Genomic DNA, 57,671 nt, shown 5'->3' on the forward strand with positions numbered 1-57,671 from the left:
CTGCTTATCTGTTCCGTTATAGCTTACATTACCTCCTGTATGTTTTACAATATCCTCAATGATCTGTTTAACATTATCGTTGCCGGCAATTGCTGTAAAGTTGCTTGTAACATCTCCCACAACATTGATTATTACCGTAGCACCTTTTTCGTTAGTATACGTGTAGGTGCCGTCGTTATTATTGGTTAACGTTGTAACCGTTTCATTGTTCTTAACAAGGTCATTGATGTTGATAACCTGAGGTGTTCCATTTTCATCAACATATGTAAATTCTTTATTACCTGCATTATAGCTTACATTGCCTGCCGTATGGTTAACGATATTCTCAATGATCTGCTTAACATCGCCGCCGCTTGCAATTGTCGAGAAGTTGTTGGTAACATCTCCCACAACATTGATCGTTACAGGAATACCTTTTTCATTGGTATACGTGTAGGTGCCGTCGTTATTATTGGTTAACGTTGTTACCGTTTCATTGTTCTTAACAAGGTCATTGATGTTGATAACCTGCGGTGTTCCGTTTTCATCAACATATGTAAATTCTTTATTACCTGCATTATAGCTTACATTGCCTGCCGTATGGTTAACGATATTCTCAATGATCTGCTTAACATCGCCGCCGCTTGCAATTGTCGAGAAGTTGTTGGTAACATCTCCCACAACATTGATCGTTACAGGAATACCTTTTTCATTGGTATACGTGTAGCTTCCGTCGTTATTATTGGTTAACGTTGTTACCGTTTCGTTGTTCTTAACAAGGTCATTGATGTTGATAACCTGAGGTGTTCCGTTTTCATCAACATACGTAAATTCTTTATTACCTGCATTATAGCTTACATTGCCTGCCGTATGGTTAACGATATTCTCGATGATCTGCTTAACATCGCCGCCGCTTGCAATTGTCGAGAAGTTGTTGGTAACATCTCCCACAACATTGATCGTTACAGGAATACCTTTTTCATTGGTATACGTGTAGCTTCCGTCGTTATTATTGCTTATTGTCGTAACCGTTTCGTTGTTCTTAACAAGGTCATTGATGTTGATAACCTGCGGTGTTCCATTCTGGTCAATATACGTAAATTCTTTATTGCCTGCATTATAGCTTACATTGCCTGCCGTATGGTTAACAATATTCTCAATGATCTGCTTAACCTGTGTAGTATTAGCGATGGTTGAGAAATTTGTTGCAACATCTCCCACAACATTGATCGTTACAGGAATACCTTTTTCATTGGTATACGTGTAGCTTCCGTCGTTATTATTGCTTATTGTCGTAACCGTTTCGTTGTTCTTAACAAGGTCATTGATGTTGATAACCTGAGGTGTTCCGTTTTCATCAACATACGTAAATTCTTTATTACCTGCGTTATAGCTTACATTGCCTGCCGTATGGTTAACGATATTCTCAATGATCTGCTTAACCTCGCCGCCGCTTGCAATTGTCGAGAAGTTGTTGGCAACATCTCCCACAACATTGATCGTTACAGGAATACCTTTTTCATTGGTATACGTGTAGCTTCCGTCGTTATTATTGCTTATTGTCGTAACCGTTTCGTTGTTCTTAACAAGGTCATTGATGTTGATAACCTGCGGTGTTCCATTCTGGTCAATATACGTAAATTCTTTATTGCCTGCATTATAGCTTACATTGCCTGCCGTATGGTTAACAATATTCTCAATGATCTGCTTAACCTGTGTAGTATTGGCAATGGTTGAGAAATTTGTTGCAACATCACCTACAACATTGATCGTTACGGGAATACCTTTTTCATTAGTATACGTGTAGCTTCCGTCGTTATTATTGGTAATTGATGTAACTGTTTCTTTTACAAGATCACTGATATTAATTACTTTCGTTGTTCCAGTCTGATCTACGTACGTAAATTCTTTGTTATTTCCGTCATAGCTTACATTCCCAGATGTATGGTTAACGATATTCTCAATGATCTGCTTAACCTGTGTAGTATTCGCAATTGTTGAGAAGTTGCTGGTAACATCACCAACTACGTTAATTGTTACTGCATTTTTGTTTTCGTTTGTATACGTATAAGTACCGTCTCCATTGTTTTTAACCTCAGTAATTGTTTCTTTTATGAAGTCACTAATGTTGATTACCTGAGGATTACCCGAATTATCAATATAGGTAAATTCTTTAGTAACTGGATTGTAAGTAACTGTTCCGTTTCCAGCTATTTCATCTGAAACAGCAAGTCTTTTCCATCTATCAACATACCAATAGTAGTAACCTGGTTTAATATCAGCTATAAGCTCAGTATTAAAAACCATTAAACTGTTTTCATAACCACTGCTTCCATTGATAACTGTAGTTTTATCCGTTGAATTTTTCAACTTTACTCTTGGAATTAAAATACCTCTATCCTCAGCAAAAACTTCTAATTGCGAAGATGGATTCGGATCCAACTTCCCTACTCCAACCTGTGAGTAGGCAGAATAAGCACCTAAAACTAAAAATAAAGGAAGTAATCTATTCTTCATAATATTTATTATTAATTATTTAGTTATTTTTAAGAATAAACAAATCTCGTTTTCAACAAAATCAAGCCATACATTCTAATTGTAAATCAATGTATTAAAGCTCTTTTTAAAACAACTTACTTATCCTTAACTTCACAGTGCAAAGTTCTTGCGGTTATCTTATTTTTTTTGCCCTAAAAAGTTTTTAAACTAATAACTTAAGACATTATTTTAAAAAATGATTTTGATGAAATTATTAGTGCAACCGTTTAATAATTGATAATAATTACCATTTAAAACATCTGTATACGTACAAATTATGGGGTTTAGAGGTGTTATCCAGAGAAATTTGGATCTTTTATTTAAGATTGGAAAGAATTAAAATACGAACCAGCTAATAAATTATTTAAAAAATATCTTATGTGCAGTTGAATTTTAGAAAATAAAAAAGAGAGAACTTAGTTCTCTCTTTTCAGTTTCAAAAAAATTTGATGGAATTTGAAAAACCAGTAATAAAGCCCCGAACATTATTACTATAAAGATTCATTGACAAAGATCGTATATATAAAATACTAAGACAGCCCCTAAAAGTTATTAAAGTATTACAATAAGACATAAAACTTATATTTTGATTATATGTCAAAAAAAAGAGAGAACAATTGTTCTCTCTTTTACTAATAAACCTAAATCTTTATCAAGAAAACGAAAAGACCATTTTAAAATCAATTAAATAGTCAAATCAAAATTTCTTCTGCAAAGATCTTATTTGTATTACTACGATAGTGCCTCTAAAAGTTTTAAAAATTGTATTTTAAGACTAAAATCTTATGTTTTTTCTTAATTTATCTAAGGAAGAATCATTCAGGCTCTTCAATTGGTTGATTACAATTTGTGCAATTTCTGTTGCTCCTTTTAAAGAAAGATGTGTATCATCGGCTTTGTCTTTATCGTAATACGGATTTTCTCCAGCCTTAAAGTGTAAATGCAATTCTTTCGATTTATCTGGACCATAAGATTGTTCCAGTTGTTCTGTATAATATTCTAAATCAATAAAAGGTACTTTATATTCTTGTGCTACTAAACGGGTTTCTAATGGATAATCGCCATGTGTGGGAATCAAAACTCCTTTTTCATTGAAATTTCGTCTGGCAATAGAAGTCAGCAAAATAGGAATTGCGCCTTTTTCTCTACTTTCATTTACAAAACGAATTAAATTGTATCGGTATGCTGTATGCGGATTAGTATAACGGCTAGGGTCTTCGATTTTTTCATCGTTATGTCCGAATTCAATAAAAACATAATCTCCTTTTTTTAGTTTTTTATAAATAGAATCCCAACGGTTTTCGTTTATAAAGCTTTTGGTACTTCTTCCATTTACAGCTTTATTTACAACCACTATATTATCTGTAAAGAATAGTTGTAAAACTTGTGCCCATCCATGTTCTGGATTCTTTTCAGGATCTTTTTTATTCGCCATTGTTGAATCGCCAATACAATACAAAGTTGTTTTTTGTGCAAAACAGTTTAATGCCAGCAGGGTGAAAAGTAAAATGTATTTTTTCATTATTGTCCTATTTTAAACTTTTAAACATTCTTAATTCTTAGAAACCGCTGTAGGAACTCCTGCCCTTTTACCGATAAAAACATCTGTCATTAATACATTATCCGCATTTTCATTTGACAGGGCATTTTTAGCTTCTTTGATTTCAATATTTTTTAAAGTAATGTTTTTGATTTTTTTATCTGGAAATCCTTGAATTACAATTCCCGATTCAGAAGCTTTGTTACAGCTTATATGTGCAAAATGTATATTCGAAATGTCCGATTGGTATCCATTTCCTTCTCCGTGATAATTGGCTGTAATGTATAAGCAATCTTCAACCTCATCTAATTTAATATTTCTAACAAAGACATTCTTGATATAACCGCCTCGGTCTGCATTAGTTTTTAGGTAAATTCCTCTTTTCAAATAACCATTTGTTTTACAGTTTTCAACAAAAACGTTCTGTACGCCTGCCGACATTTCGCTGCCAATCACAACTCCATGCAGTCCTTTGAAATTGCAGTTTCTAATAATAATATTTTCACTTGGAGTAGCTGTATTGGCTCTTCCTTCATGATCTCTTCCTGCTTTTATGGCTACATTATCATCTCCGTTATCGAAATTTACGTTTTCGATTAAAACATCTTTTGCATATTCTGGATCGATTCCGTCATTATTATGATTAAGAGATTTATAACTTATACCTTTAATTGTAATGCTTTGAGATTTTAAAAGATGCAGACACCAGAATGGCGAATTTTCAATCCGGACGCCTTCAACTACTATATTTTTACAATTAAAAAACTGAATCATTTGTGGACGCAGGAAATAACCTTCCCCAAACTTTCTGTCTTTTAAAGGTATATTGTTATGGTTCATATCTCGGCTACGATTTTTTCCCTCAGTTTCTTTTGCTTTAAAACTTTTCCAAATGTTTCCTCCCGCTCCATCAATTGTTCCTTCTCCCGTAATGGCAATATTAGTACAGTCATAAGCATAAATTAACGGACTGTAATTGTAAAGCATGGTTCCTTCCCAACTTGTTAAAACCATTGGAAGATAATCTTTAGGGTTGTCACTAAATTTAATCCTAGCTCCTTTTTCAAGTTTTAGATTTACATTGCTCACAAAATGAATAGGACCATTTATTTTGTAAATTCCTTTAGGAACAATGATTGTTCCGCCGTTATTCTTTTTGCACAAAGCCATAGCTTTATCAAAAATGGCTTTGTTGTTACTAACAGAATCTCCCTTTGCTCCCAGTTTACTGATATTGATTTGATAAGAAGGAAAAACGGGCAATTGAATTCGCTTTACAATTGAATCTACTTTCGATACTGGAAATTCTGAATTTTGTGCAAAAGCAGTACAAGAAATCATCCATAGAAAAAGAAAAAACTTTATATTCATAATCTAGTTTATTTTGAATACCAATTGGGTATTGTGTCTTTTAAAATAGTTTCTGCAGTATATTTTTCAGCTTCGGATTTCTTTAACTGGTGTGACCATGATACTCTTTTTGCAGGTTGAAATCCTTCTCCACTGCAATTGTATTCAGCGTAAAAAGTATTCTTTTCAGCTTCTGGTTTTGACCAATTTTCCCAGCCTTCCGGTTTTATTTGTTTTCCCATTTCACAGTTTAGAAATATTGTTTTAGCATAAATACGCCAAGGTCTTCCTAAATATACTGCATTTGCTGATAGCTCTGCTGTTAGTTTACAGTTTTTAAAAACAAAACCAAATTCTGTTCCCTGCGGTGTTGAAGCTGCGGTTATGTATGAACTTTTAATACTGTGAATTTCGCAATTTTCGAATAATGCTGTTGCTCCTCCAAAAATAAAATCGGTTGTACCTTCAATGTAACAGTCTTTGAAATATTGTTTGGCATTTTGTCCTGATAGATATAAAGTATCTTGGTTTCCTAACAAGTTACAATTCACAACTTTTACACGATTGGCTGTAACTGACAATGCAATTCCCTGCCCGCGATCGCCCGAAGCATTTTTAATGGTCAGGTTAGAAACTGTAACATCATTTGCTTCTACCAAAAGAGTATAAGTATAAAATGTGCTGTTTCTACCTAAACTGATTTTAGAGAAATTATCGTCAAAAGTGATGATTGTTTTTTCTTTGCTTTCTCCTAATAGACTAACATTCGTATTCCATTCTGGGATTCGGACTTTTTCATTGTAAGTTCCGTTTTTTACATATATGGTTACTTTTTCATACGGAAAAGCTGGAGACGCATATATGGCATCCTGAATTTTTGTAAAATCTCCCGAACCGTCTTGTGCAACAGTAATATAATTGACGATCTTTTTATCAGTTTCTGATACTTTTGTACCATTTTTTACGGCCCAAGCTGGATATTTTTTCAATACATCCAACGGATCATCTGTATACCAAGCGTAGCCATTTCGACGTTCGCTTCCTATATCACTTAAGGATTTTTTCTTAACTCCGTCACGATCTGAAAAAAAAGGTTCGTTGGTGTCGAGTTCCATAAACCTTGCCCAAACCGGAGATCCATTTTGTACTGTAATGATTCTTTTGTCAACCGTTTTCCCTTTATCATTTAGAATGGGTTCTTCTTTAATATTGGTAATTTTAGTTTTTTCAAACCAAGCATAGGCACTTTTTACTGCCGTTATAATTTCGGGTGATGGTTTTTCGATTGACATTAAAAGCAATACAATTCCTGCGGATTCTTTTCCGCTAAGCGAAGGAAGTTCGTATGCACGTGCTTTTGCAGGCAGCAACGTAACTTCATCGTGTTGAGCACACCAACCTGTTAAAACTCCATTTTGTTTGTATTGTGTTTTTAAAATACAGTCGATTCCCTTATCAAAGGCGGTTTTGGTTTTTGTCACAATTTCTTTTGATGGTTTGATGCTGTAAAAATCCGTTTCTTCACTGATTTCTTTCAATACATTCAAAATGCGAGTCATCGAATCATCATTATAAGTAATATGGGTATAATATCCTTTTTTAAGCGGATAAAACTGCGGCCATCCTCCATTTGGATATTGTGCTTCTAAAAGATAACTCAATCCTTTTAAAAAAGAATCTTTGTAACGTTCGTCTTTTACTTGAGCATACATTCTGGACATGAATAACATTTCCTGAGTAGTAGCGCCATTGTCTGTCGTGGTTTCTGCTGCGTTTTTCTTTTCTGCTAGAAGTTTATTTTTTTGCGAAGCGGAAAGTTCATCCTGCATGGGAATGTTTTTAGGCCATCCTCCAATATCTCTTTGATATAAAAGTACATTTTCAGCTATCTTTTTAGCTTCATCAGAAGCAAACCAAGATGCATCGTTTTTACGAATAATATCTGGCCATCTTTTATAGGTGTTTTGAGCCTGAAGTACAGTACTCCAAAACACTATCACAATTAAGGTTGCTTTTTTTAATAGAATCATTTTTAATGTTTTTTTGGAAGTTAGGTTAGAGGTTATGAGTTATGAGTTATGAGTTATGAGTTTGGGTTAAATGTTTTCATCATAATATTATTCAATCCTCAACATTGATAACTTTTAATTTTTAACTTTTAACTCATAATTCATAACTCATAACTTTTACCTATTTCCTCACTCTAAACCAATCAACTGCTACATTTCCGGAGTCATTGGTTACTTTTTCGCTTAAAGCGAAAAGTCCCATTTTGGCGCCGATCCATTTTCCTTCAACCGAAGTAAAATCATTTCCAATTGGCTGATAATTTTTATCGTCTAAACTATAAAAGAAACTGCAGATTGCTCCTTTTTTTACTTTTACCCTCAAGTAAATAGTAGTATTTGAAATCAAAATCGGTTTTGTTTCTGTCTCTGAAACGGTTTTCTTAAAAGTTCCTGTTTTCTGGTTTAAGTATAATTTTCCGTTGTCATTTTTCAGACACAAATAACTATAATCTAATCCCATGATTATTAAACCTGTACTTTCTCCATTTAGTCGGGTATTGAAAGTCAATTTAGTCGTAACGGTAAATTCCTCAGCTGGAAATTTCTGCAAGAGCAGGTTCGGAGCTTCAAAGATTTTTTTACTGTCGGAAATTGTATTTACACAAAATAAATTCAGATATCCCATACTTGTTGGAAATCCCCAATTAATCTGCGAATTGGCTTGCCATTGCCATTGAAGTCCAAGTTTTGGTTCGTTAAATTCATCTGATGTTGCCGGATTTTCAATTGGGTATTTTTTACCAACATTCGGTTTTTTGAATGTGGTAACAGGTTCTCCAATTCCATTTTTGTCAAAATCCTGTCCCATTACCGGCCAATCTTTTTCCCATTTCATTGGTTGTAAATGCACAATTCTTCCGTACGCACCTTTATCCTGAAAATGAATAAACCAATCTTCTCCAGTTTGTGTTTGTACCCAAGCTCCTTGGTGCGGACCGTTTATTTTTGTTGATCCCTGTTCTAATACTTTTTTCTTTTCGTAAGGACCAAATACATTTTTTGATCTTAAAATAGTTTGCCAGCCTGTTGGAACGCCGCCAGCAGGAGCAAAAATGTAATAGTAGTTATTTCGTTTGTAGAATTTAGGTCCTTCAATAGTACCCTCGCCATCATGTCCGTCAATAACCATAACTTCATCATTGTTAGCAATTGTTCCTTGGGGATTCATCGTGCAGACTACTAATAAACTTTTAATCTGCGCACGGCTTCCGGCAAAGGCATGTGCGAGATATGCTTTTCCATCATCATCCCAAAGCGGACTTGGATCGATTAATCCCGTTCCAGATTTCACTAATAAAGGCTCTGACCACGGTCCTTCGGCTTTTTGGGATTTAATCATATAAATTCCAAAATCAGGATCGGGATAATAAATATAAAATTCATTGTTATGAAAAGTAATGCTTGGTGCCCAAACACCATTTCCGTGCTGAACTTTATTGTACGTTTCAAAAGGAGGCTGTTTTGGCAGCGCATAACTTATGATTTTCCAGTTTACCAAGTCTTTAGAATGCAAAATTGGTAATCCGGGAATACAGTTAAAAGAAGATGCTGTCATATAAAAATCGTCACCAACCCTAACCACATCAGGATCTGAATAATCGGCGTGAATGATAGGATTTGTATAAGTTCCGTCTCCATTATCAGGTGTCCAGACTTGTGCGGTATTTTTCTGTACTGAGAAAATGGAAAGGAGAAAAAGGATGATTTTTATATTTTTCATTTTAAAAGTATTTGGATTTTAATGAATCCTGACAAGTTTTAAGAGTCAGGATTTCACTCCATAAAATCTTATCTGTTCAATTCTAAAGCGGCTAAAATAAAAGGTCCCGTTGCTTTAGGATCGTTGTCTTTTTTTCTTTCGTTTACGTAATATTCGTAAGAACCGTCACGATATGGATTTCCTCCTAAACCTGCCACCTGACAGCAGTTTGTTAGAGTAATACCGCCATCTTCATCAACTTTTTTGATTAAAATTTTAGTCAATCCATCAAAAGCTTTGTTGGCTAGTTTTTTATATTTAGAAGGCAGATATCCTTTATTTGCTCCTTTTGCAAAAGCATAAGCAAACATGGCCGATCCTGAAGCTTCTAAATAGTTATCTTTTCCTCCTGCTTTATCTGTTACCTGATACCATAATCCAGTTTTGTCCTGATATTTAGCTAATGCGGCAGAAGCATTGTTTAAGTATTTAATCAGTTCAGGTCTTTTGGGGTGCTCTTTTGGGAAATAATCTAAAACATCAACCAATGCCATCACATACCAGCCTAATGCTCTTGACCAAAAGTTTGGAGAGTTTCCTGTTTCTTTATTGGCCCAAGGCATTTCTTTGCTTTCATCCCAGCCATGATACAATAATCCTGTTTTGGGATCTGTAGCGTGAAGCTGAATTAATTCAAACTGTTTGGCGATATCATCAAAGCTTTTTCCATTTTCGAATATCAGTGTGTATTGGGCGTAGAATGGTTCTCCCATATATAAACCGTCTAACCACATTTGGTTTGGATAAATTTGTTTGTGCCAGAATCCTCCGCTTGCTGTACGTGGCTGTTCTGCTAACTGTTTGCGAACTAACTGCATTGCTTTTAAATATTTATCATCTTTCGTTTCGGCATAAATATCAAATAACAAACGTCCCGGTACTACTAAGTCGATGTTGTATTTATCGAATTCGTATGTTTTAATCGATCCGTCAGCCTGCACCAATTCATCTACATAACCTCTTATGTAGGCTTTGTATCTTGGATCTGGATTTTTCTTGTATAATTCCTCAATTGAATGTAAAACCAAGGCATGAACATAATCCCATTTTGGCTTTTTAGCATCATCCAGCATGTAACTTTCTGGATGGCGTTTCATTAAAGTCAAAGCCATTTTATCTGACCATTTCATGTCTTTAGAAATCACGATTTCCTTTTTTGCCGGTTCCTGCGTGATTGCTTTACATCCTGATAAAGCCAGCGCGCACACTAATAAAACCGACATAAAACTTTGTTTCCTTCTACTTTTCATTTCAAAATATATTTAAATTCTACTATTTTTTTAATTCTATGGCACTTAATAAAAAGGCTGCTAATGCGGGAGAACTGTTATCTTTCGTTTTGCTTTTGGCATAATATTCATTTGTACCGTCTCGGAAAGGTTTTCCACCTAAACCAACATTTGATGAAACATTTGAAATGGTAATTTCATTATTTTCATTCGTTTTCACAAATTCTTTAATAAAGGCATCAAAAGATTTTTGTGCTGTTTTTTTATAAGATGATGGCAGATATTCTTTGTTTACTCCTTTTGCCAATCCATAAATTATCATTGCTGATCCTGAGGACTCTAGAAAATTTCCCTGTAGTTCTGGTTTATCAGTAACCTGATACCATAATCCCGAAGAACTTTGGGCTTTAACTGCATTCTGTGCAATTTCATTCAAAAATTCTACTAGTTCTTTTTGTTTGGGATGATTCTTTGGAAAATAATCCAATGTTTCCACCAATGCCATCATGTACCAGCCAATTCCTCTACTCCAGATTGTTGGCGATGTTCCTGTTTCACGATTTGCCCAGCCAATTTCTTTCGATTCATCCCAAGCATGATACAGTAAACCTGTTTTGAGATCCTTTAAATGATCGTGTGCTAATTCAAATTGTTTAGCAATATCATCTAAACTTTTTCCATTTTCATACGTAACTGTGTATTGCGCATAAAAAGGTTCTGCCATGTACAAACCATCAATCCACATTTGATTAGGATAAATTTGTTTGTGCCAAAAACCACCGCTTGGCGTTCTGGGCTGACTTGCAATCTGTTTTCTTAATTGCTCAATTACGGTCTGATAACGTTTGTCTTTTGTTATTTCATACAAATTGAACAGCAGTTTCCCAGGATTTACATAATCGATATTGTATTCGTTGATATCGTATTTTAGTATGTTTCCGTTACTGTCGATCAATTCATCTGCATATGCTTTAATATAATTGAGGTATTTTTTGTCTTTGGTTTGCTGATATAATTTCTCAAAAGCAGACAAAGTCAAACTCATTTTATAATCCCATTTGGGTTTCTCAGTTCCGTCAATCTGCCACGCTTTTGGGATATTTGTTTAAAATAGTTAAAGCGGTTTTCCCCGACCATTTTGCATGAGCAGGAATTACATTTTTTTCTGCATTATCTTTATTTTGCGCCAATGACAAACTACTGATAAACAAAAACAAACCAAGAGCTGTTTTGGAAAAATTGATTTTTATGAAAACAGATTTTAAAAACATTACATTTTGCCTTTTTTGTTCAAAATTTCTAATTGAGCATCCAGATATTTCACGAATTCTTCTTGCGATTTAATTCCGTTTTTCTCTTGTTCCCACGCTCCTAATAAATAAAAAGAACTTGCTTTTGTACTAGGTTTGAAAACTAAAAGATAATCCAAATCAGTATCGGCGATACTTTCGATTGTATTTACTTCATAGAAAATAGCCATTCCTAATTTGTCTGGAACTAAAGACTGTACGCCGTAAGTTGCTAAATAAGCCCATTTTTTGTTTTTGCTTTCTTTTTTAAGCAGTTCAGTATTTTTTTGTTTTACAATCCCTGTACAGATTCCCTTAATTTCTTTTGAAGCTTGAATGGTATGTTTTGTGTAAAGCTGATCTGGCTTAATAGTCAATATTGATGTAAAATCAATTTTGTCAGAAGCAGTTTTCCATCCATAGTAATTCACTTTTACAATAGATTCGTTTGTTTTATTGGCTACAGTAGCAATAGTTGAATCTACTTCGCGGAAATGCAGTTTCTCATTGTTTAAATAACGATCAATTGAACCAATTCCAATTCCTTTTCCAGCTTTTAAAATATCAGCTCCCCAATCACTCATTTCATGATAAGAATCAAAACCGTCTTGTCCTACTATAGGAAGAATATTTTCTGAGGTTTTTTTACCAAAAATATCAATCGCATTTCTCCAATCTAAATACAAGCGGTAACCAATTCTGTTATTTTCCCAGCCCGGACCTTCATAACGAATATCAAAAGAATGATCCGTATGTTCTGGTGCTAATTTTAAGCGATCTACATTTTTAAAAACGGTTCCGCCTTTGTATTTTCTTCCTTCCCAATGTCCATCTGTTTTTGCCGAAATTTCAGCGTATGTTTTTGCGGTTTTAATATCGTATTTCTGAGCATTTATAGAGGTTAAACCTGCTAAAAATAAGGCTGCAACTGTAATTTTTGTTTTCATTTTTATGGTAATTATTTGAATATCTTGTTTAAAAAATTGACTGTAAAATCAACCGTTTGACTAAACCAAGGCTGAAAAAACCAGAAAGAATGAGGTGAATTTTCCAATGTATGTACCTCACTGTAAATTTTATGCTGATTTAAAATTGCAATCATATCATCTCTTCCTGCATGAAATCTCGGAATACTGCTGTTGATGAATAATGTTGGCGGTGTATTGCCGTCAGTATTATTTAAAGCCGAAGCATTTTTCCAGTTTTCAGTACTTTCTTCATAAGAACCTCCTAACCAGAATGCTGCCATTTCTCCTTCTGAAGATTCGGGATGTTTGAAAGCCAAAACGCCGTCTACATTAATAATCGCATTTACTTTTGAAGAAGAACTACTTTTAAAAGAAGGATCTTCAAAATTGAATTTTCCGTTTGTAGTACCAATCAAAGCTGCCATTTGACCTCCCGAAGAACAGCCTAAAACCGCAATTTTGTCTGGATCTACTTTGAATTTCTTTGCATTATCTTTTATAAACTTAATGGCATTCTTAACATCGTAAACTCCATACGGATATTTTGCTTCAAACGATAATCGGTATTCGATTGTGAAACATGAAAAACCTTTTCCCGCAATTTCTTGTGCCATTGCATTCATTTGGTCTTTGTTTCCTGATCTCCAGCCTCCGCCATGAATCATAACCACAACAGGATTTTTCTTTTTTGCATTGTTTACAAATGCATCGAGATGTAAGGTTCTTTGTTTTTCTTCGAAATACGGAACATTTAATATTTGTTCAACATTTTTATTTTCAGTAATAACAGGAATCGTTATAAACGGATACTTTTTGATCAATTTCGTATATGTGCTTTTCACAGTGTATGATGTGTCTACACGGTAAGTTCCCTGTGCTTGTAAAACACTGGTGAGCAATACTAAAATCAATACTATTTTTCGCATTAAATTCAATTTAGTTTTTAGTTAAGAAAGGAGTTCGGCTTTTTGCCAAACTCCTTCTTTCTGCTTCAAAAAAACAATTTCTCAAAATTTAATCAAATTACTAATAACCTGGATTTTGAGGAAAATCTTTGTTTTGGTTTAAGTCCAATGCCGTTTGTGGTATTGGTCTTAATATTTTCAACTGACCGCCAACTCCTACAAAATTGGCCGCTTTAATTTTATAATTGTGTGCCGAAGCTCTTGCTACAAGTGTTCCGGTACGTTTTAAATCAAACCATCTTTTGTATTCTCCTAATAACTCTCTTCCTCTTTCATCTAAAATATAATCGATGTTGAACTCACCTGCTGCTGCATTTACTACTCCGGCTCTTCTTCTTACTTCATTTAAACGATCAAGTCCAGTTGATGGCTGTCCTGCTTTTAAATACGCTTCGGCTGCGATTAAATACGTTTCTCCTAGTCTTGAAACGATAATGTCTCTTGTGCTTACTGGACCTGTGCTTGATGGCGTTGTAGGATCTGGATCGTCAAATTTCTTAACTGGAATTGTATAACAATCTAAGTTTTGAATTAACGAATGAGCTGCAGAATATTCTCCCCAAGGATGATACACAAACGTTGATGATAATCTTGAAGCATTTGCAGTCATCCAAGCTGCTTTATCTGCTGGCGTAAACCATTTTGGCTCATAAAAATGTCTCACTTTTAACGAAGCAGGATTTGTGCTTCTGTAATACGGATAGTACAAAACATTTTTAGTAACTCCGTTTGTGGTTTCAGGACCTTCTAGGATTTCTGTCATAAAAGTGGCATCCCATCTTTTATCTCCTTTTTCATATAAGCCTAAAGCATAATCAGTTGGACATAAATTGTAACTTCTTAAAGGCGCTCCTGTTTCGGCTCCTCCTAAATAAGAACTGAAATAGTAAAATTGGTTATTCCCTAATTTTGTTGGATCTGTACTTGTGGAAGCTTTATCGTACTGAACTGAGAAAATCGTTTCTGCATTTAAATCATTTCCGGGTTTGAATAATTGGTCAAAAGCAAGATTTAATCCTTGTCCGCCAATTGCAGCATCTGCGTAAGCGGCTGCTTTTGCAAAATCATCGGCTTTGCCAAATGTTTCATAACCACGTGTTAAATATACTTTTGCCAGTAAATCATTTACTGCTCTTTTGTTTACTTTTCCAGAAGTATTGTAAGCTGTCGTTCCCACATTTGCTAAAGCAAAATCCAAATCTGCAATAATTTGCGTATACACTTCTTCGGCTGTATTTCTGGTGAATGATAAAACTGGGCTTGTAATATTTTCGTTTACAATGGGCACACCGCCGTATGTTTGAACTAATAGAAAATAGGCATTTGCTCTTAAAAATCTTGCCTCTCCTACTAATGTGTTCAAATTGGCTGTTTGCTCTGTAATTGCTGAATAATAAACGGTTTTATTAACAGATTGAATCAGCTGATAGCACGAATTGTATAAGTCTTCGACATTTGTTGAAGATGGAATTAAAAGCGTATACTGACTCAAACCTGCTGGTTCTGGAGTTCTTCCTTCAGCATACATATCGGTTCCGGCTTCAAAAAGCCAAGGATTTCCTCCATAAATTCCTTTTAACCAAGCATAGTTTGTATTGACAAGCAATTGAAAACCTGATGCTGTTTTATAAGTTCCATCTGCAGGAACGTTTGATAAACTTTCCTCTTCAATGTAATTGCTGCAAGAACTTAAAGTTCCCACAATGATTCCTAATATTATAATGAACTTTTTCATTTTATACCTTTATTAAAATTTAACACTTAATCCCAACTGCGTCGTTACTGATGCCGGACGATTTACACCAAAAGCAGCACCAGCCCATTCAGGGTCATATCCATCAAAATCTGTAAATACAAATGGGTCTAAAACATTTACATAAATTCTCAAATTACTGATTTTAAGTCTTTTCAATAATTCAGAGTTCAAGGTGTATCCTAAAGATATATTTTTAATTTTCACGTAAGAAACGTCTCTGTAATACCCAAATAAAGAAGTCCAATATGCTCCTGCACCAGTTGCTACAGGTCCTGGTCTTGGGTTTGTATTGTTGGCATTTGCTGCAATCCCCGCGCCGTTTGTTGGAATAAAATAATCCATTGCTAATTTCTGACGTCCTCTATCGCTTACATCGGCAAAGTTTTGGTGAAATGTACTCAAAACCGTCTGCCCTTGGCTGGTAAGAACTGAGAAATTAAAATCAAAGCTGCCAACGGTTAATTTAGAATACAAACTTCCCTGCCAATCAGGATTTGCATTTCCTATTACAGTTCTATCGTCTTGATTGAATTTACCATCTCCGTTTAAATCTTTTGGTCTTGCCTGTCCTGGAGCCATTCCGTAAGAAGCTGCCTGCGCTGCTTCACTTTCCTGCCAAACACCATCATAAACGTAGTTGTAATTTGGGTTTAACTCGGCTCCTAAAATCAATTTATTTCCGATGTCACTAACTTGATCTTGATTGTAAATTGACTCTAAACGGTTCACGTTTTTAGTGAAGGTAAAAGTAGTTTCCCAATTTACTTTTTCGCCTTTAATATTTTTGGTGGTTAATAATACTTCAACTCCTTTGTTACTCACTGAACCTACATTCGCATAAGTATTTTTCCAACCAGTTTCTGCTGGTAACTGTTGTTTGTAAATCAATTTATCCGATAATCTGTCGTAAACATCAACACTACCTGTAATTCTGTTATTTAAAAATCCGTAATCAAGACCAAAGTTCAACTCTCTTGTTTTTTCCCACGTTAAATTTTGGTTAGCTAAATTTTCAGACTGCCAGCCCGAAACCACATTTGCTCCGTTTGCATAAAAAGTCTGCTGGTTTAACAACGCCTGAGAAGTGTAAGGCGCAACGTTGTCGTTTCCTGTATACCCCAAACTCGCACGAAGTTTTAAGTCTGAAACCACAGAACTGCTTGCCAAGAATGATTCTTTACTGATTTTCCAGCCTAAAGCTACAGATGGGAAACTCTGCCATTTATTTCCTGCTGATAATACTGACGAACCATCCCAACGTGTTGAAGCCGTTAATAAGTATTTGTCTTTAAAAGTATAATTTAAACGAACGGCATAAGAGCTTAAAGTATTCTTTTGATATCCTGAACTGATGTTGTAACTTGTTTGAACTCCTGATCCCATATTATTCGATCCTACATCAAAAGGCTGATTGTTAGAATACAAATAAGAAGTTTCATCAACATTTGAATACAAACTCTGCAATAATAAAACACTGAAATCGTGGACTTCTTTAAAAGTGTGTTTTAAATCAATTTGGTTATCCCAAGTATAATTAAAATTATTGAAGTTTTTAATTGATGCTGAGTTTTTACCGTTTAAAGTAACACCCGCATTAGTTTGTGCAGTATAGGAAGCACTTGTAACGGTGTTTTCAATACCTCCTGCAAATGTTGTTTTGAATGAAAGCCATTTTAAAGGCTGATATTGAAAGAAGACGTTTCCAACAGTCTGCCATGTTTTTTCTGTTTGCGATGAATTTGCGATTTCCATTAAAGGATTTACGGTACTTGTTTTATTAATCGCCCAAGCACCATTTGGATAAGTTAATTTTCCAGGAAGGAAAAATAATGTTCCAACTTTTTCATTACCGTCAGCATCAATTGCCCAAGGCGACATAAGTGGACTTAATCTAAAGGCATCCTGCATCGCTAAATCACTGCCAAATTGTGTATTTACACGTGCAACAGTAATATTGGCTCCTGTAGTAAATTTGTCGTTGATTTTATGGTTTAATCCAAGTTTGAAAGAATATTTATCCGTAGAATCATTGTCGATAAGTCCTTCGTCACTTTGAACACCAAATCCTAAGTTATAACTCAATCCAGAATCTGAACGCCCTGTAACATTTAAATAGTTGTTCTGCGTCATACCAGGTTTAAGAACGGCATCTGCCCAGTCAAAACTATAACCGTTGTTGGCTCTTGCCACTAATAACGGACTTTGATTTCCTGCTAAAGCGGCAAGCTGCGCTGGGGTTTGCGTGGCTGGAGTAGCACTCATATAAGCCACTTGATGAAATTTCCACCATTCTTCTCCGCTCATCATTTTAGGCATTCTGGCTGCCGTTTTTGTTCCGTAAGAAGAATCAAAAGTTACATTGATTCCTGATTTTACATTGGCACCGCTTTTTGTGGTTACGATAATAACACCGCTTGCTCCACGAGAACCGTATATAGCAGCTGAAGAAGCGTCTTTTAAAACATCCATTCTTGAAATGTCCTGCGGATTAAGAAAGTCAATATTATCAACAGGAACGCCATCCACCACATATAATGGAGATGATCCTACTAATGAGTTATTTCCTCTAATTACTACTTTATATCCGTCTCCTGCACGACCAGAACTTGCCGAAATCTGAACTCCGGGAGTGCTTCCTTGAATTGCTTCGAGTGCGCTGGTGGTATTTCTTTCTGTAATTGTTGCAGCACTAATAGTACTTACAGAACCTGTAAGATCGGTTTTCTTTACAGAACCGTATCCTACCACTACTACTTCGTTTAGTGAATTAGATTGTTCGGCAAGACTTACATTAATTTTTGTTTTTCCGGCAACGCTTATTTCTTGTGTCTGAAAACCCAAATAACTGATTACTAAAACAGCTTTGTTATTGGTTACATTGATTTTAAAACTTCCCTCAAAATCAGTTGAAGTTCCATTTTGAGTTCCCTTTTCCAGAATGTTTACACCTGGTAGTGATAATCCTGTAGCATCTGTAATTTTCCCTTCAATTGCGGTAGACTGAGCATTCGCAGTCTGGCTCAGCAGAAAATTCAGAAAAAATAAAAATACAAGACTGTATTTTACTTTCTTTAATTGTTGTTTAATCTTCATAAGTGGTTTAAGTGGTTTGGTTAAATTATTAGTTATAGTTTCTATTTTACTTTATTTCCATTGATATAGGTATTATTAAATTTTAAATTCTTTACATTTTTCAATAAGTAGATGGAGTCTACTTTTTCTATTTTTACATTCTTCAGTGTTATATTTTCTACTGGTGATTGCTCGTAACCTTCTGCCCAAATACTGTATTTACCGCCGTTTTTAACATTTACATTTTCAAGATGTATGTTTCTGATAGTTGGAATAAAATTTCCCGTTTGAGATCCGTAAACATTGTAGAACATATTAAGTTTGAGTACACATTCTTTTACAGTTCCTACTTCAAGGTTTCTTACAAAAAAGTCCTCGATAATTCCTCCCCTTTTTGAATTGGTTTTAATACGAATGGCGCGATCTAGATTTGGACTGTCCATTACACAGTTTTCTACAAAAACATTGTTTACTCCTGCCGAAATTTCGCTTCCAATTACCACTCCGCCATGACCATCAATCATTTTGCAGTTTTGAACAATAATATTTTTGCTTGGAATCGCTACTCGTCTTCCGTCTGCGTCACGTCCTGCTTTAATAGCGATACAATCATCACCAGTGTTGAACGTACAGTTTTTAATGATAATATTTTGAGAATATTCAGGATCACAGCCATCATTGTTTGGTCCGTGGCTGTTTACAGTAACTCCATCAATAATCATGTTATTGGTTTTTATTGGATGTAGAATCCAAAACGGAGCATTAATTACAGTTATGTCTTTTACCAAAACAGTATTGCATTCAAAAAATTCAATAAAATTAGGACGCAAATATCTTCCTTCACCAAAAACTCTTTCGTTTACCGGAGTTCCTCTTTCAGCCATATCCACCAAAACTTCACGATTCTGTGGATCATTCTGCGAAGGAATTCCTTTTTTCCAGCCATAATTTTTTCCTCCAGACCAAATCCACCAGTTCGTATTGTCAGCCTGACCGTTTAAAGTTCCTTTTCCGGTTATGGCAACATTGGTTTTATTTTTGGCATAAATCAAAGGAGAATAATTCATGACTTCAGTGCCCTCCCAAGAAGTATGAACAATTGGATAATCTTTCGGATTTAAACTGAAAAGAATTTCAGCCTGATCTTCTAAATGAAGATTGACGTTACTTTCTAAATGAATAGCCCCAGTTAAATATTTTCCATTTGGTACAAGTACTTTTCCTCCGCCATTTGATGCACAGGTTTGAATTGCTTTTTGGAATGCCTGAGTGTTTAATGTTTTCCCATCAGCGACCGCTCCAAAATCATTTATATTGTATGTTTTATCCTGAAAATTTGTTTTTGGAAGGTTTTTTATGATGAATTCCATTCTTCGCCACGGATCAGATTCTGAAACAGATGTAGTTTTTTTTGAGCACGATATAGTCAAAACAACCATTACACAAGCAGAAACAATAGATTTAAACGCTGTAACCTTATCTGGATTCATTAGAATTGAATTTCTGATTTAACATGGTGAAAACATAAATAATTATGTAATCGATTACACGAAAGTAGAAAATATGTTCTAACCAACCAAATTTATTTAGAAATAAATTGTATTTTTAATTTTTATTAAGAATTATAATTACATTTAATGCAAAAATTATTGTAATTTATTATCATTGTAAAATCTAAATCGATGTAGTTTTTAATTATGGTAATCGATAACATTAAATGTTAGATTATATAAAAAAAATGTATTTTTGTCAAAGAATTTAACTTGTAAAACCGTTTTTAATGAGCGAAAAAGTAACCATTTATGATATTGCGGAAAAACTAAATATCACTGCAGCTACTGTTTCCAGAGCGTTGAATAACAATCCGAAGATCAAAGAGAGTACTCGTGAATTGGTTATTAAAACCGCTGCCTCAATGAACTACAAGCAGAACAAACTTGCTTTAGCATTAAAAAGCGGTCGTAGTAATAATATTGGAGTGATCGTTCCTCGTATTGACAGCAATTTTTTTGCTTCAGTCATCAGAGGAATCGAAGAAGAACTTCATCCTCATGGTTATCAAGTGATTATCTGTCAGACTCATGAGAGCAAGAAAAGAGAAAATGAAAACTTATATACTTTAATCGATGCACAGGTTGACGGCATTCTTATGTCTGTAACCGATGTAACTGACGAAAATGACGGAGCATTCCAAAATGTATTACAAAAAAATGTACCGCTTATTTTCTTTGATAGAAGTAAACACATTGATGGTGTAAGCTCGGTAACTATAAATGATTTTAGAGGAGGTTATTTAACAACCAAACATTTAATTAATGAGGGCTGCCGACATATCGCACATTTCTCAGGAGACCAGTCGCTGGAAATCTTCAAAAACAGGTTTTTAGGATACAAACAGGCTCTTTTAGACCACGGAATTGAATTTAAAGAAGAATATGTAATTCGTACTAAAAGTAGCGTAGAAGCCGGAAAAGAAGCTGTAGATAAACTATTGCAGTTAGAAACGCCGCCAGATGCTATATTTTCATCTAGTGATTTTGCTGCTTTAGGCGCAATTCAGGAATTGAAAGAAAGAAATATCAGCATTCCGAATGAGTTTTGTGTCGCTGGTTTTAGTAATGAGCCTTTTACCAAATTCATGGAATTATCAATCACTTCTGTAGACCAGTCACCGCTTGAAATGGGAAAAATGTCTGCTCGTGTTTTCCTTGAACAGGTAGACAAAACAGATACGATTAAAATAGAGAAAAAGGTCGTTCTTGCACCTGAATTACATATCCGTAAATCATCATCGAGAACCAATTTCTAGCCAATAAAAAAGCATTTTAAAACCGTTTTTATTTAAACCACATAAGTCATATAAGCTCATTTTAGAATGGGCTTTTTTTATGCAAGCTTCGGGGAAGCGAAATATTTATAGTTGCAGAAAAATATGTCGCTCCGCTGGAGCTTTAAGTTGAACCCTAACCTTTTGCCATAAATATTCCGCTTCTCCGAAGCTTTCTCAAAAACAAGAGGCGCAAAACAGCGTCTTCTATATAGACCTTTATCACTTTGCAACTTTATAACTAAAAAATGAACTTATATCACTTATATGGTCCAAAAAAAAGACGCACAAATGTGCGTCTTTTATATAAACCTTTGTTGCTTTGTCTCTTTGCAACTTTGAACCTAAAAAAATTAAAGCGAAACTCCTCTTTTCCAAGGAATAAAATCGTTTTGATTTAAAAGCGCCGCTTTTGTTTTGATCGTACCACTTGCTACATCAATAATAAATTCGAGCATTTCATCTGCCATTTCTTCAATCGATTTTTCCCCAGTGATAATTCCACCAGTATCAATATCGATGATATCTGACATTTTATTCGCTAATTGTGTGTTAGATGAAATCTTAACTACCGGTGCAATTGGATTTCCTGTTGGCGTTCCTAAACCTGTTGTAAACAATACCATATTTGCGCCTGATCCCACCATTGCTGTTGTACACTCAACGTCGTTTCCTGGTGTACAAAGCAAAGTTAAACCAGGTTTTGTAATGTATTCTCCATAATCAAAAACTCCTGTAATTGGAGAAGTTCCTCCTTTCTTAGCAGCTCCTGCAGATTTCATTGCATCTGTAATCAAACCATCTTTAATGTTACCCGGAGATGGATTCATATCAAATCCCGAACCAGCGTCTACAACTGTTTTTTCATACCATTGCATTAAATCCAAGAAACGTTTTCCGCTTTCGTCTTCTACGCAACGGTTTACTAATTCTTGCTCTACTCCACATAATTCAGGGAACTCAGAAAGAATAGTTGTTCCTCCTAAAGCAGCCAATAAATCTGAAGTTACTCCCAATGTTGGGTTTGCCGAAATACCAGAGAATCCATCAGATCCACCGCACTCTAAACCAATTCTTAATTTAGATAATGGAGCTGGTTCTCTCTTGATTTCGTTTGCTTTTTTAATCGCTTCAAAAGTATCTTTTACAACACTGCTAAGCATTGTTTCGATAGTTCCGATAGATTGCTGATCGTAAATCAAAACAGGCTTTTTACTGTTTGGATTAATCGCATTAAGAGCATCTTTGAAAATCGAAATTTGAAGATTTTGGCATCCTAAACTTAACACAGTTGCTCCCGCAACGTTTGGATTGTTTACATAACCCGCTAATAATTTAGCCAAACTATGAGAATCCTGACGAATACCTCCACAACCACCTTGATGTGTAATGAATTTTACTTCAATATTGTTGAATAAATTAGCATCATTTGATGCTGCTTCATTTCCTGCTCCTCCAGTTTCTGATTTTACCAAAGAACGAAGCAATAACTGATAATCGTTCTCTTTTGGTTTCATTAATTCTTTCTCAAAAATATCTTTTAGGATTTCGATATTTCTGTTTTCACAAAAAACTAACGGGAAGAATAGCCAAACGTTTTCTGTCCCTACTTGTCCGTCTTCTCTATGATATCCCTGCCATGTTCTGTCTTTCCACTTGTCTACATTTGGAGCCGTCCAGCCAATAGTTTCTGTTTTACCAGTAACTTTATCACTTTCGTGTTTTACATTTTCTGTAGAAAGAAGTCCACCTCTTTCAATTCTGGCGCTTGCTTTTCCAACCAAAACACCATACATAATGATTCTGTCTCCTACATTAAAAGGAACCATCGCAATCTTATGTTTCATTTTTACATCAGACTCAACTGTAACTGACTCTCCTTCGAAATCAATTACCTCGCCTGCTGTAAGGTTTACCAAAGCCACCGCAACATTATCCGTTGGATGTACTTTTATTAATTTTTTCTGCGCTGCCATAATCAACCTTTGTTCTTTGTTTTTTTATCTTTTTTATTTTATTCTTTCCTGAAACTTAGCAAAACCAGCTTCAACACCGTTTGCATCAATTTCTTCTAAAGCAATTGTAATTGCTTTTGTTAACGAAGGAATTTCCGTTAAATCTTCATCCCAGAAATTTTTGTTTTGCAAAGTAAGTCTGGCGATTTTTTCATAGTCATCTGATTTCCACAAACCATCAAAGAACGTTACAATATCTTCGCTATCGTTGACTGGTAAAGCTTGTCCGTTCCAAGTTCCTTTGTAAAAACGGATCAAGGCTGCGAAAGCGAAAGTTAAGTGAACCGGAAGTTTACCATGAACATCAACATATCCTGTTAAACTTGGCAATACACGAACTTTAAATTTAGAAATTGAATTTAAAGCGATCGATGATAATAAATGTTTGATAAATGGATTTCTGAAACGGTCTAAAATTTCTTCAGAGAAACTTGCCAGTTCTTCTTTATCCATATTTAAAGTTTCGTTGATTTCTTCAAAAACCGCTTTATTGATAAATTCTCCTGTAAAAGGATTATCAACAGTTTCTTTTACAGTTTCGTTTCCATAAAGCAATGAAAACGGTACCATTGCGGTATGTGCTCCGTTTAAGATTCTTACTTTACGTGTACGATATGGCTGCATATCTTCAACGATTTTAACATCTAAATCAGTTTTGTGAAAGGGAAGTTTTGCTTTCAATTCATCATCACCTTCAATTACCCATAAAAAGAACGTTTCGGCACTTACGATTAAATCATCTTTATATTCTAACTGGCTGTTATATTCTTCGATTTGATCTTTTGGATATCCGGGAACAATTCTGTCAACCAATGTATTATGGAAAGAACAGTCATTTAACAACCACGAAACAAATTCTTGTTCCAATTTCCAGTCAACGCAATATTTTAAAATAACTTCTTTTAAAGTATCTGAGTTATAATTGATTAACTCACATGGAATGATGGTTAATCCTTTATCTGAAGCGCCTTTAAAGTGCTTAAATCTCTCGTATAAAAGTACGGTTAATTTTGCCGGAAATGAAACCGGAGGCTGCATTGTTACTGTATCTGAAACAATATATTCAATACCAGCTTCTGTTGTATTTGAAATAATAAAAGCTAATTCTTCTTCTTTAGCCAAAGCTAAATATTCTTGGAAAGAAGCGTATGGATCAACAGCTTTAACAATATTCGTTATTAATTCTTTTTCCTGAATTTCTTCTCCTTTTTTTACTCCTTTCATAAAAAGAGTATACAATCCGTCTTGCGCATTAATCATGTTCACCAAACCTTTATCGATAGGCTGAACCACCGCAATTCCAGCATTAAAATCAGCTTTTTGATTTAATTTTTGGATAGCATATTCAACAAAGGCTCTTAAGAAGTTTCCTTCTCCAAATTGGACAATTTTTATAGGAAGTTTGTTTGAAAACTCTGAATTTGATCTGTTTATTTTTTCCATTATTTCTTGATTAAAGTGTTTTAAATAACCACTTCTTTCCCTTATTATCTTTTATTAATTCGGATACATTGTAAATGAAACATTACACCTGTATAAGGACAAAGTTTGCTGTGAGGAGTGACAAAATCTGCTCCGCAAGCGTAATGTTCAATTACAATCTCTAAAATCTAAAAAAAACGCATCTAAATAAGGAATTGGCATGATTACTCCTTATTTATTTTCTTATATTTTTTATGATATCCAAAACCTCACTTACTTTAGCAGTTAGGCCATTGAAATCTTTATTTTCTAATATATCTTTTGAAATTAACTGTGAACCCAAACCAACGCAGGTTGCTCCAGCATTCAGCCATGAACTTAAACTTTCTTCTGTTGGGTAAACACCGCCAGTAGGCATAATGTTTGTCCACGGGCAAGGTCCTTTTATGGCTTTAATAAATTCTGGTCCATAAGTGTCAGCAGGGAATAATTTTACAATTTCGCATCCTAATTCTTCTGCTCTTGCAATTTCAGATAAAGTTCCGCAGCCTGGTGACCATAATACTTTACGACGATTGCAGGCAATTGCAATATCTTCTCTAAAAACTGGAGTTACGATAAAATTTGCTCCTAAACTCATGTATAACGAAGCCGATGCCGCATCTGTAACAGAACCAACACCTAAAATCATTCCTGGTAATTCAGTCAGAGCATATTTGTTTAAAGCACCGAAAACTTCGTGTGCAAAGTCACCTCTGCTTGTAAATTCCATTAATCTGGAACCTCCGTCATAGCACGCTTTTAAAACTTTTTTACTTAATTCAATATCAGAATGAAAAAACAACGGAACCATTCCATTATCTTTCATTGTCTGCGCTACTTCTATTCTTGAATATTTTGCCATGTTTTTATTAAATTATCTTGATACCAATGCAGAACCATCGCCATCAATCATATTTTCAACTTCTTTTAAAGTAACCAGATTATAATCGCCTGCAATAGTGTGTTTTAAACAACAAGCCGCTACTGCAAAATCTAAAGCTCTCTGGTTATTATTTTGATATTCTAACAATCCGTAAATTAATCCGCCCATAAAAGCATCTCCACTTCCTACTCGATCAACTACTGGAGTAACTTCTTTTACCGCTGCTTGATAAAGTGTTTTTCCATCAAATAAAACCCCGCCAATTCTTTGGTGAGAGGCACTTACTGAATAACGAAGCGTAGTCGCTGCAATTTTTAAATTTGGAATTAACTCAAACAGTTTTTCATATAAAACTGGAAGTGTTTTTTCATCCTGATAATTCGGATTTACTTTCGGGATTCCCAGCATAAAATAAGCTGTATCAATATCTCCTAAAATCACATTACTGTATTTTAACATCTCTGGCATAACCTCACTTGGAGTTTTACCATACTGCCAAAGTTTTGATCTGTAATTTAAATCGCATGAAATTTTAATTCCTAATTTATGAGCGACTTTAATGGCTTCCAAACAGGCTTCAGCTGCGGTTTGAGAAATTGCCGGAGTAATTCCGCTCCAGTGAAACCACTCGGCTCCTTCCAGAACTTTTTCCCAGTCAATTTGGCCTTTTTCAATAGTTGCCATCGCACTATGCGCACGATCGTACACTACATTACTGCCGCGTGTTCCAGCTCCGGTTTCAAGAAAATAAATTCCTAAACGTTCGCCTCCGTATACTATATTTTTACATTCGACATTCATTTTTCGCATTTCTTTCAATGCCGATAAACCAATTTCGTTTTGAGGTAATCTTGTTACAAATTCAGCGTTTAAACCGTAATTTGCCAGTGACACGCATACATTAAATTCTCCGCCTCCGTATGTAGCACCAAATGCTGTAGATTGCGAAAAACGTAAATGTCTTTCTGTCGATAAACGCAGCATGATTTCTCCAAATGCAACTACTTTACTCATTTTTTTTATTTTTAATTTTACCATTAAGACATTAAGAAAATTAAGCTTTACTTTATGTTTTCTTTGTGAGTAAAAGTTAAGTTTATTAAGCATCCCCGCTTAATTATCTTTCTATTATTAAGTAACTATTTAAACCCAAAAACTTAATTTTCTTAATATCTTAATGGTTGAAAAAATTAGAATTTGAAATACTCTTTTGCGTTATTGTATGAGATGTCTGAAACTAATTTCCCAATCCATTCCATATCATTTGGAAGTTCTCCTCTTTTGATTTCGTCTCCCAAAAGATTACATAAAATTCTTCTGAAATATTCGTGTCTTGGGAATGACAAGAAACTTCTTGAATCGGTTAACATTCCCACAAAACAACTGATTAATCCCATGTTTGAAAGCGCATTCAATTGTTTTGTCATTCCGTCCTTCTGATCTAAGAACCACCATCCTGATCCAAATTGTACTTTTCCACGAACGCTTCCGTCGTTAAAATTTCCAATCATAGTGGCCATAACTTCGTTATCAGCTGGATTTAAGTTGTAAATAATGGTTTTAGTCAATTTATCTTTACTGTCTAAAGCGTTTAAGAAAGCCGATAATTTTTGTGCCTGTGGATAATCTCCAATAGAATCCCATCCTGTATCTGGGCCTAAAATTCTGTGCATACGAGCATTATTGTTACGCAATGCACCTAAGTGAAACTGCTGTACCCATCCAAATTCATGATACGTTTCTGACAAGAAAACCAAAATGGCACTGTGGAATTTTAAAACTTCTTCTGGAGACAATTCGCCGTTTTCTCTTTTCTTTTTGAAAATAGCATTTACTTCACTTTCTGTAAAGTTTTCAAAATCAATCTGATTTAAACCGTGATCGCTTAATTTACATCCGTTTACATTAAAGAATTCAATTCTTTTTCTTAAAGCAGACTGCAAATCAGCATACGTATTAATTGCAACTCCGGACACATCCCCTAATGTGTCCAGATATGCATTATAACCATCATTAGCAATTAAGATGGCTTTATCAGGTCTGAAAGCCGTACTCATCTTTATTCCAGTTGAGTTGTTTGCGAATTTTTGATGAAATTCTAAAGAATCAATTGGATCTTCTGTAGTACAAACTAATTCAGCATTTACTTTTTTAAGAAGGTTTTGCGTGCTGTACGCTTGAGAGTTTACTTTCTCTGACGTTTCGATATAGATTTTTTCTGCTGATTTTTCATTCAGTAAATCATAAATATCAAAATAACGCGCTAATTCTAGGTGAGTCCAGTGATACAAAGGATTACGCATAGTATACGGAACCGTTTTTGCCCAGTTTAAGAATTTATCTTTATCCGATCCATTTCCGGTTACAAACTGCTCGTTGATCCCTAAGGTACGCATAGCACGCCATTTGTAGTGGTCACCGTTTATCCAGACATTTGTTATGTTGTCGAAAATTTTATCTTCGGCAATAAACTGAGGATTTAAGTGATTATGGTAGTCAATAATAGGCTGATTTTTTGAGTAATTGTGATACAATTCTTCAGCATATTTATTTTCTAATAAAAAATTATCGTGTATAAATGTCTGGCTCATAGTTTTTAAAATATAATATGAAAATTATTCTTCGTTTGAAGGTTTTCCGATTGTAGCAAGAATTCCTCCGTCAACATATAAAATGTGACCGTTTACAAAATCACTCGCTTTTGATGATAAAAATATTGCTGCTCCTGCTAAATCACTTGGATCTCCCCATTTGGCCGCAGGTGTTCTGCTTATAATAAACTCGTTAAACGGATGTCCGTCAACTCTAATTGGTTTTGTTTGTTCTGTTGCAAAATATCCGGGCCCAATTCCGTTGATTTGAACATTGTATTTTGCCCATTCTGTTGCCATGTTTTTGGTCAGCATTTTTAAACCTCCTTTTGCAGCAGCATAAGCAGAAACGGTGTTTCGACCCAATTCGCTCATCATAGAACAGATGTTGATTATTTTGCCTTGTCTTCTTTGGATCATTCCTTTTGCAACATGCTTGGAAACAATAAATGGACTTACTAAATCAATATCAACTACTTCTCTGAAATCTGAAACTTCCATATCTAAAAGCGGAATTCTTTTGATAATTCCAGCATTATTGATGAGGATATCGATGGGTCCAACTTCGCTTTCAATTTTCTGAATCGCTGTTTTTACTTCTTGTTCTTCCGTTACATTAAATTTGTAACCAACTGCAGTAATACCTTCGCTTTTTAATTCTGCTACAGCATTATCAATTTTTTCTTGAGAAGAATTTCCGTTTACCACAATCGTTGCACCCGCCTGACCTAATCCTTTTGCCATTGCCATTCCTAGTCCGTGCGTGCTTCCTGTAATAAGGGCAATTTTTCCTTTTATGTCGAATAAGTTTGTCATTTTCTTATCTTAAATCAGTGATTTTACAAACATCCATATCTCCGTAATCTAGGTTTTCACCAGCCATTCCCCAGATAAAAGTATAATTACTGGTTCCTGAACCTGAGTGAATAGACCAAGGCGGAGAAATTACTGCTTGATGGTTGTTCATCCAAATATGTCTTGTTTCTTGCGGTTGCCCCATAAAGTGGCAAACTGCCTGATCTTGCGGAATATCCAAATAGAAATAAACTTCCATTCTGCGATCGTGAACGTGTGCCGGCATGGTGTTCCAAACACTTCCGGGTTTTAATTCTGTCATTCCCATTTGCAATTGGCAGGTTGTCACTACGCTTCCAATAATCATCTGGTTTACAGTTCGGTGATTCGCTGTTTCCATTGTTCCCAACTGTAATTTATTAGCTTCAGCTAAACTTACTTTTTTAGTTGGGTAAGTTGTGTGAGCTGGTGCAGAATTCAAATAAAATTTAGCTGGGTTATTACTGTCATCGCTTTTAAAAACCACTTCTTTATTTCCAGCTCCAATGTATAAAGCATCTTTAAAACCTAATTCATAAGTTGTTCCTTCAACAACAACAGAACCACTTCCGCCAACATTTATAATTCCTAATTCTCTTCTTTCTAAAAAATATGGCGCTTTTAGCGGATCAATAGTTTCCAAAGCCAAATCGCCTTTTACAGGAACTGCAGAACCCGCAATGTATCGATCGTAATGCGAGTAAACCAATACGATTTCATCTTCCTGCATTAAGTCATCAATTAAGAATTCTTCTCGTAACTGCTGTGTATCATATTTTTTTACAGCTTCAGGGCTAGAGGCGTATCTTGAACTATATTTTGTCATAATTTTTTATTTAATGTAATCGATTGCACAAAATTAATTTTTTATATTCAAATAGCATAATTTAAATTCAAAAAATCTTTTAATTAGAACAAATCTATAGATCCGTAATTGGGCTGTATTTTGGAACTAATGATTTCATTACAATCCAGCCTGTTAAATAACAAACCGCACAGATAGAGAAAATAATGAAATATCCAGCTTCAATTCCTTTGAAACCCATAAAAACCATTTCAGTTTCTTTAGCATAATCAAATAAAACTCCTGAACCTTTGTTGATTAAAGTTGATCCAACACCTCCTGCTAAGCCTCCAATTCCAGTAATTGTTGCAATTGCTTTTTTAGGAAACATATCGCCTACTGTTGTAAAAATATTTGCCGACCAAGACTGGTGAGCCGCTCCCGCAATTCCGATAATGATTACCGGAACCCAGTAACTAATGTAACCTAATGGTTGTGCAATCAAAGCTAATAAAGGAAAAAAGGCAAAAATCAGCATAGCTCTCATTCTTCCTTCATAAGGGTTCATTCCTTTTTTCTCTACGAAATACGTTGGCAGCCATCCACCAATAATTGACAATAATGTAATCATGTACAAGACAAACAACGGCAGAGCTGCTTCAGTAGAGTCCATTCCATAAACTGAACTTAAATAAGCAGGCGTCCAAAATAAAAAGAACCACCATACACCATCAGTCATAAATTTACCAAAAGCAAATGCCCAAGTTTGTTTGTATTTAAAACATTCCACCAAAGACACTTTTGAAGTTGCTTCCAAAGTAAGTTCACTAATTTTAGGATCAGCTGCATCATCTTGTTGGATATAAGCTAATTCTTCAGCCGTTACTTTTGAATGTCTTTCTGGTTTGTCGTACATAAAAATCCAGAATCCCATCCATATAAATCCTAAAGCTCCAATGATAATGAATGACATTTCCCATCCAAAAGATTTAGCAATAAACGGAATTGTAACTGGCGCCGCCAAAGCTCCAACTGTTGCTCCAGCATTAAAAATACTGGTTGCAAAAGCTCTGTCTTTTTTAGGAAAATATTCGGCTGTTGTTTTAATTGCTGCAGGGAAGTTTCCCGCTTCTCCAACTGCTAAAACGAAACGTGCAAAAATAAAAAGAGCGACACTCACATTAATTACCAATGCTGTATCGTTTATTGTACTAATTATTTCTTTAGAACCATGAAAACCTACTAACCAGTTTCCCGTAATGATTCCAGAAGTTGCGATTCCACAAAATGCATGTAGACAAGCTCCTATAGACCAAACTCCAATTGCCCAAAGAAATCCCTTTTTGGTATCCATCCAGTCTACAAATCTTCCTGCCAGTAACAAAGAAACAGCATAAAATATTGAAAATAAAGCTGTAATATTACCATAATTATTATTTGTCCAATGAAATTCAGGTGCTATAAAATCACTCCATGTCAATGAAAGAACTTGTCGGTCTAAATAATTAATTGTGGTTGCAAAAAATAACAATGCACATATACTCCAGCGATATCGTCCTGCAGATTTAATGGTCTGATTGGCTGTTGCAGCATCTGTTTGATTCATAGTAGTGGTTATTAGATAGTTATATAAAGTTTCGAAAAATTAATTCGCAGTAAAAAAATCTATTTTAAAGAGATTAAAATCAACATTTTATAATGAAAAAGCGATAATAATGTAATCGATTGCACAAATATAGTTTTTAATCTTTATATTCCAAATAAATTGTATAAAAAATTATTTTAAGTCTTGAAATAAACATATTGCTCAAAAAAAAGAACTCAAAATTACACATTAAACAATATATTTGTTAAAAGCTAATAGGTGAATTTTATCCTTTTTTAGGGGTAAAATCGTCCTGTTTCCGTGCGTTTAAGGACTCTTTTTGCATTCAATCCTATTGTGCAGAAAAGCGGTTACATTTTATGCAACAAAGTAGTAAACAATTGTATAACAAATAATTATCTATTAAATTGAAAAATACAGCAACATTATCGTTAAGAAGAATCTCATTGTTTTTTCTGCTTTTCACAGGAGTATTATATACCCATGCCCAAAATCAGGTAATTCCGCTTTGGAATACAATTCCAGACGAGATTAAAGCATCAAATTATAAGGAAAAAGAAGAATCTAAAGACGGAAAAGTACAAAGCACGAGTTTGGTTTCGGTTCCTACTCTAACGGCCTTTTTTCCAGCTGTTACCAAACCTAATCAAACCGCAGTAGTTATTCTTCCCGGCGGAGGTTATTCGCATTTGGCAATTGACAAAGAAGGAACCAAAATAGCAGAATGGTTTAAAACTCTTGGAATTCCTGCTTTTGTATTAAAATATCGTCTGCCAAGCGATTTGATTATGAAGAATAAAAATATCGGGCCATTGCAGGATGCCCAAGAAGCGATTCGTTATGTAAGGCAGAATGCTGCAAAATGGAACATCAATCCCAATAAAATTGGAATTATGGGTTTTTCTGCAGGCGGACATTTAGCTTCTACTTTGTCGACACATTATGATGATAAAGTCTATGAATCAGCTTTTAAAGTGAGTGCTCGTCCAGATTTCTCTGTTTTGATTTATCCGGTAATCTCAATGGAAAACGAAATTACACATAAGGGCTCGCAGATTAATTTATTAGGAGAAAGTCCTTCGCAGGAATTGATTGATTCTTTTTCGAACGAAAAGAAAGTCAATGCCAAAACTCCTCCTGCATTTTTAATTCATGCCACAGATGATACAGTAGTTATTCCTGAAAATAGTATTAATTATTATCTGGCATTAAAGAAAAATGGTGTTTCGGCAGAAATGCACATTTATGAAAAAGGCGGACACGGGTTTGGTTTAGGAACAGACGATACGAGTAAATTCTGGCCAAAACAGCTTGAAAATTGGCTGAAAGCGAATCAATTGAATTAAAAACACAAAAGGCAAAACTTAAATAAGTTTTGCCTTTTGATCAAAAAAAAACAAAGAGAAATTAAAAAACCAATTTCATGCTCTTTAAGCGATTACTTCGCTTGCTGTATTTTTTAGTTTCGCAGCTGGAACTGCTTTACTTGCTACTTTTGGTTTTGCTGCTGGCGCCTTTTTACCAAATTTCTGTTTTCCCCACCAAATTATAAATCCTGTAATAGGTAAACTGGCCGAAATTAAACTGGCCAAAAAAGCAATAATTTTTCCTGTAAGTCCTAATATGCTTCCTACGTGAATGTCATAATTCATTCTTCGGATTTTGTCTGGAATATTGGCTTCTATATATTTTCCTGAAAAAGGTGTTTTTATGGAAATTTCCTTTAAAGTCTGCTGATCAAAACTATAACGATCCATATTGTAATAGGTATTTTTTTGTTTGTAAACAAAAGCACCAATAGGATCTGCCGGTTTTGCTGGAATTGAAATTAAAATTCCAGAGGCCTGAGGGTTTTCTTTTCGCATTTTCAGCAGCACTTTATCGGCTGTAGAGATATTAAAAACTTTAATATTTGTAGTATCTGATTTTGGAGATTCACGGTTTTCAACCAAAGGTTTTCCACCAGATGTTACCCAGTATAAGGATTTACTCCACCAGCCAAAACTCCATACTAACCCAGTAACTGCAATAAAGAACAGGAAAATACAGCTGTAAAAGCCCAACACATTATGCATATCATAATTGACACGCTTAAAACTAGCATTCCATTTAATTTTAAAGCTTTTATCGATAATTGATTTAATCCATTTTGTAGGCCACCACAGCACAATACCTGAAATTAAAAGCACTAGGAAAATTAAAACCGCTACACCTACAATTGGTCGTCCAATTTCATACGGAAGCCATAAAGCGCGGTGTCCGTTTAATATCCATCTAAAAAAATCGGGTGATTCACCTCTTGAAAAAGACTTAACGTTTAGGATTTCTCCTGTGTACGGATTCATATAAACGCTTATAAAAGTTCCTTTTCTTCTGCCTTTCGGTTTTTCTTTACCTTTTTCTTTTTTAGCATTTTGAGCTAAATCTTTTTTCTTTTCTTCCCGTTTATGTTCTCCTCTTTTATCCTCACCTTTTCCGCTTTCTTCTTTTTTCTCAACAAAATAACCTATAATAGCAGCTTCGTCTTTTCCACCAAAAGTTATACTTGCTGCTTTTTTGTCTTTCATTTTCTTATCGGCAATGGTAACCAATTGTGAAGGAAGCATAAAAGCTTTTTCTTGAGGTTTTACAAAACGCCAATCTTCAATAAAATCCTTTATTTCATTTTCAAAAACATAAATACAGCCTGTAAGACTCACAATAACTACAATAATTCCTGATGCCAATCCCAGCCATAAATGCAGCCAGGCCATAATGCGCTTAAAAAGCGACTTTTTACTTTTTTTCTTATTATTTGGTTTTGATTTTGAAGAAGAAAACATATTCAGATAGATAAATAGGATCAATAAAAAACCGTAAGCCTCCCCTAAGAAAGAGACTTACGGTAAAAAAAAATTAATATTTCAATTTCTGGATAGCAGTAATCTGGCCGCCTTCAACTTTCATACCTCTTGTAGCGACTCCAGTTGTACCATTAACTGTGTAAATCCAGTTTCCTTCAGGAGTATTGATTCCGATAATAGCAGAATTGCCATCTTCAGATGTAATATTGTAACGGCTTGTCGCAGAAGTCAAGGTTTCAGGAACGTTTGTCGCCCATTTAAATGTCTGGTTATACACATCAACTACAGCCAATTTAACTGCACCGTTGTTTTTTCCAGCGTTTCCGTACATTAACAATAAAAATTTACCATTTGAAATATAGCTTGTAGATGAGATTTTGTATCCACCTGATTTTTCTTCCACATTAAAGAAATACGATTGATCGAATTCTGTAGTTCCTTTTTTGATTCTCACTACGGCAGAAGGTTTTTTAGAAACCAAAACTGAATTGCTTGTTGCAATCGCTCCAGAAAATCCATAAGCATCTCCATTTTCATCCTGAAACAAACCTTTTGTAAAGTAAGCTCCTAAATAACTGGTACGGTTATCTTTGATTACTTTTTGTAATTTAAGCTCTGGATAATTGTAAACAGCAACCCAAGTACTGTCTGGATTTACCGTTCCGAAGTTATCAACTCCATCACCTTTAATGCTCATGTACGGCATGTATACTTTATCACCAACTTGAGTTGCCCAAGTAAAGAAAGCTCTTTCTCCGTTTCCTGCCAATACTTTAGTATCTTGCTGTGCTTCACCTTTAATAAGAGATTCTTTAGCATCAATTTTATACATTGAAGCAATAGAAGCTCCGCTTCTTGGTACTTTAACAGTTAAAATATCACTGTTTATAGCTGCGAAAACATGAACAGTTTCGGCTTGAAAGTTTGATTTCTTAACTAAGTTTCCTGAAGCATTTAAGTTGTAAGTTGTTACAGCTCCTGGATTTCCTTGCCCGTAAAGCAAACTGAAAAAGTTATTTTCGGCTGTAATGTAATAACGATAGGTTCCATCTTGTTCGATACCGTTTCCAACAGTCGTAATTGATCCTGTAGAAACATCATCTGCCGTTAATAAATAATCTGCCACTCCTGTTGCTCCGGTTGTAGCCGTAATAATATATTTTGTTTTTCCTGTATCGCTTCCGCCCGTGTTCTCTTCGGATTTATCATCACTGCTGCAAGAAAATGTTGTAAAAGCTATAAAAGCTGCAAATAACGCTAATGTGCTATTTTTTTTCATGGTATTATGGTTTGAATTATTAAAAATTTATTTTGATTTCGTAAAGAAGTATCTCAATTTTATATAGAAAGCACGACTTGGTTTCTGCAATGAAAAGTTGTCGTATAACTTATTATCTAATAAGTTTTTGCATTCAAGAGCAATATTATATTTACCATCTGCAAATGTGTAAACCGCGTTTAGATCATGATTAAATTGTTCTGGAATATCCAATTTACTAGCTCCTTGGCTTGGCCAATAGAGATAATAAGCGTGCACATACAACAAATTGTAACCAACTGATAAATTGTTTCCTTTTTTAAATACATCGTTAAAGAAAACTGTTGCATCGGCATTTCCATATAAAAAAGGAATATTCGGCATTCTGTCTTTATAATAATATGAGACATAATTCTGCTCTGGTTCATATTTGGTCATATTACGTAAGTTTTGATACGTCATATTTAAACCTGCAGTAAATCTGCTTTTATACGAATACCTGATTTCACCATCAAGACCGTAATTGTTTACACTATCCTGATTCAGCGTAACTGTTTTATTTTGATTATTATTAAAAGTGGTTCTGATAAAATCTGAAGCATCACGATACATAAAATTCAAATCAAAAGCCAAAGCATTTACAGTATTAAAACTGGTTTGATAACTTACACCCGCATTTATATTATTACTCGTTTCCGGGTTAAGGCTTACATTTCCTTCTACATTATCATTTGGATTTCCAAAAAGTTCCGTTGGAGTTGGAAGTCGGAATGTTTTTTCAAAAGAAGCTTTTAATTGTAAATTTGGTCTTAAATAGTAACTGGTTGCACCTCCGTATCCTTGCAAAGATTGATCTTCATTATACTTTTGATAGGCAATATCTCCTGCATTTCCAGATGGATTATAACTTCTGGTATATTCTCGCATCAGATAATAATTTTTAATAAAAAGTGAAGTGCTCCATTTTTCATTATAATCGAATTTATAACCTAAGGCAGTTATATTATTTTGTGATTTTTGAGGCTGTTGGTAAACTAAAGACTGTGGATAAAGTTCATCACTGCTTTTACGATCAAAAGTATTGAAGGTATTATTCAGCATAAAAGAATGTCTTTCGCCCAAACTATACGTAATATTGGCTATAGCAATACCATTGTTGTTACGAAGTTTCTGCAGCGTACGACTGCTTTCTGCACCTGCACCTTCATATTGTTTGTAATCGCCAAACCAGTTGTATTTTCTATAAACGGTGTCGACTGTCTGTTCTTCTCCAAGATTAAAATTTCCAGAAATATTTACATTCAAACCTTTGGTAAACAAATCTTTTACCTGATATTTAACCGTGGGCATGATTATATTTCCTCGTGTATATCGATCACCAAACACAGTTACCATTCTTGCACCCGTTTGAATATCAGCTTTATTTTCGCCAACCGTAATTCCAAATAATAATTTATCGGCGTATTTTTTTCCTGTAACACCAATGTTTACAATAGCTGTTTCATTTCGATATTTATCATGAAATCGTCTCACGCGGGCATTCGGAAAATATTTTCCTGTATTTAAATCCGCTGTTTCAACGTTTACCCAATAATTATTATCGGAGTAATTTTGAAAAAGATTGACTTCTGTCGTAAATCCGCTTTTGGCGGTATATCCTGCATTTACAGCCGAACGATGCGTATTAAAAGACCCGAAAGAATAGGAAGCATCTACATAGGTTCTGGGTTTGCTATTCGTTACAATATTTACGGCACCACCAAGTGCATCACCTCCAAGCCAAACTGGAACCACACCTTTGTAAACTTCTACACGATCTGCAAGATTGATTGGAATATTATTCATTTGGAAAGAAGAACCGAAATTATCCATAGGAACTCCATCAATAAAAACTTTAATCTGATTTCCCGAAAAACCATTTATCGCAAGTTCCGATTTTGATCCCACACCTCCTGATTCACGAACACGAACTCCCGAAACGCGATCAAGGGCATGTGCAAGATCTAAAGTCGAATTATGCAGCTTTTTAGCGTCGATGGCTGTAACATTATACGCTTGTTTATTTACTTTGTCGGTTGCAGAACGTCCTAAAACCGTAACGCTTTGCAGTTCGTTTAATTCGTTTTCTAACTGAAACGATGCGTTTACATCTTTTGATGAAACTTCAATATTTTTTTTAAGGTTTGAAAAACCAACCGCTGTAATTTTTAAAGTGTACTTTCCAGGCTTCAAATTCTTAAAAATGAACTTTCCATTTTCATCTGAAATCATACTTAAGTCAGTTTTTTCTACCATAACTGTAGCATACGGAATTATTTGACCCGATTTTTCAGAAACTTGTCCACTTACTGTGAAACCTTGATTTTGCTGGGCTTTTACAAAGAACGAAAAGGCGAAAAATAAAATAAAAAATAAAATTTTATGAGCTGACATATATTTAATTAGACTAATTATAAATAAATTTGACACAAAAGTACCATCAACTCACTCAAAAAAGTTAGGGAAAAACGGATTATTATTTTGTAAAAACGGATTATATTTTGAGAATCAAATCGACACTTTCAGCCTACGAAAAACCTATTATCAATATTGAAATAAACGATCATTATGATCCTAAAAGCGCTTTAAAAGAAGAAAATATTAACCTTACCGAATCAGATGAAGTTAAAATTCGTATTCTAAAAACTGACGGAATGGCTCTAATTGATACTCAAATGTACTTTTCGAAACCGCAGATAGAGGAATTCGAAATAAATAAAGAATGTGTCGTGATGGATTTTGTAAGCTGCAATAACATTGAAACCAACATCGATGAACTTGAAACCGAAAAGTATTTAAAAGAAAATACACATAATATTTTTTACTCGACAAAATTTAGAGCCACTTATAAAATTCCTGCTTTTGAACAAGTCAATTATTTAATTATCATTTTCTCTAAAGAATTCTATTACAACATTATAAATGAAGATTGGAAGCTTCATGAAAAATTTTCAAAAAATATTCTATTTAAAAAATCCAGTTTTTTAACTTCTAAATACATTCCGTTTACACCTTCAATTCAATGGATTATATCTGAAATAAAAAACTGCAGCCGAAAAGGAGCATTAAAAAAAATGTATATCGAAACCAAAATCAGAGAACTTCTTATTCATCAGCTCGAGGCGATTATAATGCAGTCTAAAAAGAAAGAAATTGTCGATGAAGATGAATACAACAAACTGCAGGAGGCCAAACTAATTCTCGAGAAAGATTATGTGCACGCCCCTACTCTTACCGAACTTTCAAGAATGATTTCTTTAAACGAATTTAAACTAAAAAAAGGATTTAAAAGTTGTTTTGGAACTACTGTCAAGAGCTATATCATTAAACTTCGCATGGAATATGCCAAAGAATTATTCAAAGATAAAATGGCAACGGTAAGTGAAGTAGCGTACAAATGCGGGTATAAAGATGTTTCACATTTTTCGGCGGCTTTTAAAAATTATTATGGATCATCTCCGCAGAAATTCAAGATCAACTGGGAAATTATACATTTATGGATTACGGGAATGCTTGTTTTTGGATAAAAAAAGGGTTTTTAGAAATAGTTAAAAAACCAGACCTAAAAACCCGTAAAGGTTAGACATTTTGTATAAGTTGCAAATTATACAAAGATCCCCACAATCTATATGTCAAACTTTATTAATTAAAAAAATTGTTTCTTCTAAAAAAACAGTAAAACAAAGAAACGTTTTGGAAAACAAGCGAAAAAGGTAAATGATCTCCCGTTTCCTAAATACAAATCTAAAATCTGTTTTTGACATTTCTTTACGGTTTCCCACATTTTGCCAAAATTTTTCTGATTTTTTTTCTTGAAATTTTATTTTCTTGTCCTACATTAAGTTACGGAGTCAAACTTAACTTCTAAATTTGTACAAAACAGAAAACTCAAAATTTTAATATTCATATAAACTTAGAATCTTAAAAAATGGAAATGTTACAATTCTTACTACTTGGAAAAAACGAGGAAATATTAGCGATTCTATTACGCCTCGTCAATGCTTATGACGAATGGAACGCGGTCGCTTTCAGCAACGAAAAAGAAGCTCAGGAATATTTTTTGAACCATAAAATTGATGTTGTTCTTTTAAGCTCAGCCATTGAAGATCAGGTTGAAAAAGAATTTACTTCTTTCTGCTTAAAACAACAGCCCAATGTAGAGGTAATCGAACATTTTGGCGGAGGAAGCGGTTTACTAAAATCTGAAATCCTGCACAGATTGCATTTAAAAGGAAAGCTTTAAATTTGTTTTAAAAGCTTAAAAATGGAAAAAACCTATTCTGTAGTATTCTATTCGAAACCAGTTGTGGATACTGTCAAAGAAATGAAAGATCTTTTGAAAAGTAAAGTTCATAAAAATTGGTACAACAGCTGCAATTCTGAAGCACATATTACGATTTGTGAATTTACAATTGAGGAATCTCAACTTGATTCTATTAAGAAAAAGCTAATTAAAATCTGCGACACCTTTACGCCTTCTCAAGTATATTTAGATCATTTTGGTTCTTACGACAATGCCGGAGCTTTTTTTATTGCTCCAAACGAAGAATCAAAAAACAATCTAAAGCCTATAATGAAAAAGATTCACGAAATTCTGAAATCTTTAAAACTCAAAAAAAGCGACGATCCGCATATGTCAATCGGACGACGATTAACTCCAGAAAATCTTAAAATCGCATCACAGCTTTTCACTACGATTAATATTAATTTTCTATGCAACGAAATTGTTTTAAGAGAATTTGATCCTATTAAAAAACAGTTTTTTGTAATTGATTCAATTGAATTTGGAAATAATCCTGAACCTGAATTTGTGCAGGGAAGTTTGTTTTGATTTTTTTTAACCGCAAAGACGCAAGAGTAACGCAAAGTTTGCAAAGATTTAGTAGATTTTTTTATCATTTCGGAATGAGAAATGACAAAAAATACGAATAAAAAAACTTAGCGACTTCGCGTCTTTGCGAGCCAATCCACATCAATAAAAACTTTTGCGTACTTCGCGTAATTCTTAGCGAACTTTGCGGTTAAACCCAACTTGAAACCTGAAACCTGAAACAAACAAAAACCATTCTTCATTTTTTTCGTATATTTGAATTTTACAATTCACTACACTATGAAATCTTTAGATTCATTTTACAAAGACATCACCGAAGGCTCAACTGTTGAACCCAATTCTCTTCTTCCAAATGACATTCAGAAAGAGATTGGACATTTCAATGTTTTTGACATAAAAGAACTTTTAGAACGTCTTAAAGACAAACCTGGAATGCCTTACGACCGAAGAGCCTATTATAAAATAAGTTTGATTCGAGGCCACAACAAAGCAGAATATGCTGATAAAGTAATCGAAATCGAAAAACAGGGATTGTTATTTGCAACGCCGAAAATTCCGTATAACTATCTGCCTCAAGACACTAATCAAGGCGGACAGTTCTGCGTTTTTACCAGTGAATTTTTGTCTAAAAATAAAAGCGGAATCGATCTGGATGAACTTCCTATTTTTGCTTCAGACGGATATCCAATTTTTCAATTATCTGATGAAGAAGTAGAAGAAGTTGCTTTGATTTTCAAGAAAATACAAAAAGAAATCAACTCCGATTATATTTATAAGTATGATTTAATCCGAAATTACGTTGCGGAGTTAATCCACTTCGGACAGAAATTACAGCCTATAACCGCTTTATACTCAAAGCACAATTCAGCTGCGAGAGTTTCTTCTTTATTTGCTGAATTATTAGAAAGACAATTTCCAATTGAATCGCCGCGTCAGCGTTTAGAATTAAGAACCGCAAAAGATTTCGCTGAACGATTATCAGTGCATGTTAATCATTTAAATAAGGTTTTAAAGGAAAATACCGGCAAAACCACCACCGAATTAATTAGTTCACGTTTAACAAACGAAGCCAAAATATTATTGAAGCAGACCGACTGGAACATTTCTGAAATCGCCTATTCTCTTGGTTTTGAAGAACTAGCGCATTTCTCGAACTTCTTTAAAAAACAAACCTCGTATACGCCACTTGCTTTCCGTTCATAATTTTAAGATTGTAGATTTTAGATTGTAGATTTTAGATTGATTTTTATTAGAGAACTCACGCAAAGCTTGTCTTCCTGAGCGAAGTCGAAGGATCGCATGCTAGATCATACAGTGCGTGTCCTTCAACTTCGCTCAGTAAAACATAAAATGAGAAATTGCAATTTGGGATTTTACTATTACTTTTTTTTGAATTTGTAATTTGGAATTTGATTTTTACAATTTGAATTGATGTGATTTGAATTTCGCAAACATCGGTTTGATATTTACAATTCGCCAGCACTGCTTCGTCTCTAACTTTGTATATCAAATTAAAAGATCGAAAAAATGGATTTATCAAACAACAAAATTTTAATAACAGGCGGTGCAAGCGGTATCGGACTTGGACTTGCGGAACGATTTATTCAGGAAAACAATACGGTAATTATCTGCGGAAGAAGAGCTTCTCTTTTAGATGAAGTAAAAGCAAAATTCCCTTCAATTATCACAAAAGCATGCGATTTGTCTGTAGAAGCAGAACGCGTTGCACTTTATGAATGGATTAAAGAAAATCATCCTGATTTAAATGTATTAGTAAACAATGCTGGAATTCAAAACTGGATGACAATAACAGATGCTGATTTTTATGAAAACATGAAAAATGAGCTTACTACTAATATTGAAGCTCCTTTGCATTTAACTTCATTATTTATTCAGCTGCCATCACTTAAAACGGTAATGAATACCACTTCTGGCTTAGCATTTTCTCCTTTTGCAAAAGTTCCGGTTTATTCGGCTACAAAAGCATTTTTCCGTTCGTTTACGCTTTCGCTGCGTCATTTATTAAAAGAAAAAAACATTGAAGTAGTTGAAATTATCCCGCCGGCTTTAAACACTGATTTAGGTGGAATAGGACTTCATGATGCACATCCAAGTGTAAGCAGTTTTATCGAAGCTATTTTCGAACAATTGAAAGAAGGAAAACAAGAACTGACTTTCGGAACAAGCGAAACTAGATTAAATGCAAGCGCAGAAGATTTAAGAAATCATTTTAATGCAATGCATAATTAATTATAAATGGTGAATTATTAATTATTAATTATTATTAATTAAAAATTAAACATTTGACCATTCACAATTCACAATTAAAAATTAAAAAATTAAAAATATGGCAGTAAATACAAAAATAGCTCTGGTTACTGGAGGGAGCAGAGGTTTAGGAAAAAATATGGCAATTGCAATTGCAAAAAAAGGACTTGATGTAATTATTACATACAATAGTCAAAAAGATGAAGCTGACGCTGTAGTTTCAGAAATTGAAAGTCTTGGTCAAAAAGCAGCTTCGATACAATTGAATGTTGGAAATTCAGGAACTTTTGATACTTTTTTCGAAGAAGTAAAAGCAGTTTTAAAAAATACTTTTAAAGCAGATAAATTCGATTTCATAGTAAACAACGCTGGAATCGGGATTCATAATTCATTTGAAGGAACTACAGAAGAAGAATTCGATCTATTGACAAACATTCAGTTTAAAGGACCCTTTTTCTTAACGCAGAAAGCATTAAGCGTTATGAACGACGGCGGCGGAATTGTAAATATCTCAACAGGTTTGGCTAGATTTTCTACTCCAGGTTATGTTGCTTATGCTTCTATGAAAGGTGCTATAGAAACTTTAACAAAATATCAGGCAAAAGAATTAGGAGCACGCGGCATTAAAGCAAATGTGGTGGCACCTGGCGCAATCGAGACAGATTTTGGAGGTGGTGTAGTTCGCGATAATGAGCAATTAAACAAAATGTTGGCATCGATTACAGCTTTAGGCCGTGTGGGTCTTCCTGACGATATTGGCGGTGTAGTTGCCTTTTTATGTACAGAAGATGCAAAATGGGTAAACGCTCAAAGAATCGAAGTTTCCGGTGGAATGAATTTATAAAAATCCAAATTTTAAAATCCAAATTCCAAATTGGAATAATTACACCTAACAACTTTAGAAATGTGTGTTAGTTTAACTTTAGCTTGAACTGAAACTAAAAACAAAACCCGATAAGCTTAAAAACTTATCGGGTTTGTCGTTTTAAATATAATTGAATTAGTAAGTATTCTTAATTAATTTGAACTCTATTAATATAGTTCCCTTCTGTATCAAAGATGACTTTATAATTTTTCATCTCTTTTCTTACCGTAACTTCATAAACTAATGTTTTCAGCGCATCAGTTACAAAAAAGACATTTCTTGCCGCAGTTTCAATTTTTGATTTTGCTTTTATTGGATAATTTTTATTTAAATAAAGAATAGCATTGTTTGGTAATTTAACTGCTGAAATCTGTTCTTTAAAAAATTTGAAATTTCCTTTTTGATCAAATTGTGCATATCCTTTTTTTTGCGCATCTGTATCAAATTTGGCTTCAAATCTAACATCGTCATCTTTGTTGCCGTATTCAATTGACCAAACAGCTGTTTTTTTAGGATATTTTTTTTCAAAAGCCGATCTTACTTTTTCAGGCGGTACTATAATTCCTGCCTGACTCATCATAAAACTACTGCATACTAAAAGTGTAAATAAAAGAACGTTTTTCATGGTTATGTTTTAATTAGTAAACCACAAAAATATGTAATAAAAATATTACTTTACAAGTGTTAGTTTTAATTTTAAGAAAAATCAAATTTCTTAATCCTTCTCAATGCTAACATCAAAACCACCATTTTTATCAAAAACTACATCATAGAATTTGGAGTTTTTTTCGACTCCTACTTCGTAAGTAGTTTGGTTTTTATCATCTACTACCACTGCAATTTCTTTTATGGCTTTTGCTGCATAGTTTTTCTTTAAATAACTCTGTGCCTTAGCTGGCAACTGACTTAATGGAATCTGAAGTTCGTATGCTTTTAAAACTCCCAGATTATCATAAACTGCCAATGCTTTTGTATTCTTATCGGTGTTGTATTTCGCCTCGTACCGAATTTCATCATCATCATCTCCTACATATTTCAATGACCAGACAGGAACCTTTCCTTGGTATTCTTTCTCAAACTTCATCTTCACTATTTCAGGTGGTGTAACCTCTGTATTTTGCCCAATTAAAAAGCTGGTATACAATAGAACTACTGCTAAAAATACGTTTTTCATGATTTGACTATTAAATTAAACAACCAAAAAACATCGTAATAAAATTATTACTTTTAAAATAATTTCCAAATAAATTTTGATAAAAATAATATTACTTTTTTAGTCTATCGGTTAATTCCCTCTTGTAGGTTATTCCAATAGGTAATTTTTCATTTTTAATGACCACAAAATCTTTTTCCGTGGCTTCAATTTTATCCAAAGCTACGATGTACGATTTATGAATACGCATAAAATTCTTCTCTGGAAGACATTTTTCAAGTTCGGTTGTGGTGATCGATGCGAGATAAGTTCGTTTTGTAGTATGCAGTTTTACGTAGTTTCCAAAACTCTGTGCAAACAAAAGCTGATTAAGTTCAATTTCAATAAAATAACCATCTACTTTTACGCTTACTGTATTCACAACAATTTCTTCTTCTTCGCGGCTCTTCACCTGTTCTGTAGAGAAAAAACGATCAATTGCTTTTAAAAACCTCGGGAAATAAATAGGTTTCAGCAGATAATCGATCACGCCATAATCATAACTTTCGAGAGCAAATTCAGAATATGCCGTAGTCAAAATTGTTTTGGGATGCGTTGGAAGAATTTTAAGCAATTCCATCCCCGAAATCTCTGGCATATTAATATCGAGAAACATTAAATCGACTGGATTTTCTCGAAGATAATTCATTGCCTCAATGCCGTTATAGCCCTGAAAAACCAATTCTAACTGCGGATTCTGTTTTATATAATTGGCTAAAACATAATGCGCAGCAGGTTCATCGTCTACAATGATGCATTTCTTAGGATCTTTCATTGGCAAATCTTTTCAATTGCAATTTCAAATCGACAATATAAGTATTTTTATTATCCTGAATATCCAGATTATAATTCTTTCCAAAAATCAAATTCAGTCTTTCAATCGTGTTTTTCAAACCAATTTTAGTCGAAACCACATCTGTTTTCTTCGGAATTGAATTCACCACATGAAGGTGAAGAAGACCATCTTCTACCGTTATAAAAATCTGGACAAAACATTTTTCAATAGCGCAGGTTCCGTGTTTAAAAGCATTTTCAATAAAAGCAATTAAAAGCATCGGCGAAATCTTATATGAATTTTCGTTGTCTACTCTATAATCGAATGTAATATCACAGCGATATCCAACACGTTCTTTTTCAAGCTGTACATAACTGTTAATGAATTCTAATTCATCTTCTAAAGATACACATTGTTTGCTGTTACTTTCTAATTGATAACGCATTAACTGCGAAACTTTCATAATTAAATCCGGCGTTCTATCAGGAAATTCAAGACTTATTCCGTATAGTGTATTAAAGGTATTGAATAAAAAGTGCGGGTTCAATTGTCCCTTCAAAGAATTCAACTGCATTTGATTGAACAGTAATGCTTCTTCGGTACGTTTTCTGTGAATTCTGTAAAATTTAAAAACAATTATCGGACTCAGAATACAAACCAAAGTTCCTAAAACGCTCGCCAGCTGGTACAAATAACTCCGTTGATGTGAGTTTTGGTAAAAATATAGATTTTTAAACATATCCAGCATGGTAATCTCATATAAAACTATCGAGAAAACAAGAACACCAAAAAGCGTTAAAAGAAGGTACGTAAAAGGACGGCGGGTTTTAAATAATATAGGAAAAAGGAAGAAACGATTAAACTGGGCGTGCATGTAAAGAATGCAGTAAAAGAAAATCCCCATTAACACAGATGTTAAGGAACTAAATAACATCCAGTCGTTTTTCAAGGTATATATGGTAAAGGAAAACGCGACGACGGCAATTTCCTGCCACCATTTGTTATCCAATATGTTATCGAATTTTATGCTCATTTTTAAAACTTAAATAGAGTACAAAGTACGGACAAATATTTAATTATTTTTTCCAATAAATGACCAATTCAATTGGTCATTTATTAGTGCAGTACATCACTAAACCTGACTTTAATCAGCATAAGAGAAATAAATTTGTCGCATAATTTCACACTTGAGTTTATGTACTTCAAAAAAATTACCATTTTATTTTTCTTGATTTTTGCCTCAGCCAGTTATTCTCAAACCCTGTCTTTAAAAGAAGCAATAAAAACCGGGCTTGAGAATTACGGTTCTATCAAAGCAAAAAACAATTACACCAATGCATCAAAGGAGACTTTAAAACAGTCTCGCCGTGATTACCTGCCAAATCTTAATTTATCGGCGCAACAGGATTACGGAACTGTAAACGGACAAAACGGGCCATTGTATGGTTTTGGAGGTCTCGGAGTTGCTTCTTCCGGGTTACCGCTTCCAGAACAAAACTGGAATTCGGCTTTTGGCGCGCTTTACTTAGTCAATATGAACTGGGATTTTTTCACTTTTGGAAAAACGAAAGAAAAAATCAATTTATCTAAAATTGATGTTCAGGCTAAAGAAAAAGATTTACAACAGGAAAAATTTCAGCAGGAAATCAAAATTTCGGCTGCTTATTTAAACTTGTTAGCCAGCCAAAGATTACTGATTTCACAGCAAAAGAACTTAGATCGCGCAGAAGTTTTCAAAAAGACTGCTGCTGCGAGAGTTAAAAACGGATTATTGGCAGGAGTCGATTCTACTTTGGCAACTGCAGAAGTTTCTAAAGCTAAAATTGCTTTAAATCTTGCTAAAAACTTCGTTAAGGAGCAAAACAACAAATTAGTCGATTTAATGGGAGTTGCGCCTCAGGATTTTGTTGCTGATACTCTTTTTGTAACGCAGATTCCGAAAGAATTGGTAACAAAAGAAACTGCAACAGACAGTCTTCACCCTTTATTACAATTGTATAAAACCCGAATCGATTACAGCAACCAGCAGGTTAAATTGTATAAGAGATTTTATTATCCAACGATGACTGCTTTTGGAGTTTTACAAACCAGAGCTTCAGGATTTGATTCGTCGTATGCAACCAATCAAAATGCTTTTACGAGAAATTATTGGGATGGCGTAAATCCAGATCGTACCAATTACTTAATTGGAGTTGGAATTACGTGGAATTTAACCACACCATTTCGTTCAAGCAAACAAGTAAGCGCTCAGAAATTTGTTTCTCAAGCCATTCAGGAAGAATACAATCAGGCAGACAGAGAATTGAAATCACAGCTGAATTTTGCCGAAGATAAAATCAAAATCACTTTGGAAAATTATGCTGAAGCGCCCATTCAGGTAGAAGCTGCTAAAAAAGCATATCTTCAAAAATCAACTTTATACAAAAACGGTTTAACTGATTTAACTGATTTAACACAAACCATGTATGTTTTAAATCGTGCTGAAATCGATCGCGATATTGTCAATAATAATGTGTGGCAGTCGTACTTATTGAAAGTCGCTGCAACAGGAAATTTTGACTTATTTATAAATGAATTTTAATTATAAATCCTAATGAATTTAATACGTTTTGCACTCCGCAAACCCATTTCCATTTTAGTATTGGTTGCGGGTCTATTTTTCTTCGGAATTGGTGCCATCAAAGACATTAAGGTAGATATTTTACCAAAAATGAATTTGCCGGTTATCTATATCGCGCACCCGTTTGGAGGTTATACGCCAGACCAGATGGAAGCTTATTTTGCAAAAAACTACATAAACGTTTTACCTTTCTCGAATGGTATAAAATCAGTAGAAAGTAAAAATATTCAGGGGTTAATGATTATGAAATTAACCTATTATGAAGGAACCAACATGGCTCAGGCTGCAGCCGAATTAAGTGCGCTTTCAAATAGAATCCAAGCGGTTTTCCCTCCAGGAACACAGCCACCGTTTATCATTCGTTTTGATGCTTCTTCACTTCCAATCGGACAATTGGTTTTGAGCAGTAAAATCAGATCCAACAACGAATTACAGGATTTAGCCAACGTGTATGTTCGTGCTTCCTTTACCTCAATTCCAGGTTTATTGTCTCCAGCACCATTTGGAGGAAGTCCAAGAACAATTGAGGTGAACGTAGATCCAGATTTATTGCGTTCGCACAATATGACGCCGGATCAGATTGTTGAAGCCATTCGTTTGAACAACCAGACCGCGCCATCAGGAAACGTGCGTATGGGCGACAAAAACTATATTACGCCAACGAACAACACTATTAAAGAAGTTAAAGATTTTGAACAGATTCCGTTATTCAAAGGCGGCGTTCAAAACTTAAAATTAGGTGATGTGGCAACGGTAAAAGACGGTGCCGATATCACTGCAGGTTACGCTTTAGTAAACGGAAAACGTTCGGTTTACATCAGTATCGCAAAAGCGGGAGACGCTTCGACTTGGGATGTTGTTCAGAAATTAAAATCGGAATTGCCTAAAATTCAGAGTACACTTCCTGAAGATGTAAAATTATCTTACGAATTTGACCAGTCGGTTTATGTAATCAACTCCGTAAAAAGTTTGATTACAGAAGGAATCATTGGTGCAGTCTTAACGGGATTAATGGTATTGTTATTCTTAGGTGACCGCCGTGCAGCATTAATCGTAATTATGACGATTCCGATTTCGATTATTTCTGGGGTTTTATTTCTGAAATTATTCGGACAAACAATCAACTTAATGTCTTTATCAGGACTGGCTCTTGCGATTGGTATTTTGGTGGACGAAAGTACCGTAACCATCGAAAATATTCACCAGCATCTCGACATGGGAAAACCAAAAGCACTCGCCATTTGGGATGCCTGTCAGGAAATCGCATTACCTAAATTATTGATCTTACTTTGTATTCTAGCCGTGTTTGCACCAGCATTTACCATGGTTGGTATTCCTGGAGCATTGTTCCTGCCTCTGGCTTTAGCAATTGGTTTCTCAATGGTGATTTCGTTCTTATTATCTCAGACTTTTGTACCTGTAATGGCCAACTGGATGATGAAAGGACACGACAAACACGAACACACTCCAGAAATTACAGACGATGAAGCTGAATTTAACGCCTGCGGATTAACCCCGGAATCTGAACAAGATTTAATTGGCCAGAAAAAGGACATGGTTGAAAGAGAAGATTTCAACAATGATGGAAAAGTATCTGGTTTCGAAAAATTCAGAAATCGTTTCATGCGACTTTTAGATCGTTTGTTTGTTCATAAAAAAGCAACGACTATTATTTATTTAACAGGTTCGATAATTCTAGCTGTTTTGTTTATTAGTTTTATTGGAAAAGATGTTTTCCCGAGAACCAATTCAAGTCAGTTCCAGTTGAGAATGCGTGCTGCTGACGGAACTCGTTTGGAAAGAACCGAAGAACAAGCCAGAGTCGTTTTAAAAGAATTGGAAAAAATGGTTGGAAAAGAGCATATCGGAATTTCTTCTGTATATGTCGGGCAACACCCTTCTCTATTCTCGATTAACCCGATTTATTTATTCATGGCGGGTTCTCACGAAGCGGTTTTCCAAGTGAGTTTGAAAGACTATGAGGCAGATATGGATGAATTTAAAGATGAGTTTAGAGCAAGAATTAAAAAAGTACTGCCAGATACCAAACTTTCTTTTGAGCCAATCGAATTAACGGATAAAGTGTTAAGCCAAGGTTCTCCTACTCCAATCGAGATTCGAGTTGCTGGAAAAGACAAAAAGAAAAATGAATTATACGCTACGCAGATTGTAGACAAATTAAAAGCGATATCCTATTTTAGAGACGTACAAATTGGTCAGCCAATTCACTATCCAGCAATGAATATTGATATCGACAGAACGCGTGCTGCCGAATTAGGAGTGGATATGAATGATATTTCTCGTTCGCTGGTTGCATCTACCTCATCTTCTCGTTATACGGAAAAAAATAACTGGGTTGATGAAAAAGCAGGATTATCGTATTCTGTTCAGGTTCAAGTACCTTTAAACAAAATGAAAAGCAAAACCGATATTGGTGAAATTCCAGTATTGAAAAACTCACTTCGTCCCGTTTTAAGCGACGTTGCAAAAATTACACCGGGCTTTGTAAGTGGTGAAAATGACAATTTAGGGGCCATGCCATACATTACCGTTACTGCCAACATCTACCAAACCGATTTAGGTACGGCATCAAAAGATGTAAGCAAAACCATTAGTTCGCTTGGCGAGTTGCCTCGTGGTTTGTTTATCACACCAATTGGACTAAGTACTGTATTGACAGAAACATTAAGCAGTTTACAAACAGGATTATTGGTTGCCGTTTTCGTAATCTTCTTAATGTTGGCCGCTAATTTCCAATCGTTCAAAGTTTCGTTAGTAATCTTAACGACAGTTCCTGCCGTAGTTTTAGGATCATTATTAATGCTGACTTTAACAGGTTCAACGCTGAACTTACAATCATACATGGGAATCATTATGTCGGTTGGGGTTTCTATTGCCAACGCCGTACTTTTGGTAACCAATGCCGAGCAGTTGCGCAAAAAAAATGGAAATGCCATAGAATCGGCTCGTGAAGCGGCTGCGCTGCGTCTTCGTCCAATTATCATGACTTCGGTTGCGATGATTATGGGTATGCTGCCAATGGCAATCGGACACGGCGAAGGAGGCGATCAAGTTTCTCCGTTAGGAAGAGCGGTTATCGGTGGATTATTATTTTCTACTTTTGCCGTATTATTGATCTTGCCGCAGATATTTGCATGGGCACAAGAAAAAACAACGACACAATCAGTTTCTTTAGATCCTGAAGACGAAGAAAGCATCCATTACATTGCATCAATAAGTAAGTCTAAAGTTGGAAAGTCGTAAAGTCATAAAGTTAGAAAGTCGAAAGTCATAACTTGTTGAGTGTAATTTTTTTTTAACACATAGAAACATAGATTTTTGTTTTAAATAAAAAGATAAAAGAAAAAACTAGTTTTCACACATAGCTATGTTTGTTTAAAAAAGTGAAACGCCTTTATTCGTAAAGAAGAGCTATGATTCTATGGGTTAAAATAATTAATCCAAAAGCTTAAAACATATTCATTATATAAAACCAAAAAATGAAAAATAATATAAAATCAATCGCATTATTATTTACAGCGTTAGTTGTATTAAGCAGCTGCGAAAAGAAAAAAGAAGAAACTGCGAAAGCAGAAATCGAACCTAAAGTGGAAACTTTCCTTTTATCGAAAGAAAAACTAACAACTGAATTACGTTTACCAGCTGAATTAACCGGTTTTCAACAAGTTGATTTGTATGCAAAAGTGAGCAGTTTCGTAAAAACTTTAAAAGTGGATATTGGTTCTAAAGTAAAAAAAGGACAGCTTTTAATTGTTTTAGAAGCACCAGAAATCAGTTCGCAATTGGCTGCTGCCGAATCTAGATTGAAATCTATGGAAGCCATTTACGCAACTAGCAAAAGCACCTATAACCGTTTGTACGAAACCAGCAAAGTAGAAGGAACGATTTCTAAAAACGATTTAGAAATGGCAAGCGGAAAAAAGAATTCTGATTACGCACAATATCAAGCTGCCATTGCGGCTCATAAAGAAATCTCGATCATGAGAGGATATTTAGAAATCCGTGCTCCTTTTGACGGCGTTGTAGCCGCTAGAAATGTCAATTTAGGAACATTTGTTGGCCCGCAAGGAAAAGGTTCAGATTTGCCTTTGTTAACGATTCAAGAGCAATCTAAATTACGTTTGGCGGTTTCTGTTCCAGAATTGTACACGGGATATTTGCATGCAGGAGACGAAATGAGTTTTAATGTAAAATCATTGCCAGAAACTTTTACAGCTAAAATTACCAGAATGTCGGGAGCTTTAGATTTAAAACTACGTTCTGAAAGAGTTGAAATGGATGTTCACAACACCAAAGGAAATTTATTACCTGGAATGGTTGCCGAAGTTTTGTTACCACTTAACGCGAAAGACAGCACATTTGTAGTACCAAAATCGGCAGTGGTGAATTCTGCTGAAGGTTTATATGTGGTAAAAGTAGTAAACCACAAAGCCACAAGAGTTGACATTAAAAAAGGAAGAGAAATCGACGATAAAATCGAAATTTTTGGTGACTTGAACCCGCAAGATAAACTGGTAAAAATCGCCAGCGAAGAAACTAAGGAAGGCGATGTCATAAACGAATAACCTGCGTTTAGTCTTCTTTTTAGTAGATTACCAATTACTGTACGCATTCTTCGGAGTGCAAATCTAAAATTTGCCTTAGGACAGTTCCTCTTTTGGAGAGAACTGTCCTTTTTTTGCTTTAATAATTTCAGGTAAAAATACGTGGTTACTGGGATTTGTAAATTGATATTTTTGACGAAGTACTAACATCAGAAAAACATTAAATAATGGAAAAGAAAGATTTTAAGAAAACTAATTGGAAGACAACAGATAAAAGATTTGTTGCTTTTTTAGATATACTAGGTTTTAAAGATAAAATAATGAGAAATACTCATAGTGAAATTTACGATGAATTGAGTAAATTATCGAAAGTTAAATCTCATTTAGAAAAAGTTGCATCAAAAACTAATGAGTCTCCTATATATCAGGACGCTGATATATATATTGTTAGTTTTTCTGATTCGATTGTAATATTTTCAAAAAACGACGACTACGAAAATTTTGAATTTTTTTTAATTTCATTAAGATATTTCTTTTCGAATGCAATTGCTAATAAAATAGCCATAAAAGGAGGGATGGCGTATGGTGAAATAAGTTTAAATAAGCAAGAACAGATTTATTTTGGCCAACCAATAATTGATGCATATTTACTTGAAGAAGATGTTAATTATTTTGGTGTCGTAGCTCATAATTCCATCGATAAATATATAAATGATAATAATTCTAAAATATTATCATCCAAAATAATTGAACAGATTCTTTTTAAAGGTAAAACACCTTTAAAATGTGGCAAAATTCATCATACAAATTTAGACTGGTTTGCTATGTCTTTAAATCCCAATAAAATCGATAAAAAAACAGAAGAGGAAAGAAAAAAAGAAACAGAAGAACAAAGAAAAGAACGAAAGCATACAGAGGTAATGGATGAATTAGAAAAATTTAATTTATCAGTTTCAGGTTCTGCACGAAGATACGTAGATAATACGATTGAGCTTTTTTTAGATTTAACTTCAAAGGACTTAATAAATTTAAAGGAAGTTAAATTATAATCTCATTAATTCTATAACATAACCGCTTTTGCGAGTAAATTTAGTAACAAAAAGCTTGTTTAAATTCGTACGATTCTAACAATAATTTGAAAATTAAAATTTGATGTCAGATATAACAAAACTCTTAGAAGAATATGATTCCAACTATATTCTAAATAAAGCTTTTGAATCAAAAATGCAACATTTGCTATCTGATTTAATACAAAGTAAAAATTTAAATGTACATAACATTTCAAGCCGTTTAAAAGAGCGGTATAGCCTAGAAAAGAAAATTTCTGCAAAAAATAAATATACTGACATTAACCAAATTACAGACATGATTGGTGTCAGAATAATAACTTTTTTTGAAGATGAAGTCGATATAATAGCAGATTTAATAAAAGATGAATTTGAAATTGATCCTGAAAATTCAATCGATAAAAGAGTTGTGGAATACGATAAATTTGGATATTCTTCGCTTCATTATGTTGTTAGTCTTAATGAAAATCGATATAATTTATTAGAATATAAAAATTTTAAGAATTTAAAATTTGAAATTCAAATTAGATCTATTCTTCAACATGCATGGGCAGAAATTGAACATGATATAGGATATAAAAGTAAAAACAGTATTCCAAACGTCGTTAAAAGAAATTTTTCACGAGTAGCAGCTTTATTAGAAACATCAGATTTAGAATTTTCAAAACTCAGAAATCGATTACTACAATATGAAAATGAAATAGATCAGGCTATTATTGAAAATCCTGCAAATGTTGAATTAAATATTATATCATTGGAATCTTTTTTAGAAAGCAGTCCAACTATTATAGATATTGATAGAAAAATTAGTGAGGGAACTGGAATTGAACTTAGAGAAGAAAATTTGGATACTGATAATATTGAGAAACTGCAATACTTAAAGATTGAAAATATACAAAAATTGTCAAAACTAGTTAATGAGAAAAAAGATCTAATAGCTTCGTTTGCTGTTAAGTTTTTGAATGATCACTATGACAAAGGTGGGTGGTTCGATCGAGGTATTTCATTGTTTTATTTATGCTACATCATTTTACTCGAAGATGAAGATGATAAAAAACTAGAACTGTATCTAGAAACGTTTTTCAAAAAATCAACGGTTCCTACTTTAAAAAATCAAATTCTAACATCATACAAAGAACTTAAATCATAAGTTACTTTTCATTGAAAACAATCTAATTTATAAAAATAAATATCATTAATTTTTATATTTTCTACGCTAACTCGAGCATTTCGAGCATACAATAGAATTGGAAACAAAAAACCTCGATCTTAAAAAAATCGAGGTTTTTCCATTTTATAAACCTTACTCCTCACTCAAATAAGGATTCAAAATCTCCGCCAATTCATTGACCCAATAATAATTTTCTTCAAAATTTGTTAGTCCAATTTGGAGGGTTTCGTGTTGTCGCATTACGGCGAGCGCTAAAATGCAGTTTACTTGTCTTAATATTTTAGCCATATCTTCTGGATCGATAATATGGTTAAAAAAATCAATCAGCCTTGTTTCGGCTTCTTTGGAAAGGGTGTTTGTACTCATAATGTCGTAGTATTAGGAATATAAAAACCCTTGTATCTAAGTGTTCCTAACGCCTACGACAGCGCTTTACGGTCGTTTCCGATACCGCACACATCATACAAGGGCAAATTTCTTTAGCCGTAAAGTCGTAATTATAGGAACTACAAATATAGGAAAATTCTTTATTTTACATTCTTTTTCTTACAACTACTTTATGTTCTTTAACAAATATACTAAATCTATATTTTGGTAAGTGTTTATCGCATTTTTGTCATTTCGACGGAGGAGAAATCACACTAGAAACTCCGCAAAGAATGTCGCCAATCTTTGTCGATCAACGAGTGTGATTTCTCCCTTTGGTCGAAATGACAAACTAGATTTAAAATATGTATATTCGTACAAAAAAAACAAAAATGCTAAATCCTCAACTTGGCTATCATACTTATTACGTCTACATTATAACAAATGAACATCGCACTTCTTTTTATATCGGAGTTACTAATAACTTAAGAAAAAGACTTGCACAGCATAAAGAAAATATAGATTTAAATATTAGCAGTTTTGCAGCAAAATATAATATTCAGTTTTTAGTTTATTATGAAAAATTCACATGGATACAAGAAGCAATCGCACGAGAAAAAGAATTGAAGAAATGGCGAAGAGATAAAAAGATTGAGTTGATAAGAGGTTTTAATGAAACTTTTGAATTTCTTAATTTTCATTTTGAATGAGTTTTTTTCAATTCTTTGTCGATTAACACGTGTGATTTCTCGTTCCTCTAAATGACAAAATTGTGGAAAAAACGCAATATAAATTCCTATTTACTTTAAAAATTACAAATCATAATTGAAAATGAATACTTTTGAAAAAGCTATTAAATATTTCAAATGATAAGAATAGAATTCGAGGAACCAATTGTAGAAATTTGTGAATGCTGTAATAATGAAACCATTAAACTAACTCGATTTGTTTATAAGGATGAAAATGCATTTGCTATTTATTATTTAAAATTCACAAAAGGTCATGATTATAAATATGCTCTCGGAATAATCAGCATTGGTGATTGGGGAACGGACGAAGAACCTAAAAATAGATTTTCTTTTCCGTTCAGAATTTGGCTTAACGATAATAACGAATACCAAATAGGTTTAATGGACAAAGAAGAATCTCCTTGGCAGAATGCAATACTTGGAAAAATCTTAGATAGAAAAGATGCACTACAACACCCTTGGATAAAAGAAGTATTTCATATAACAGATCATATCGTTTTTGAGGATGAGAAATTAATTGAATATTTTGATTAATCAATTTTATAAAACAAAAAAAATGCAAGACCAAAATTGATCTTGCATTTTTGCAAAGTGATAAATCTAAAAGAGTCTTTTTAGACTCTCTGACGCTCGTGTATTCCTTCTTTAATTTCTTCCACCATTTTTTTATTAAAAGCAGGCAAATCATTAGGATTTCGGCTGGTTACTAATCCATTGTCTACAACAACTTCTGAGTCTTCCCATTGTGCTCCAGCGTTTTTCAAATCGTTTTTAACAGAGAAAAACGAAGTTACTTTTCGACCTTCCAAAACATCGGCATCTACCAGAATTTGAGGTCCGTGGCAAATTGCCGCTACTGGCTTTTTACTTTCAAAAAACGAACGTACAAAATTTACTGCTGCTTCTTCTCTTCTTAATGAATCTGGATTTATAACTCCACCCGGCAGAACCAAAGCATCGTAATCGGCTTCATTTGCCTGATCTAAAACTACGTCAACATTATATTCGCTGCTCCAATTTCCGTCTTTCCAAGCTTTGATCGTTCCCGATTTCAAACTAACGATATCGGCATTCCAACCTTGCTCTTCCAAATAAGCTTTTGGAGATGCTAATTCTGATTCTTCAAAACCGTTTGTGGCTAATATGGCTATATTCTTTTTCATGATTTTAATTTTTTTAAACGTTATTAATTTTGATTTACCTAAAATTAGCTATTTCTAACAGCCAGTGAAAACAGACGATGTTAAAGCTTTCTTTAATAAAAGTTAATTAATTGAATAGCAGTTTTTTATTAAAAATTAAACGAGAATTATGTAAGATTGAGGTGGGTTGGGATTATTATTTTATAGCAAGAAAATCCAAGAAAAAGTCCAGCGGGACGAAATATTTATAGAAAAAAATCTTCCCATTTCAAAAGAGCCCCAGCGTGGTGAAATCTTATCTACAATATGTCGCTCCGCTGGAGCTTTTGGTACAGCGCATTTTATGAATCTATAAATATTTCATTCCTCCGGAATTTTTAATTGTTGAAATATATTTTGGTA

45 protein-coding genes are annotated in these 57,671 nt (G+C 34.2%); 15 read left to right on the forward strand and 30 right to left on the reverse strand.

Features of this window, described 5'->3' with window-relative positions; translation table 11 throughout:
* From P2W75_RS16345 to P2W75_RS16405, 13 genes are all read right to left on the reverse strand, one after another.
* A partial coding sequence (locus P2W75_RS16345) for a hypothetical protein (protein WP_276381306.1) occupies positions 1–2,496 on the reverse strand: 2,496 nt, incomplete at its 3' end.
* Positions 2,497–3,292: 796 nt separating this feature from the next.
* Complete coding sequence (locus tag P2W75_RS16350; RefSeq protein ID WP_276381307.1) at positions 3,293–4,039, reverse strand: rhamnogalacturonan acetylesterase; 747 nt, start codon at positions 4,037–4,039, stop codon at positions 3,293–3,295.
* Positions 4,040–4,069: 30 nt separating this feature from the next.
* A complete protein-coding gene (locus tag P2W75_RS16355) occupies positions 4,070–5,428 on the reverse strand; it encodes a glycoside hydrolase family 28 protein (protein ID WP_276381308.1) in 1,359 nt (452 codons plus the stop codon).
* 8 nt (positions 5,429–5,436) lie between these two features.
* Positions 5,437–7,437 carry a pectate lyase gene (pelA, locus tag P2W75_RS16360; RefSeq protein WP_276381309.1) on the reverse strand — a complete coding sequence of 667 codons (2,001 nt, stop codon included), beginning with the start codon at positions 7,435–7,437 and terminating at the stop codon, positions 5,437–5,439.
* A gap of 160 nt (positions 7,438–7,597) precedes the next feature.
* Positions 7,598–9,196, reverse strand: coding sequence for a glycoside hydrolase 43 family protein (locus tag P2W75_RS16365; RefSeq protein ID WP_276381310.1), 1,599 nt, complete (start codon positions 9,194–9,196; stop codon positions 7,598–7,600).
* Positions 9,197–9,264: 68 nt separating this feature from the next.
* Positions 9,265–10,485, reverse strand: coding sequence for a glycoside hydrolase family 105 protein (locus P2W75_RS16370; RefSeq protein ID WP_276381311.1), 1,221 nt, complete (start codon positions 10,483–10,485; stop codon positions 9,265–9,267).
* A gap of 22 nt (positions 10,486–10,507) precedes the next feature.
* Positions 10,508–11,509, reverse strand: coding sequence for a glycoside hydrolase family 105 protein (locus tag P2W75_RS16375; protein ID WP_276381312.1), 1,002 nt, complete (start codon positions 11,507–11,509; stop codon positions 10,508–10,510).
* A 31-nt stretch (positions 11,510–11,540) separates the two neighbouring features.
* Positions 11,541–11,735 (reverse strand): hypothetical protein, encoded by a 195-nt coding sequence (locus tag P2W75_RS16380; protein WP_276381313.1) that lies wholly within the window; start codon positions 11,733–11,735, stop codon positions 11,541–11,543.
* Complete coding sequence (locus P2W75_RS16385) at positions 11,735–12,700, reverse strand: DUF4861 family protein (protein ID WP_276381314.1); 966 nt, start codon at positions 12,698–12,700, stop codon at positions 11,735–11,737. The genes P2W75_RS16380 and P2W75_RS16385 overlap by 1 nt, the downstream gene beginning before the upstream one ends.
* Before the next feature lie 11 nt (positions 12,701–12,711).
* Entirely contained in the window at positions 12,712–13,647 is a 936-nt protein-coding gene (locus P2W75_RS16390) for an alpha/beta hydrolase (protein WP_276381315.1), read from the reverse strand.
* Positions 13,648–13,747: 100 nt separating this feature from the next.
* Positions 13,748–15,421: a RagB/SusD family nutrient uptake outer membrane protein gene (locus tag P2W75_RS16395; RefSeq protein WP_276381316.1), complete on the reverse strand. Its 1,674-nt coding sequence runs from the start codon at positions 15,419–15,421 to the stop codon at positions 13,748–13,750.
* A 12-nt stretch (positions 15,422–15,433) separates the two neighbouring features.
* Positions 15,434–18,535: a TonB-dependent receptor gene (locus tag P2W75_RS16400; RefSeq protein ID WP_276381317.1), complete on the reverse strand. Its 3,102-nt coding sequence runs from the start codon at positions 18,533–18,535 to the stop codon at positions 15,434–15,436.
* 41 nt (positions 18,536–18,576) lie between these two features.
* Entirely contained in the window at positions 18,577–20,004 is a 1,428-nt protein-coding gene (locus P2W75_RS16405; RefSeq protein WP_276381318.1) for a glycoside hydrolase family 28 protein, read from the reverse strand.
* A 290-nt stretch (positions 20,005–20,294) separates the two neighbouring features.
* On the opposite strand from P2W75_RS16405, the gene P2W75_RS16410 reads away from it, so the two are divergent.
* Entirely contained in the window at positions 20,295–21,323 is a 1,029-nt protein-coding gene (locus tag P2W75_RS16410; RefSeq protein WP_207295782.1) for a LacI family DNA-binding transcriptional regulator, read from the forward strand.
* A 371-nt stretch (positions 21,324–21,694) separates the two neighbouring features.
* Here P2W75_RS16410 and P2W75_RS16415 read toward each other — a convergent pair whose 3' ends face one another.
* The 8 genes from P2W75_RS16415 to P2W75_RS16450 form a co-directional block, all read right to left on the reverse strand.
* Complete coding sequence (locus tag P2W75_RS16415) at positions 21,695–23,317, reverse strand: UxaA family hydrolase (RefSeq protein ID WP_276381319.1); 1,623 nt, start codon at positions 23,315–23,317, stop codon at positions 21,695–21,697.
* Between the two features lie 33 nt (positions 23,318–23,350).
* Positions 23,351–24,799: a tagaturonate reductase gene (locus P2W75_RS16420; protein ID WP_276381320.1), complete on the reverse strand. Its 1,449-nt coding sequence runs from the start codon at positions 24,797–24,799 to the stop codon at positions 23,351–23,353.
* Positions 24,800–25,013: 214 nt separating this feature from the next.
* Complete coding sequence (locus P2W75_RS16425) at positions 25,014–25,682, reverse strand: bifunctional 4-hydroxy-2-oxoglutarate aldolase/2-dehydro-3-deoxy-phosphogluconate aldolase (RefSeq protein WP_276381321.1); 669 nt, start codon at positions 25,680–25,682, stop codon at positions 25,014–25,016.
* A gap of 12 nt (positions 25,683–25,694) precedes the next feature.
* Positions 25,695–26,717: a sugar kinase gene (locus P2W75_RS16430; RefSeq protein ID WP_207295778.1), complete on the reverse strand. Its 1,023-nt coding sequence runs from the start codon at positions 26,715–26,717 to the stop codon at positions 25,695–25,697.
* A 176-nt stretch (positions 26,718–26,893) separates the two neighbouring features.
* Positions 26,894–28,294, reverse strand: coding sequence for a glucuronate isomerase (gene uxaC, locus P2W75_RS16435; RefSeq protein WP_276381322.1), 1,401 nt, complete (start codon positions 28,292–28,294; stop codon positions 26,894–26,896).
* Between the two features lie 24 nt (positions 28,295–28,318).
* On the reverse strand, positions 28,319–29,110 hold the full coding sequence (locus tag P2W75_RS16440; protein WP_276381323.1) for a gluconate 5-dehydrogenase: 792 nt from the start codon (positions 29,108–29,110) through the stop codon (positions 28,319–28,321).
* A 4-nt stretch (positions 29,111–29,114) separates the two neighbouring features.
* Complete coding sequence (gene kduI / locus P2W75_RS16445) at positions 29,115–29,954, reverse strand: 5-dehydro-4-deoxy-D-glucuronate isomerase (protein ID WP_207295775.1); 840 nt, start codon at positions 29,952–29,954, stop codon at positions 29,115–29,117.
* A 94-nt stretch (positions 29,955–30,048) separates the two neighbouring features.
* Positions 30,049–31,518, reverse strand: coding sequence for an MFS transporter (locus tag P2W75_RS16450; RefSeq protein WP_276381324.1), 1,470 nt, complete (start codon positions 31,516–31,518; stop codon positions 30,049–30,051).
* Between the two features lie 407 nt (positions 31,519–31,925).
* On the opposite strand from P2W75_RS16450, the gene P2W75_RS16455 reads away from it, so the two are divergent.
* A complete protein-coding gene (locus P2W75_RS16455; protein ID WP_276381325.1) occupies positions 31,926–32,864 on the forward strand; it encodes an alpha/beta hydrolase in 939 nt (312 codons plus the stop codon).
* Positions 32,865–32,948: 84 nt separating this feature from the next.
* Here the strand turns inward: P2W75_RS16455 and P2W75_RS16460 are convergent, their stop codons facing one another.
* The 3 genes from P2W75_RS16460 to P2W75_RS16470 all read right to left on the reverse strand — a co-directional run bounded on the left by P2W75_RS16460 (position 32,949) and on the right by P2W75_RS16470 (position 38,052).
* On the reverse strand, positions 32,949–34,340 hold the full coding sequence (locus P2W75_RS16460) for a PepSY domain-containing protein (RefSeq protein WP_276381326.1): 1,392 nt from the start codon (positions 34,338–34,340) through the stop codon (positions 32,949–32,951).
* Positions 34,341–34,413: 73 nt separating this feature from the next.
* Complete coding sequence (locus P2W75_RS16465; RefSeq protein ID WP_276381327.1) at positions 34,414–35,640, reverse strand: DUF4374 domain-containing protein; 1,227 nt, start codon at positions 35,638–35,640, stop codon at positions 34,414–34,416.
* Positions 35,641–35,667: 27 nt separating this feature from the next.
* On the reverse strand, positions 35,668–38,052 hold the full coding sequence (locus P2W75_RS16470) for a TonB-dependent receptor (RefSeq protein WP_276381328.1): 2,385 nt from the start codon (positions 38,050–38,052) through the stop codon (positions 35,668–35,670).
* A 107-nt stretch (positions 38,053–38,159) separates the two neighbouring features.
* Between P2W75_RS16470 and P2W75_RS16475 the strand changes: the two genes are divergently transcribed.
* The 6 genes from P2W75_RS16475 to P2W75_RS16500 all read left to right on the forward strand — a co-directional run bounded on the left by P2W75_RS16475 (position 38,160) and on the right by P2W75_RS16500 (position 43,601).
* Positions 38,160–39,185 (forward strand): AraC family transcriptional regulator, encoded by a 1,026-nt coding sequence (locus P2W75_RS16475; protein WP_276381329.1) that lies wholly within the window; start codon positions 38,160–38,162, stop codon positions 39,183–39,185.
* A gap of 401 nt (positions 39,186–39,586) precedes the next feature.
* Positions 39,587–39,901, forward strand: a complete 315-nt coding sequence (locus P2W75_RS16480) for a hypothetical protein (RefSeq protein WP_207295768.1) — start codon at positions 39,587–39,589, stop codon at positions 39,899–39,901.
* Positions 39,902–39,922: 21 nt separating this feature from the next.
* Positions 39,923–40,489: a 2'-5' RNA ligase family protein gene (locus tag P2W75_RS16485; protein WP_276381330.1), complete on the forward strand. Its 567-nt coding sequence runs from the start codon at positions 39,923–39,925 to the stop codon at positions 40,487–40,489.
* Positions 40,490–40,768: 279 nt separating this feature from the next.
* Positions 40,769–41,692, forward strand: coding sequence for an AraC family transcriptional regulator (locus P2W75_RS16490; RefSeq protein ID WP_276381331.1), 924 nt, complete (start codon positions 40,769–40,771; stop codon positions 41,690–41,692).
* 324 nt (positions 41,693–42,016) lie between these two features.
* Positions 42,017–42,739, forward strand: a complete 723-nt coding sequence (locus P2W75_RS16495; RefSeq protein WP_276381332.1) for an SDR family oxidoreductase — start codon at positions 42,017–42,019, stop codon at positions 42,737–42,739.
* Between the two features lie 97 nt (positions 42,740–42,836).
* A complete protein-coding gene (locus tag P2W75_RS16500; protein WP_276381333.1) occupies positions 42,837–43,601 on the forward strand; it encodes an SDR family oxidoreductase in 765 nt (254 codons plus the stop codon).
* A 169-nt stretch (positions 43,602–43,770) separates the two neighbouring features.
* Here the strand turns inward: P2W75_RS16500 and P2W75_RS16505 are convergent, their stop codons facing one another.
* The 4 genes from P2W75_RS16505 to P2W75_RS16520 all read right to left on the reverse strand — a co-directional run bounded on the left by P2W75_RS16505 (position 43,771) and on the right by P2W75_RS16520 (position 46,622).
* Positions 43,771–44,247: a hypothetical protein gene (locus P2W75_RS16505; protein WP_276381334.1), complete on the reverse strand. Its 477-nt coding sequence runs from the start codon at positions 44,245–44,247 to the stop codon at positions 43,771–43,773.
* 90 nt (positions 44,248–44,337) lie between these two features.
* Entirely contained in the window at positions 44,338–44,796 is a 459-nt protein-coding gene (locus P2W75_RS16510) for a hypothetical protein (RefSeq protein WP_276381335.1), read from the reverse strand.
* A 91-nt stretch (positions 44,797–44,887) separates the two neighbouring features.
* A complete protein-coding gene (locus P2W75_RS16515) occupies positions 44,888–45,589 on the reverse strand; it encodes a LytTR family DNA-binding domain-containing protein (protein WP_207295761.1) in 702 nt (233 codons plus the stop codon).
* Positions 45,576–46,622 (reverse strand): sensor histidine kinase, encoded by a 1,047-nt coding sequence (locus tag P2W75_RS16520; protein ID WP_207295760.1) that lies wholly within the window; start codon positions 46,620–46,622, stop codon positions 45,576–45,578. The genes P2W75_RS16515 and P2W75_RS16520 overlap by 14 nt, the downstream gene beginning before the upstream one ends.
* A gap of 162 nt (positions 46,623–46,784) precedes the next feature.
* Here P2W75_RS16520 and P2W75_RS16525 point away from each other — a divergent pair, with 162 nt between their 5' ends.
* The 5 genes from P2W75_RS16525 (at position 46,785) to P2W75_RS16545 (ending at position 54,991) form a co-directional block, all read left to right on the forward strand.
* On the forward strand, positions 46,785–48,170 hold the full coding sequence (locus P2W75_RS16525) for a TolC family protein (protein WP_276381336.1): 1,386 nt from the start codon (positions 46,785–46,787) through the stop codon (positions 48,168–48,170).
* A gap of 12 nt (positions 48,171–48,182) precedes the next feature.
* On the forward strand, positions 48,183–51,473 hold the full coding sequence (locus P2W75_RS16530) for an efflux RND transporter permease subunit (protein WP_276381337.1): 3,291 nt from the start codon (positions 48,183–48,185) through the stop codon (positions 51,471–51,473).
* Between the two features lie 236 nt (positions 51,474–51,709).
* Positions 51,710–52,795, forward strand: a complete 1,086-nt coding sequence (locus tag P2W75_RS16535; RefSeq protein ID WP_276381338.1) for an efflux RND transporter periplasmic adaptor subunit — start codon at positions 51,710–51,712, stop codon at positions 52,793–52,795.
* Positions 52,796–53,001: 206 nt separating this feature from the next.
* Positions 53,002–53,823, forward strand: coding sequence for a hypothetical protein (locus P2W75_RS16540; protein ID WP_276381339.1), 822 nt, complete (start codon positions 53,002–53,004; stop codon positions 53,821–53,823).
* Between the two features lie 103 nt (positions 53,824–53,926).
* Positions 53,927–54,991, forward strand: coding sequence for a GTP pyrophosphokinase family protein (locus P2W75_RS16545; protein ID WP_276381340.1), 1,065 nt, complete (start codon positions 53,927–53,929; stop codon positions 54,989–54,991).
* Positions 54,992–55,144: 153 nt separating this feature from the next.
* On the opposite strand, the gene P2W75_RS16550 is transcribed toward P2W75_RS16545, so the two are convergent.
* On the reverse strand, positions 55,145–55,378 hold the full coding sequence (locus P2W75_RS16550; RefSeq protein WP_276381341.1) for a hypothetical protein: 234 nt from the start codon (positions 55,376–55,378) through the stop codon (positions 55,145–55,147).
* Between the two features lie 392 nt (positions 55,379–55,770).
* On the opposite strand from P2W75_RS16550, the gene P2W75_RS16555 reads away from it, so the two are divergent.
* Together P2W75_RS16555 and P2W75_RS16560 are read left to right on the forward strand one after the other, a co-directional pair.
* A complete protein-coding gene (locus P2W75_RS16555) occupies positions 55,771–56,088 on the forward strand; it encodes a GIY-YIG nuclease family protein (RefSeq protein WP_207295753.1) in 318 nt (105 codons plus the stop codon).
* A 156-nt stretch (positions 56,089–56,244) separates the two neighbouring features.
* The gene (locus P2W75_RS16560; protein ID WP_276381342.1) at positions 56,245–56,661 is read left to right on the forward strand and encodes a hypothetical protein; all 417 of its coding nucleotides are present in this window, start codon (positions 56,245–56,247) and stop codon (positions 56,659–56,661) included.
* Between the two features lie 80 nt (positions 56,662–56,741).
* Here the strand turns inward: P2W75_RS16560 and P2W75_RS16565 are convergent, their stop codons facing one another.
* Positions 56,742–57,290, reverse strand: coding sequence for a type 1 glutamine amidotransferase domain-containing protein (locus P2W75_RS16565; RefSeq protein ID WP_276381343.1), 549 nt, complete (start codon positions 57,288–57,290; stop codon positions 56,742–56,744).
* Positions 57,291–57,671: the final 381 nt, after the last annotated feature.

The organism is Flavobacterium sp. H4147, assembly GCF_029360735.1.
Lineage (GTDB): Bacteria > Bacteroidota > Bacteroidia > Flavobacteriales > Flavobacteriaceae > Flavobacterium > Flavobacterium endoglycinae.

Bases quoted from the DNA above. Each gene is read 5' to 3' on its own strand.
- P2W75_RS16495 (WP_276381332.1), top strand. From the start codon at position 42,017: ATGGATTTATCAAACAACAAAATTTTAATAACAGGCGGTGCAAGCGGT.
- P2W75_RS16355 (WP_276381308.1), bottom strand. From the start codon at position 5,428: ATGAATATAAAGTTTTTTCTTTTTCTATGGATGATTTCTTGTACTGCT.
- P2W75_RS16490 (WP_276381331.1), top strand. From the start codon at position 40,769: ATGAAATCTTTAGATTCATTTTACAAAGACATCACCGAAGGCTCAACT.
- P2W75_RS16450 (WP_276381324.1), bottom strand. From the start codon at position 31,518: ATGAATCAAACAGATGCTGCAACAGCCAATCAGACCATTAAATCTGCA.
- P2W75_RS16565 (WP_276381343.1), bottom strand. From the start codon at position 57,290: ATGAAAAAGAATATAGCCATATTAGCCACAAACGGTTTTGAAGAATCA.
- P2W75_RS16545 (WP_276381340.1), top strand. From the start codon at position 53,927: ATGTCAGATATAACAAAACTCTTAGAAGAATATGATTCCAACTATATT.
- P2W75_RS16465 (WP_276381327.1), bottom strand. From the start codon at position 35,640: ATGAAAAAAAATAGCACATTAGCGTTATTTGCAGCTTTTATAGCTTTT.
- P2W75_RS16365 (WP_276381310.1), bottom strand. From the start codon at position 9,196: ATGAAAAATATAAAAATCATCCTTTTTCTCCTTTCCATTTTCTCAGTA.
- P2W75_RS16410 (WP_207295782.1), top strand. From the start codon at position 20,295: ATGAGCGAAAAAGTAACCATTTATGATATTGCGGAAAAACTAAATATC.
- P2W75_RS16515 (WP_207295761.1), bottom strand. From the start codon at position 45,589: ATGAAAGATCCTAAGAAATGCATCATTGTAGACGATGAACCTGCTGCG.
- P2W75_RS16420 (WP_276381320.1), bottom strand. From the start codon at position 24,799: ATGGAAAAAATAAACAGATCAAATTCAGAGTTTTCAAACAAACTTCCT.
- P2W75_RS16430 (WP_207295778.1), bottom strand. From the start codon at position 26,717: ATGAGTAAAGTAGTTGCATTTGGAGAAATCATGCTGCGTTTATCGACA.
- P2W75_RS16395 (WP_276381316.1), bottom strand. From the start codon at position 15,421: ATGAAAAAGTTCATTATAATATTAGGAATCATTGTGGGAACTTTAAGT.
- P2W75_RS16425 (WP_276381321.1), bottom strand. From the start codon at position 25,682: ATGGCAAAATATTCAAGAATAGAAGTAGCGCAGACAATGAAAGATAAT.
- uxaC (WP_276381322.1), bottom strand. From the start codon at position 28,294: ATGAGCCAGACATTTATACACGATAATTTTTTATTAGAAAATAAATAT.
- pelA (WP_276381309.1), bottom strand. From the start codon at position 7,437: ATGATTCTATTAAAAAAAGCAACCTTAATTGTGATAGTGTTTTGGAGT.
- P2W75_RS16535 (WP_276381338.1), top strand. From the start codon at position 51,710: ATGAAAAATAATATAAAATCAATCGCATTATTATTTACAGCGTTAGTT.
- P2W75_RS16510 (WP_276381335.1), bottom strand. From the start codon at position 44,796: ATGAAAAACGTATTTTTAGCAGTAGTTCTATTGTATACCAGCTTTTTA.
- P2W75_RS16485 (WP_276381330.1), top strand. From the start codon at position 39,923: ATGGAAAAAACCTATTCTGTAGTATTCTATTCGAAACCAGTTGTGGAT.
- P2W75_RS16525 (WP_276381336.1), top strand. From the start codon at position 46,785: ATGTACTTCAAAAAAATTACCATTTTATTTTTCTTGATTTTTGCCTCA.
- P2W75_RS16520 (WP_207295760.1), bottom strand. From the start codon at position 46,622: ATGAGCATAAAATTCGATAACATATTGGATAACAAATGGTGGCAGGAA.
- P2W75_RS16405 (WP_276381318.1), bottom strand. From the start codon at position 20,004: ATGAATCCAGATAAGGTTACAGCGTTTAAATCTATTGTTTCTGCTTGT.
- P2W75_RS16390 (WP_276381315.1), bottom strand. From the start codon at position 13,647: ATGCGAAAAATAGTATTGATTTTAGTATTGCTCACCAGTGTTTTACAA.
- P2W75_RS16555 (WP_207295753.1), top strand. From the start codon at position 55,771: ATGCTAAATCCTCAACTTGGCTATCATACTTATTACGTCTACATTATA.
- P2W75_RS16530 (WP_276381337.1), top strand. From the start codon at position 48,183: ATGAATTTAATACGTTTTGCACTCCGCAAACCCATTTCCATTTTAGTA.
- P2W75_RS16460 (WP_276381326.1), bottom strand. From the start codon at position 34,340: ATGTTTTCTTCTTCAAAATCAAAACCAAATAATAAGAAAAAAAGTAAA.
- P2W75_RS16385 (WP_276381314.1), bottom strand. From the start codon at position 12,700: ATGAAAACAAAAATTACAGTTGCAGCCTTATTTTTAGCAGGTTTAACC.
- P2W75_RS16440 (WP_276381323.1), bottom strand. From the start codon at position 29,110: ATGACAAACTTATTCGACATAAAAGGAAAAATTGCCCTTATTACAGGA.
- P2W75_RS16350 (WP_276381307.1), bottom strand. From the start codon at position 4,039: ATGAAAAAATACATTTTACTTTTCACCCTGCTGGCATTAAACTGTTTT.
- P2W75_RS16480 (WP_207295768.1), top strand. From the start codon at position 39,587: ATGGAAATGTTACAATTCTTACTACTTGGAAAAAACGAGGAAATATTA.
- P2W75_RS16400 (WP_276381317.1), bottom strand. From the start codon at position 18,535: ATGAAGATTAAACAACAATTAAAGAAAGTAAAATACAGTCTTGTATTT.
- P2W75_RS16560 (WP_276381342.1), top strand. From the start codon at position 56,245: ATGATAAGAATAGAATTCGAGGAACCAATTGTAGAAATTTGTGAATGC.
- P2W75_RS16505 (WP_276381334.1), bottom strand. From the start codon at position 44,247: ATGAAAAACGTTCTTTTATTTACACTTTTAGTATGCAGTAGTTTTATG.
- P2W75_RS16540 (WP_276381339.1), top strand. From the start codon at position 53,002: ATGGAAAAGAAAGATTTTAAGAAAACTAATTGGAAGACAACAGATAAA.
- kduI (WP_207295775.1), bottom strand. From the start codon at position 29,954: ATGACAAAATATAGTTCAAGATACGCCTCTAGCCCTGAAGCTGTAAAA.
- P2W75_RS16375 (WP_276381312.1), bottom strand. From the start codon at position 11,509: ATGAGTTTGACTTTGTCTGCTTTTGAGAAATTATATCAGCAAACCAAA.
- P2W75_RS16370 (WP_276381311.1), bottom strand. From the start codon at position 10,485: ATGAAAAGTAGAAGGAAACAAAGTTTTATGTCGGTTTTATTAGTGTGC.
- P2W75_RS16380 (WP_276381313.1), bottom strand. From the start codon at position 11,735: ATGTTTTTAAAATCTGTTTTCATAAAAATCAATTTTTCCAAAACAGCT.
- P2W75_RS16500 (WP_276381333.1), top strand. From the start codon at position 42,837: ATGGCAGTAAATACAAAAATAGCTCTGGTTACTGGAGGGAGCAGAGGT.
- P2W75_RS16550 (WP_276381341.1), bottom strand. From the start codon at position 55,378: ATGAGTACAAACACCCTTTCCAAAGAAGCCGAAACAAGGCTGATTGAT.
- P2W75_RS16415 (WP_276381319.1), bottom strand. From the start codon at position 23,317: ATGGCAGCGCAGAAAAAATTAATAAAAGTACATCCAACGGATAATGTT.
- P2W75_RS16470 (WP_276381328.1), bottom strand. From the start codon at position 38,052: ATGTCAGCTCATAAAATTTTATTTTTTATTTTATTTTTCGCCTTTTCG.